At 63.7% G+C, this 56,778-nt stretch carries 53 protein-coding genes and 1 riboswitch (2 of these 54 only partly in view); of the genes, 27 read left to right on the top strand and 26 right to left on the bottom strand.

Annotation, left to right across the window (positions count from 1 at the left end):
* Window positions 1-567, top strand: the 3' portion of a protein-coding gene (gene recG, locus AC4FWB_RS12325) for an ATP-dependent DNA helicase RecG (protein ID WP_491026308.1). 1,542 nt of this gene lie to the left of the window's left edge; only the last 567 of its 2,109 coding nucleotides appear in the window; its start codon lies off the left edge, out of view; its stop codon occupies window positions 565-567.
* Here recG and AC4FWB_RS12320 read toward each other — a convergent pair.
* Complete coding sequence (locus tag AC4FWB_RS12320; protein WP_491026307.1) at window positions 519-1,277, bottom strand: DUF502 domain-containing protein; 759 nt, start codon at window positions 1,275-1,277, stop codon at window positions 519-521. The two genes, recG and AC4FWB_RS12320, sit on opposite strands and share 49 nt — an antisense overlap.
* Window positions 1,278-1,557: 280 nt before the next feature.
* Here AC4FWB_RS12320 and AC4FWB_RS12315 point away from each other — a divergent pair, with 280 nt between their 5' ends.
* Window positions 1,558-1,845, top strand: a complete 288-nt coding sequence (locus AC4FWB_RS12315) for a GIY-YIG nuclease family protein (protein WP_491026305.1) — start codon at window positions 1,558-1,560, stop codon at window positions 1,843-1,845.
* Between the two features lie 158 nt (window positions 1,846-2,003).
* On the opposite strand, the gene glmS is transcribed toward AC4FWB_RS12315, so the two are convergent.
* The 3 genes from glmS to AC4FWB_RS12300 all read right to left on the bottom strand — a co-directional run bounded on the left by glmS (window position 2,004) and on the right by AC4FWB_RS12300 (window position 6,317).
* Window positions 2,004-3,827 (bottom strand): glutamine--fructose-6-phosphate transaminase (isomerizing), encoded by a 1,824-nt coding sequence (glmS, locus tag AC4FWB_RS12310; RefSeq protein ID WP_491026304.1) that lies wholly within the window; start codon window positions 3,825-3,827, stop codon window positions 2,004-2,006.
* A gap of 228 nt (window positions 3,828-4,055) precedes the next feature.
* Complete coding sequence (glmU, locus tag AC4FWB_RS12305; RefSeq protein WP_491026303.1) at window positions 4,056-5,423, bottom strand: bifunctional UDP-N-acetylglucosamine diphosphorylase/glucosamine-1-phosphate N-acetyltransferase GlmU; 1,368 nt, start codon at window positions 5,421-5,423, stop codon at window positions 4,056-4,058.
* A gap of 147 nt (window positions 5,424-5,570) precedes the next feature.
* Complete coding sequence (locus tag AC4FWB_RS12300) at window positions 5,571-6,317, bottom strand: cytochrome c biogenesis CcdA family protein (RefSeq protein ID WP_491026302.1); 747 nt, start codon at window positions 6,315-6,317, stop codon at window positions 5,571-5,573.
* 165 nt (window positions 6,318-6,482) lie between these two features.
* Here AC4FWB_RS12300 and AC4FWB_RS12295 point away from each other — a divergent pair, with 165 nt between their 5' ends.
* From AC4FWB_RS12295 to rpmG, 9 genes are all read left to right on the top strand, one after another.
* Complete coding sequence (locus tag AC4FWB_RS12295) at window positions 6,483-6,860, top strand: COG4315 family predicted lipoprotein (RefSeq protein ID WP_491026301.1); 378 nt, start codon at window positions 6,483-6,485, stop codon at window positions 6,858-6,860.
* Between the two features lie 314 nt (window positions 6,861-7,174).
* The gene (topA, locus tag AC4FWB_RS12290) at window positions 7,175-9,742 is read left to right on the top strand and encodes a type I DNA topoisomerase (RefSeq protein ID WP_491026299.1); all 2,568 of its coding nucleotides are present in this window, start codon (window positions 7,175-7,177) and stop codon (window positions 9,740-9,742) included.
* Window positions 9,743-9,748: 6 nt separating this feature from the next.
* Entirely contained in the window at window positions 9,749-12,055 is a 2,307-nt protein-coding gene (rnr, locus tag AC4FWB_RS12285) for a ribonuclease R (protein ID WP_491026298.1), read from the top strand.
* Window positions 12,055-12,501 carry a DUF983 domain-containing protein gene (locus AC4FWB_RS12280; RefSeq protein WP_491026297.1) on the top strand — a complete coding sequence of 149 codons (447 nt, stop codon included), beginning with the start codon at window positions 12,055-12,057 and terminating at the stop codon, window positions 12,499-12,501. The genes rnr and AC4FWB_RS12280 overlap by 1 nt, the downstream gene beginning before the upstream one ends.
* A 193-nt stretch (window positions 12,502-12,694) precedes the next feature.
* On the top strand, window positions 12,695-13,435 hold the full coding sequence (locus AC4FWB_RS12275; protein WP_491026296.1) for an NUDIX hydrolase: 741 nt from the start codon (window positions 12,695-12,697) through the stop codon (window positions 13,433-13,435).
* Window positions 13,436-13,455: 20 nt separating this feature from the next.
* Entirely contained in the window at window positions 13,456-14,631 is a 1,176-nt protein-coding gene (locus tag AC4FWB_RS12270) for an MFS transporter (RefSeq protein ID WP_491026295.1), read from the top strand.
* Window positions 14,632-14,833: 202 nt separating this feature from the next.
* Complete coding sequence (locus AC4FWB_RS12265; RefSeq protein ID WP_491026294.1) at window positions 14,834-15,295, top strand: YqfO family protein; 462 nt, start codon at window positions 14,834-14,836, stop codon at window positions 15,293-15,295.
* Between the two features lie 36 nt (window positions 15,296-15,331).
* Entirely contained in the window at window positions 15,332-15,694 is a 363-nt protein-coding gene (locus AC4FWB_RS12260; RefSeq protein WP_491026292.1) for a YybH family protein, read from the top strand.
* A gap of 157 nt (window positions 15,695-15,851) precedes the next feature.
* On the top strand, window positions 15,852-16,019 hold the full coding sequence (gene rpmG, locus AC4FWB_RS12255; RefSeq protein WP_006201775.1) for a 50S ribosomal protein L33: 168 nt from the start codon (window positions 15,852-15,854) through the stop codon (window positions 16,017-16,019).
* A 521-nt stretch (window positions 16,020-16,540) separates the two neighbouring features.
* Here the strand turns inward: rpmG and AC4FWB_RS12250 are convergent.
* Complete coding sequence (locus AC4FWB_RS12250) at window positions 16,541-17,914, bottom strand: PleD family two-component system response regulator (RefSeq protein WP_491026285.1); 1,374 nt, start codon at window positions 17,912-17,914, stop codon at window positions 16,541-16,543.
* Window positions 17,915-17,935: 21 nt separating this feature from the next.
* Window positions 17,936-18,307: a response regulator gene (locus AC4FWB_RS12245; protein ID WP_027166515.1), complete on the bottom strand. Its 372-nt coding sequence runs from the start codon at window positions 18,305-18,307 to the stop codon at window positions 17,936-17,938.
* 237 nt (window positions 18,308-18,544) lie between these two features.
* Between AC4FWB_RS12245 and AC4FWB_RS12240 the strand changes: the two genes are divergently transcribed.
* Both AC4FWB_RS12240 and AC4FWB_RS12235 read left to right on the top strand, forming a co-directional pair.
* A complete protein-coding gene (locus AC4FWB_RS12240) occupies window positions 18,545-18,844 on the top strand; it encodes a DUF3572 domain-containing protein (RefSeq protein ID WP_292338769.1) in 300 nt (99 codons plus the stop codon).
* Complete coding sequence (locus AC4FWB_RS12235; protein WP_491026283.1) at window positions 18,841-19,494, top strand: hypothetical protein; 654 nt, start codon at window positions 18,841-18,843, stop codon at window positions 19,492-19,494. The genes AC4FWB_RS12240 and AC4FWB_RS12235 overlap by 4 nt, the downstream gene beginning before the upstream one ends.
* 9 nt (window positions 19,495-19,503) lie before the next feature.
* On the opposite strand, the gene AC4FWB_RS12230 is transcribed toward AC4FWB_RS12235, so the two are convergent.
* Both AC4FWB_RS12230 and AC4FWB_RS12225 read right to left on the bottom strand, forming a co-directional pair.
* Complete coding sequence (locus tag AC4FWB_RS12230; protein WP_491026281.1) at window positions 19,504-21,066, bottom strand: hypothetical protein; 1,563 nt, start codon at window positions 21,064-21,066, stop codon at window positions 19,504-19,506.
* A 102-nt stretch (window positions 21,067-21,168) separates the two neighbouring features.
* Window positions 21,169-21,744, bottom strand: a complete 576-nt coding sequence (locus AC4FWB_RS12225) for a GNAT family N-acetyltransferase (protein WP_491026280.1) — start codon at window positions 21,742-21,744, stop codon at window positions 21,169-21,171.
* Between the two features lie 65 nt (window positions 21,745-21,809).
* On the opposite strand from AC4FWB_RS12225, the gene AC4FWB_RS12220 reads away from it, so the two are divergent.
* Window positions 21,810-23,138, top strand: coding sequence for a DNA polymerase IV (locus AC4FWB_RS12220; protein WP_491026279.1), 1,329 nt, complete (start codon window positions 21,810-21,812; stop codon window positions 23,136-23,138).
* A 27-nt stretch (window positions 23,139-23,165) separates the two neighbouring features.
* Here the strand turns inward: AC4FWB_RS12220 and AC4FWB_RS12215 are convergent, their stop codons facing one another.
* On the bottom strand, window positions 23,166-23,672 hold the full coding sequence (locus tag AC4FWB_RS12215) for a hypothetical protein (protein WP_491026278.1): 507 nt from the start codon (window positions 23,670-23,672) through the stop codon (window positions 23,166-23,168).
* A 204-nt stretch (window positions 23,673-23,876) separates the two neighbouring features.
* Here AC4FWB_RS12215 and AC4FWB_RS12210 point away from each other — a divergent pair, with 204 nt between their 5' ends.
* Window positions 23,877-24,758, top strand: coding sequence for a DMT family transporter (locus AC4FWB_RS12210; protein WP_491026277.1), 882 nt, complete (start codon window positions 23,877-23,879; stop codon window positions 24,756-24,758).
* A gap of 74 nt (window positions 24,759-24,832) precedes the next feature.
* On the opposite strand, the gene AC4FWB_RS12205 is transcribed toward AC4FWB_RS12210, so the two are convergent.
* From AC4FWB_RS12205 to AC4FWB_RS12175, 7 genes are all read right to left on the bottom strand, one after another.
* Window positions 24,833-26,530 (bottom strand): ArnT family glycosyltransferase, encoded by a 1,698-nt coding sequence (locus AC4FWB_RS12205; protein ID WP_491026276.1) that lies wholly within the window; start codon window positions 26,528-26,530, stop codon window positions 24,833-24,835.
* Window positions 26,531-26,689: 159 nt separating this feature from the next.
* Window positions 26,690-27,238 (bottom strand): class I SAM-dependent methyltransferase, encoded by a 549-nt coding sequence (locus tag AC4FWB_RS12200; protein ID WP_491026275.1) that lies wholly within the window; start codon window positions 27,236-27,238, stop codon window positions 26,690-26,692.
* A gap of 77 nt (window positions 27,239-27,315) precedes the next feature.
* On the bottom strand, window positions 27,316-27,828 hold the full coding sequence (locus AC4FWB_RS12195; RefSeq protein WP_491026273.1) for a GtrA family protein: 513 nt from the start codon (window positions 27,826-27,828) through the stop codon (window positions 27,316-27,318).
* A gap of 5 nt (window positions 27,829-27,833) precedes the next feature.
* Entirely contained in the window at window positions 27,834-28,784 is a 951-nt protein-coding gene (locus AC4FWB_RS12190; protein ID WP_491026271.1) for a glycosyltransferase, read from the bottom strand.
* Between the two features lie 43 nt (window positions 28,785-28,827).
* Entirely contained in the window at window positions 28,828-30,048 is a 1,221-nt protein-coding gene (locus AC4FWB_RS12185) for a glycosyltransferase (protein ID WP_491026270.1), read from the bottom strand.
* Between the two features lie 293 nt (window positions 30,049-30,341).
* Window positions 30,342-33,866: a DNA polymerase III subunit alpha gene (dnaE, locus tag AC4FWB_RS12180; RefSeq protein WP_491026268.1), complete on the bottom strand. Its 3,525-nt coding sequence runs from the start codon at window positions 33,864-33,866 to the stop codon at window positions 30,342-30,344.
* A 99-nt stretch (window positions 33,867-33,965) separates the two neighbouring features.
* A complete protein-coding gene (locus AC4FWB_RS12175; RefSeq protein WP_491026267.1) occupies window positions 33,966-35,978 on the bottom strand; it encodes an acetyl-CoA carboxylase biotin carboxylase subunit in 2,013 nt (670 codons plus the stop codon).
* A 268-nt stretch (window positions 35,979-36,246) separates the two neighbouring features.
* Between AC4FWB_RS12175 and AC4FWB_RS12170 the strand changes: the two genes are divergently transcribed.
* The 8 genes from AC4FWB_RS12170 to AC4FWB_RS12135 all read left to right on the top strand — a co-directional run bounded on the left by AC4FWB_RS12170 (window position 36,247) and on the right by AC4FWB_RS12135 (window position 42,268).
* Window positions 36,247-37,374, top strand: coding sequence for an S-(hydroxymethyl)glutathione dehydrogenase/class III alcohol dehydrogenase (locus AC4FWB_RS12170; RefSeq protein ID WP_491026266.1), 1,128 nt, complete (start codon window positions 36,247-36,249; stop codon window positions 37,372-37,374).
* A gap of 66 nt (window positions 37,375-37,440) precedes the next feature.
* Window positions 37,441-38,010, top strand: a complete 570-nt coding sequence (gfa, locus tag AC4FWB_RS12165; RefSeq protein WP_491026265.1) for an S-(hydroxymethyl)glutathione synthase — start codon at window positions 37,441-37,443, stop codon at window positions 38,008-38,010.
* A gap of 129 nt (window positions 38,011-38,139) precedes the next feature.
* Complete coding sequence (locus AC4FWB_RS12160) at window positions 38,140-38,889, top strand: hypothetical protein (protein ID WP_491026264.1); 750 nt, start codon at window positions 38,140-38,142, stop codon at window positions 38,887-38,889.
* 31 nt (window positions 38,890-38,920) lie between these two features.
* Window positions 38,921-39,376, top strand: coding sequence for a YaiI/YqxD family protein (locus AC4FWB_RS12155; protein WP_491026493.1), 456 nt, complete (start codon window positions 38,921-38,923; stop codon window positions 39,374-39,376).
* A 25-nt stretch (window positions 39,377-39,401) separates the two neighbouring features.
* The gene (locus AC4FWB_RS12150; RefSeq protein ID WP_491026263.1) at window positions 39,402-40,079 is read left to right on the top strand and encodes a DUF1345 domain-containing protein; all 678 of its coding nucleotides are present in this window, start codon (window positions 39,402-39,404) and stop codon (window positions 40,077-40,079) included.
* Between the two features lie 101 nt (window positions 40,080-40,180).
* Entirely contained in the window at window positions 40,181-41,047 is an 867-nt protein-coding gene (locus AC4FWB_RS12145) for a cytochrome b/b6 domain-containing protein (RefSeq protein WP_491026262.1), read from the top strand.
* A gap of 1 nt (window position 41,048) precedes the next feature.
* On the top strand, window positions 41,049-41,840 hold the full coding sequence (locus AC4FWB_RS12140) for a molybdopterin-binding protein (RefSeq protein ID WP_491026261.1): 792 nt from the start codon (window positions 41,049-41,051) through the stop codon (window positions 41,838-41,840).
* Window positions 41,840-42,268 carry a GNAT family N-acetyltransferase gene (locus AC4FWB_RS12135; RefSeq protein ID WP_491026260.1) on the top strand — a complete coding sequence of 143 codons (429 nt, stop codon included), beginning with the start codon at window positions 41,840-41,842 and terminating at the stop codon, window positions 42,266-42,268. The genes AC4FWB_RS12140 and AC4FWB_RS12135 overlap by 1 nt, the downstream gene beginning before the upstream one ends.
* Before the next feature lie 49 nt (window positions 42,269-42,317).
* On the opposite strand, the gene AC4FWB_RS12130 is transcribed toward AC4FWB_RS12135, so the two are convergent.
* Window positions 42,318-42,866, bottom strand: a complete 549-nt coding sequence (locus AC4FWB_RS12130; RefSeq protein ID WP_491026259.1) for a DUF3011 domain-containing protein — start codon at window positions 42,864-42,866, stop codon at window positions 42,318-42,320.
* Between the two features lie 89 nt (window positions 42,867-42,955).
* Between AC4FWB_RS12130 and AC4FWB_RS12125 the strand changes: the two genes are divergently transcribed.
* On the top strand, window positions 42,956-43,786 hold the full coding sequence (locus AC4FWB_RS12125; protein WP_491026257.1) for a transporter substrate-binding domain-containing protein: 831 nt from the start codon (window positions 42,956-42,958) through the stop codon (window positions 43,784-43,786).
* Between the two features lie 2 nt (window positions 43,787-43,788).
* Here AC4FWB_RS12125 and AC4FWB_RS12120 read toward each other — a convergent pair whose 3' ends face one another.
* Window positions 43,789-44,793, bottom strand: coding sequence for a hypothetical protein (locus AC4FWB_RS12120; protein WP_491026256.1), 1,005 nt, complete (start codon window positions 44,791-44,793; stop codon window positions 43,789-43,791).
* Window positions 44,794-44,982: 189 nt separating this feature from the next.
* Window positions 44,983-45,069: riboswitch (glycine riboswitch) on the top strand.
* A 149-nt stretch (window positions 45,070-45,218) separates the two neighbouring features.
* Here AC4FWB_RS12120 and gcvT point away from each other — a divergent pair.
* Genes gcvT through gcvP form a run of 3 tightly spaced genes read left to right on the top strand, consistent with a single transcriptional unit; the run spans window position 45,219 to window position 49,522 of the window.
* Window positions 45,219-46,319, top strand: a complete 1,101-nt coding sequence (gcvT, locus tag AC4FWB_RS12115; RefSeq protein WP_491026254.1) for a glycine cleavage system aminomethyltransferase GcvT — start codon at window positions 45,219-45,221, stop codon at window positions 46,317-46,319.
* A 7-nt stretch (window positions 46,320-46,326) separates the two neighbouring features.
* Window positions 46,327-46,695 carry a glycine cleavage system protein GcvH gene (gcvH, locus tag AC4FWB_RS12110; RefSeq protein WP_292118198.1) on the top strand — a complete coding sequence of 123 codons (369 nt, stop codon included), beginning with the start codon at window positions 46,327-46,329 and terminating at the stop codon, window positions 46,693-46,695.
* A 16-nt stretch (window positions 46,696-46,711) separates the two neighbouring features.
* Window positions 46,712-49,522, top strand: a complete 2,811-nt coding sequence (gcvP, locus tag AC4FWB_RS12105) for an aminomethyl-transferring glycine dehydrogenase (RefSeq protein ID WP_491026253.1) — start codon at window positions 46,712-46,714, stop codon at window positions 49,520-49,522.
* Window positions 49,523-49,533: 11 nt separating this feature from the next.
* On the opposite strand, the gene AC4FWB_RS12100 is transcribed toward gcvP, so the two are convergent.
* From AC4FWB_RS12100 to AC4FWB_RS12065, 8 genes are all read right to left on the bottom strand, one after another.
* On the bottom strand, window positions 49,534-50,706 hold the full coding sequence (locus tag AC4FWB_RS12100; protein ID WP_491026252.1) for a GGDEF domain-containing protein: 1,173 nt from the start codon (window positions 50,704-50,706) through the stop codon (window positions 49,534-49,536).
* A 355-nt stretch (window positions 50,707-51,061) separates the two neighbouring features.
* Window positions 51,062-51,535: a hypothetical protein gene (locus AC4FWB_RS12095; protein ID WP_491026251.1), complete on the bottom strand. Its 474-nt coding sequence runs from the start codon at window positions 51,533-51,535 to the stop codon at window positions 51,062-51,064.
* Window positions 51,536-51,696: 161 nt separating this feature from the next.
* Complete coding sequence (locus tag AC4FWB_RS12090) at window positions 51,697-52,659, bottom strand: type II secretion system F family protein (protein WP_491026250.1); 963 nt, start codon at window positions 52,657-52,659, stop codon at window positions 51,697-51,699.
* 1 nt (window position 52,660) lies between these two features.
* A complete protein-coding gene (locus AC4FWB_RS12085) occupies window positions 52,661-53,626 on the bottom strand; it encodes a type II secretion system F family protein (RefSeq protein WP_491026249.1) in 966 nt (321 codons plus the stop codon).
* A gap of 3 nt (window positions 53,627-53,629) precedes the next feature.
* Window positions 53,630-55,051, bottom strand: coding sequence for a TadA family conjugal transfer-associated ATPase (locus tag AC4FWB_RS12080; protein WP_491026248.1), 1,422 nt, complete (start codon window positions 55,049-55,051; stop codon window positions 53,630-53,632).
* Window positions 55,048-56,262: a CpaE/TadZ family protein gene (locus AC4FWB_RS12075; RefSeq protein WP_491026247.1), complete on the bottom strand. Its 1,215-nt coding sequence runs from the start codon at window positions 56,260-56,262 to the stop codon at window positions 55,048-55,050. The genes AC4FWB_RS12080 and AC4FWB_RS12075 overlap by 4 nt, the downstream gene beginning before the upstream one ends.
* Before the next feature lie 13 nt (window positions 56,263-56,275).
* Window positions 56,276-56,551: a hypothetical protein gene (locus AC4FWB_RS12070; protein ID WP_491026245.1), complete on the bottom strand. Its 276-nt coding sequence runs from the start codon at window positions 56,549-56,551 to the stop codon at window positions 56,276-56,278.
* A 4-nt stretch (window positions 56,552-56,555) separates the two neighbouring features.
* Window positions 56,556-56,778 carry the 3' end of a type II and III secretion system protein family protein gene (locus AC4FWB_RS12065; RefSeq protein WP_491026492.1) on the bottom strand. 1,172 nt of this gene lie beyond the right edge of the window, so only the last 223 of its 1,395 coding nucleotides appear in the window; its start codon lies off the right edge, out of view; it ends in the stop codon at window positions 56,556-56,558.

Here is a 56,778-nt window from a genome sequence, read left to right as displayed (position 1 = left end):
CTGTTCGGCGACCGGATCGGCCTGGTTCACGGCCGCATGAAGGGCGCCGAGAAGGACGAGGCGATGCGCGCTTTCAAGCTAGGCGAGACGCGCATATTGATCGCAACCACCGTCATCGAAGTCGGTGTCGACGTGCCGGACGCGACGATCATGGTCATCGAGCACGCCGAGCGCTTCGGCCTGGCGCAACTGCATCAGTTGCGCGGCCGCGTCGGACGCGGCGACAAGCCATCCTCCTGCGTGCTGCTCTACAAGGACCCACTCGGCGAAACGGCGAAGCGCCGGCTTTCAGTGATGCGCGAGACCGAGGACGGCTTCCGCATTGCCGAGGAGGATCTAAAACTGCGTGGCGAAGGCGAGCTGCTGGGCACCCGCCAGTCCGGCACGCCGGGCTTCCAGGTGGCGCGCATCGAATTCCATGCCGACCTGCTCGAAGCTGCCCGTGATGACGCAAGGCTTATCCTGTCGCGCGATCCGGAACTGCAGTCCCAGCGCGGCCAGGCGTTGCGCCTGTTGCTCTACCTGTTCGGACGCGACGAGGCGGTGCGCTTGCTGCGCGCCGGCTGAGGCCCGGCGCCGAGTGGCGGGTTGGCAAGCGGGCCCTCGATCCGTTCGCCGTTCAGCGTCACCAGCTTGGTCTTGACCTCCGGCGCCACCATGCCGGCCGAAACGATCAGCTTGGCGCCGTCCTCGATGGTCATGTCGAGCGGCACGATCTCGGATTTATGCACATACATCAGGAAGCCGGTGGTCGGGTTCGGCGTGCACGGCATGAACACCGCGATCAGCGGATCGCCCTCCTGGTCGAGCTTCTGGTTGATCTCGGTTTCCTTCTCGCTGGCGACGAAGACCAGCGACCAGACACCTTTGCGCGGGTACTCGACCAGCCCGACCTGGCGGAACATTTCGCCCTTGTTCGACAGCACCGTCTCAAAAATCTGCTTCAGCGAGCCATAGATGCCGCGCACCAGCGGCATGCGGCCGAGCAGCCGCTCGCCGAAATTGACGATGGCGCGGCCGACGATGTTCGCCGTCAGGAAGCCGATCAGCGTGATCAGCACCAGCGCGACGATCAGTCCGAAGCCGGGAACCGGGAATGGCAGATAGGTGTCCGGGTTGTAGCGCGCCGGGATGTAGGGCTTCACCCAGGAATCGACCCAGCCGATCAGCGACCAGGCGATATAAGCGGTGATCGCCAGCGGCGCGCAGACGATGAAGCCGGTCAGGAAATAGTTCCTGAGCCGGGTCATGCCAGAGGTCTTCAGGTGGTCGGACATGGGTTCACCGCGGCGCAGGTTGCAGCGCCGAGATTAGTGAACCGCGATGCTGTTTGGAACTGCGAAGTTTTTAAAGAACTAGTTCTATGACGTGGCTTTCAGTGTTCCAAATGGAAGCTGCTTCCGTTCGCGATTAGCCGAGGCATCCTTCCCTTCGTCATCCACGGGCGGAGCAGGAGCGATGCTCCTGCGCAGACCCGAGGATCCATTCCGTGACGTCGGCCAAAGAACGCAACCCGTCAAGATAGCCGCCTGATCGTCGATCCGTTATCGTTCACGCATGACGGGCTATGTCTATATGACTGCGAGCAAGAAACGCGGCACCATCTACATCGGTGCCACAAACGATCTCGGCCGTCGGATGCCGGAACACAGGTCCGGCGAGGGCTCGCGCTTTACCGGGCGCTACGGCGTGCAACGCTTAGTCTGGTACGAGGAGTATTTCGACATCCGTGATGCCATGCAGCGCGAGAAGTCGCTGAAACGCTGGCCGCGCCAATGGAAGATCGAACTGATCGAGAAGGCCAATCCAGAGTGGTTCGAGCTTTTCCGCGGCACCGGGTGGTAGCACCTAATTCTGCACTGCCTTGATCCGCCCAAACGTCACGGAATGGATCCTCGGGTCTGCGCAGGAGCTTCGCTCCTGCTCCGCCCGAGGATGACGAAAGAAGGGACCATCGGCAGCTGTACTTCGAGCTACTGTGTACAAAGCGAGCAGTGACGGTCCTACTCCACCGTCACCGACTTCGCCAGATTGCGCGGCTGGTCGACGTCCGTGCCCATGAACACAGCGGTGAAATAGGCGAGCATCTGGATCGGCAGCGCGTAGATGATCGGCGAGATGATCTCCGGCACGTCGGGCAGGACGATCGTCTCCATCGTCTTGATGCCCGCCTGCGCCGCACCCTTGGCGTCGGTGATCAGGATGATCTTGCCGCCGCGCGCCGCCACTTCCTGCATGTTCGACACCGTCTTTTCGAAGATGCGGTCGTGCGGCGCGATCACGATCACCGGCATGTTCTCGTCGATCAGCGCGATCGGCCCGTGCTTCAGCTCGCCGCCGGCATAGCCTTCGGCGTGAATGTAGGAGATTTCCTTGAGCTTCAGCGCCCCTTCCATGGCGAGCGGGAAGTTGGTGTCGCGGCCGAGATAGAGCACGTCCTTGTAGCGCGAGAGCTCGCGCGAGATGCGTTCGATCTGCTCGTCGAGCTTCAGCACCTGGGTGGCGAAGCGCGGCGCCTCGGAGAGCTCACGCACCAGCTGCCTCTCTTCGTCGCGCGAGATCGTGCCGCGCGCCACGCCGGCCCGCACGGCGAGCGAAGCCAGCACAGAGAGCTGGCAGGTGAACGCCTTGGTCGAGGCGACGCCGATTTCCGGCCCGGCCAGCGTCGGCAGCACGACGTCGGATTCGCGCGCCATGGTCGATTCGCGCACATTGACGACGGCGCCGATCTTCATGCCGGCCTGGCGGCAGTAGCGCAGCGAGGCCAGCGTGTCGGCGGTTTCGCCCGACTGCGAGATGAAGAAGGCCGCATCGTTGGCCGACAGCGGCATCTCGCGGTAGCGGAATTCCGAGGCGACATCGATATCCACCGGCAGCCGCGCATAACGCTCGAACCAGTATTTGCTGATCAGCCCGGCGAGATAGGCGGTGCCGCAAGCCGAGAGCGCCAGCCGTCCGATCTTGGCGAAGTCGAAGGGCAGCTCGAGCGGCTTCGACACGCCCGAGACGAAATCCACATAATGCGCCAGCGTGTGCGAAATCACCTCCGGCTGCTCATGGATTTCCTTTTCCATGAAATGGCGGCGGTTGCCCTTGTCGACCATGAAGCTGGTCGACAGCGACTGCTGGCGCTTACGGTCGACCTTGTTGCCGTCGATGTCGTAGATGGTGACGCTGTTGCGGCGCACTTCCGCCCAGTCGCCGTCTTCCAGATAGGTGACCGCGTTGGTGAACGGCGCCAGCGCGATGGCGTCGGAGCCCAAAAACATCTCCCCCTCGCCATGGCCGACGGCCAAAGGCGGACCGTTGCGGGCGCCGACGATCAGATCCTCGTCGCCCTTGAACATGATGGCCAGCGCAAAGGCGCCCGAGAGCCGCTTCAGCGCCTGGTGCGCCGCCTGGACCGGCTTCAGCCCCTTGGCGAGCTCCCGCGCCACCAGATGGGCCACGACCTCGGTGTCGGTCTGCGAGGAGAAGGTGTAGCCGTCATGGACAAGCTCGTCCCGCAGCTCGGCAAAATTCTCGATGATGCCGTTGTGGACGATGGCGACGCCCTCGGAAAAATGCGGATGCGCGTTGGTTTCGTTCGGCACGCCATGCGTTGCCCAGCGCGTGTGGCCGATGCCGATCGTGCCGTCGAGCGGGTCTTCCTTCAGCCGGCGTTCCAGATTGATCAGCTTGCCTTCGGCGCGGCGGCGGCCGAGCGCGCCCTTCTCGATGGTGGCGACGCCGGCCGAGTCATAACCGCGATATTCGAGCCGCTTCAGCGCATCGACGATGAGCGGCGCGACCTGCGAATGGCCGACAATTCCGACGATACCGCACATGCGCTGCCCCTATTCCCTGCGGAAACCCAGCGCTATCTAAGGATTGCCGGATTGCCGCGAAAGTCACTTTGCGTTTCGTTCCGTGTCACCGGAACAGTCTGCGACTGATGCACCATGACACGCAGCGCTTGCAATCGGGTTACCGCAATCGCTCGGCTTTTCGCAGCGCAGGTTCCCGATTGTTCATCGTTGGCGACAGCGGAGCTGGCGTGAAAACCGCCATTAAGATCACTCGGCGGCTTTCTTCTTCGCCGCGGCGGCCGATGCGAAGCGCTCGCGCAATTCCTTGCCTTTGCCGGGCAACGTCTTCTGGCGGGCGCGGCCGAAGGCCAGCGCGTCGTCGGGCACGTTTTCGGTGATCACGCTGCCCGAGGCGATATAGCCGCCCTTGCCGATCGTGACCGGCGCGACCAGCGAGGAGTTCGAGCCGACAAAGGCGCCCTCACCGATATCGGTGAAGAATTTCGAGTAGCCGTCGTAATTGCAGGTGATGGTGCCGGCGCCGATGTTCGCGCCAGCGCCGACGCGCGCGTCGCCGATATAGGTCAAGTGGTTGACCTTGGCGCCCTCCTCGATCGTCGCCTGCTTGACCTCGCAGAAATTGCCGACCTTGGCCTTTTGCTTCAGATCGGCGCCGGGCCGCAGCCGCGCGAACGGCCCGACATCGCAGTTGGAGGCGATCGTGGCCCCCTCGATATGGCTGAAAGCGTGTATCTTGGCGCCCGAAGCGATCCTGACACCCGGTCCGAACCAGACATTCGGCTCGACAATCGTGTCGGCGCCGATTTCGGTATCGTGCGAGAAATAGACGGTTTCGGGCGCAATCAGCGTCACGCCGGAAAGCATCGCCTCGCGCCGCCGGCGCGCCTGCCAGATCGCCTCCGCCTCGGCCAGTTCGGCCCGGTTGTTGATGCCGAGCGCGCTCTCGAAGCTGGCCTCCGTGGCAACGACATCGAGGCCCTCCGCGCACGCGATCTCGACGACGTCGGTGAGGTAGAACTCGCCCTTGGCGTTGCTGTTGCCGACCTTGTCGAGCAGTCGAAGCGCATGCTTGCCGGCCACCGCCATCATCCCGGCATTGCAGAAGCCGATCTTCTTTTCCGCCTCGGAACAGTCTTTTTCTTCGCGGATGGCAACCAGCCGACCGCCCTTTTCGATCAGCCGGCCATAGCCGGTCGGATTGGACGGACGAAAGCCGATCACCGCGACTGCGGCACCGTCCGCCAGTTTCTGCCGCGCGGCGGCCAATGCTCCCGCGTCGATCAGCGGCGTGTCGCCGAACATGACGAGAATGTCGTCATAACCCTTTGATATCGCTTCGCGGGCGGCCAGCACGGCATGCGCGGTGCCGAGCCGCTTCTCCTGCACGAAGGTCCCGGCCTTCGGCGCGAATTTCTGCGCCGCCTTGCGCATCTCCTCGGCGCCATGGCCGATCACCAGCGCCAGACCCGTCGCTCCGGCGGCTTCCGCCGCTTTCACCACATGCGCCACCATCGGCAGGCCGGCAATGGCGTGCAGCACCTTGGGCATCGCGCTTTTCATGCGCGTGCCTTCGCCGGCGGCGAGGATGATGGACAGGCAGGATCTCTGGCTCATGTAAGGGCAACCGTGTGAAAGAGCTGAATCAAGGCATGCTAGCAGCGGTGTGATGCTGCACCAATGCGGTTAAATTCCGGTGAGATCGTGCAGCAGCTCACTCTTAATCAGCGGTCTGCGGTTCGATCCTGTGAACGAAGTGGCAAATTACCCCAGCCGTCCCAGCGCCGGGAAATTCTCCAAGAGCCAGTAGGACGCGCTTTGCACGCCGCCGGTGAGGAAAAACACCCCGGCGACGACAAGCAGCGCGCCGATAGCCTTCTCGACGCGGCCGAGATGGACGCGGAATTTGCCGAGGAAACGCATGAAGGCACCGGAAAACAGCGCCGCGATCAGGAAGGGAATGCCGAGTCCGAGCGAATAAGCGGCGAGCAGCAGCGCGCCCTCGCCCACCGTCTCCCGGCCGCCGGCCAGCGTGAGGATCGGTCCCAGCACCGGACCGATGCAGGGCGTCCAGCCGAAGGCGAAGGCCAGTCCCATGACATAGGCCGCGATCATGCTGGCGGGCTTGCCCTGCGACTGAAAGCGCGCCTCGCGCGACAAAAGCGGGATGCGCAGGATACCGAGGAAATTCAGGCCCATGATGATGATCAGCGCGCCCGCCACCATCGCCAGTTGTTCCTGCCAGACCCGCAACAGATGGCCGATGGTCGAGGCGCCGGCGCCGAGCGCGACGAAGACGGTGGAGAAGCCGAGCACGAAGGCCAAAGAGGCATAAAGCAGCGCGCCGCGCGCGCCTTCGCGCGCCGTCACGCCCTGATTGCCGCGGAAATCGTCGACCGAGACGCCTGCCATGTAGCAGAGATAGGGCGGCACCAGCGGCAGCACGCAGGGCGACAGGAACGATATCGCCCCTGCCCCGACCGCGCTGACATAGCCGATGTCCAATGCCATTTCGACCGCCCTGATTGTGCTGGCGTCGATATAGCGATGCGGAAGCCTCGCTGCCAATCACCATTGTGTGGCACCTCGTCGCCTTGCCGAGGAAGAAACAACCTCGCGCGTGCGTTGTATGAACAGGCGCGCGATTGCCGCGCGCTTGTTCTCAGGGAGATTGTCATGAAATCGATCGCACTCGGATTGGCGGCACTTTTGCTCGGCACCGTCGCGTCCCATGCCGCCGAGGCGTGGAAGGAGGCCGAAGTCGGCGGCAAGAAAATCTATACCGATGCCATGGGCATGACGCTTTACACCTATGACAAGGACGAGAAGGGCAAGTCCAACTGCTACGACAAATGCGCCGCCAACTGGCCGCCGCTGAAGGCCGAGGCCGGCGCCAAGGCCGATGATGAATGGACGATCGTCGATCGCACCGACGGCACCAAGATGTGGGCCTATGACGGCAAGCCGGTCTACACCTTCGTCAAGGACAAGAAGGCCGGCGACATGACCGGCGAAGGCGTCGCCGGCGCCTGGCACGTGGTCGCGGCCGACTGAATTCCCCTGGGCTGGCTGCCGGATATCTTTCCACCGGCAGCCTGCTCGGCTGCGTCGCTGATAGCGCCTGCCTCGCTTTTGTCGACTCGCACCCGTGAGCCGACCCTTCCGTGGTCCGAGACACGAACCGTCGCTTCCCGAAAAATGTGATCTTCGCCATACACTCTAAGAGTGTATCGCTTGCGCCGGGTCCGCAAATTGGCTCCTTCCCCTTGACCGATCGCAAAAGCACGGCCATGTGAGCGACGAAAAGAGTGGGATTTCGTCGTGCGCCGCGGAGTTCTTCCGCCGCCTCACAGCTGATAAGAGACCTCATGGACGTCGTCGTCGTCGAATCGCCGGCCAAGGCGAAGACAATCAACAAATATCTGGGCAAGAACTATAAGGTTCTGGCCTCGTTCGGCCATGTTCGCGATCTGCCGGCCAAGGACGGCTCTGTGCGCCCCGACGAGGATTTCGCCATGTCCTGGTCGGTCGACACCGCCTCGGGCAAGCGGCTCGCCGACATCGCCAAGGCGGTCAAGGATGCCGACGGGCTGATCCTCGCTACCGACCCGGATCGCGAAGGCGAGGCGATTTCCTGGCACGTGCTGGAAGTGCTGAGGCAGAAGCGGGCGCTCAAGGACAAGCCGGTCAGCCGCGTCGTCTTCAACGCCATCACCAAGGCTTCCGTGCTGGAGGCCATGGCCAATCCCCGCCAGATCGACGCGCCGCTGGTCGACGCCTATCTCGCCCGCCGCGCGCTCGACTATCTGGTCGGCTTCACGCTCTCGCCGGTGCTGTGGCGCAAGCTGCCGGGCGCCCGCTCCGCGGGACGTGTGCAATCGGTGGCGCTGCGCCTCGTCTGCGACCGCGAATCCGAGATCGAGCGCTTCATCCGCGAGGAATACTGGCAGATCGCCGCCATCCTCAACACGCCGCGCAACGACAGCTTCGAGGCAAGGCTGACCGCCTATGCCGGCAAGAAGCTGCAAAAACTCGACATCGCCAACAAGGCGCAGGCCGACGACATCAAGGCGATGCTGGAGGGCGCTACCTTCAAGGCGCTGTCGGTCGAAGCCAAGCCCACCAGGCGCAATCCGGGCCCGCCCTTCACGACCTCGACGCTGCAGCAGGCCGCCTCCTCGCGGCTCGGCTTCTCGGCCAACCGCACCATGCAGGTGGCGCAGAAGCTCTATGAAGGCATGGATGTCGGCGGCGAGACCGCCGGCCTCATCACCTATATGCGAACCGACGGCGTGCAGATGGCGCCGGAGGCGATCGATGCCGCGCGCGACGCCATCGTCAGCGAGTTCGGCGCAAAGTACCTGCCCGAAAAGCCTCGTTTTTACACGACGAAGGCCAAGAACGCTCAGGAAGCGCACGAGGCGATTCGCCCGACCGATTTCAAGCGCACGCCGGCATCGGTGCGGCAATATCTCGACGCCGACCAGGCGCGTCTCTACGAGTTGATCTGGAAGCGCGCCATCGCCAGCCAGATGCAGCCGGCCGAGATCGAGCGCACAACGGTCGAGATCGAAGCCGTCAACGGCGCCCGCACCGCCGAGCTGCGCGCGGTCGGCTCGGTCGTGCGCTTCGACGGTTTCATTGCCGCCTATACCGACCAGAAGGAAGAGGACGCGGAGGACGAGGAAAGCCGCCGCCTGCCCGAGATCCGAGCCAGTGAGCAGTTGGCCCGCGAGGCGATCAACGCCACCCAGCACACGACCGAGCCGCCGCCGCGCTACTCCGAGGCGTCGCTGATCAAGAAGCTGGAAGAGCTCGGCATCGGCCGGCCCTCGACCTATACGGCAATCCTGAAGACGCTGGAGGACCGCGACTACGTCGCCATCGACCGGCGCAAGCTGGTGCCGCAAGCGAAGGGACGGCTGCTCTCGGCCTTTCTCGAAAGCTTCTTCGAGCGCTATGTCGAATATGATTTCACCGCGTCGCTCGAGGAAAAGCTCGACGAGATCTCCGACGGCAAGCTCGCCTGGAAGGACGTGCTGCGCGACTTCTGGAAGGATTTTTCGGGCGCGGTCGACGACATCAAGGAACTGCGCGTCGCCGACGTGCTCGATGCGCTGAACGACGAGCTGGCGCCGCTGGTGTTCCCCGCGCGCGAAGACGGCTCGAACCCGCGCATCTGCCCGAAATGCGGCAGCGGCAACCTGTCGCTGAAGCTCGGCAAGTTCGGCGCCTTCGTCGGCTGCTCGAACTATCCGGAATGCTCCTACACCCGCCAGCTCGGCGACGCCGCCAATCCCAATGGCGAGAACGGCAATGGCGAGGACGGCGTCAGGCAGCTCGGCAAGGATCCGTACACGGCCGAGGAGATCACGCTGCGCAGCGGCCGTTTCGGCCCCTATATCCAGCGCGGCGAAGGCAAGGAGGCCAAGCGCTCCAGCCTGCCCAAGGGTTGGACGGCAGAATCGATCGACCATGAGAAGGCGATCGCGCTGTTGTCGCTGCCGCGCGACGTCGGCAAGCATCCGGAGACCGGCAAGATGATCTCGGCCGGCCTTGGGCGCTACGGCCCGTTCGTGTTGCACGACGGCACCTACGCCAATCTCGAAAGCATCGAGGATGTATTCTCGATCGGGCTCAACCGCGCCGTGTCGGTGATCGCCGAGAAGCAGCAGAAGGGCAAGGGCGGCCGCAACGGCGCCACGCCGGCGGCGTTGAAGGAGCTTGGCGACCACCCCGACGGCGGCGGCAAGATCGTCGTCCGCGACGGCCGCTACGGGCCCTATGTCAATTACGGCAAGGTCAATGCGACGCTGCCCAAGGGCAAGGACCCGCAATCGGTGACGCTGGAAGAGGCGCTCGCATTGATTGCCGAGAAGGAAGCCAAGGGCGGAGGCGGCAAGAAGCCGTTCCGCCGGGCGGCGAAGAAAGGATAGCAGGACGTGGCGCGCAGGATCTCCGGAAGAAGCCACGGCGATCCGCGCAGCGCCGACACCAGGGCCAAGGTGAAGGACGACTACCGACCCTCGCGTGACGAAATCCTGCGCTACATCGCCGAAAATCCCGATCGCTCCGGAAAGCGCGAGATCGCCAAGGCCTTCGCGCTGCGTGGCGAAGACCGCATCTGGCTGAAGGACCTGCTGCGCGACCTTCAGGACGAAGGCCTGCTGACCAAGGAACGCAAGCGTCTCACCCGCGCCGGCGCCCTGCCCCATGTTGCCGTGCTCGACATTGTCGGCCGTGACGCCGACGGCGTGCTGCTGGCCAATCCGAGCGAATACACGGGTCCCGGCTCGCCGCCTGTCATCGCCATCCGCATTTCCCGGGGAGCAAGTGGTCCCGTCCCCGGCGTCGGCGACCGCGTGCTCGCCAAGACCTTCCCGACCGACGACCCCACCGGCCCTGCCTACACCGGCCGAGTGATGAAGGTCTTCGAGAAGCGCAGCGAAGCGGTGCTTGGCGTGTTCCGCGTGCTGAAGGACGGTTCTTTCCGCATCGAGCCCGTGGAGCGGCGCCAGCCCGAACTCATCGTCGACAAGGAATTCCAGAGCGGCGCCAAGAACGGCGATCTGGTCGAGGTCGAGCCAGCGCGTGCCTCGCGGTATGGCCTGCCCCGCGCCAAGGTATTGGCGGTGCTCGGCTCGCTGACCAGCGAGAAGGCGGTCTCGATGATCGCCATCCACGCCCACGACATCCCGCACATCTTTCCAGCCGATGTGATCGCCGAGGCCGAGGCGGCAAAGCCCGCGACGCTTGCCGGCCGCGAGGACTGGCGCGACCTGCCGCTGGTCACCATCGATCCGGCCGACGCCAAGGACCATGACGACGCCGTTTTCGCCGCGCCCGATACGGACGAGAAGAACCCCGGCGGCGTCATCGCCACCGTCGCCATCGCCGATGTCGCCGCCTATATCCGCTACGGCACGCCGCTCGACCGCGAAGCGCTGAAGCGCGGCAATTCGGTCTATTTCCCGGACCGCGTCGTGCCGATGCTGCCCGAGCGCATCTCCAACGATCTTTGCTCGCTGCGCGAAGGCGAGGATCGTCCGGCCATCGCCGTGCGCATGACCTTTTCGGCGGAAGGCCGCAAGCTCAGGCACTCCTTCCATCGCATCATGATGAAGTCGGCGGCCAAGCTCGCCTACCCGCAGGCGCAAGCGGCGATCGACGGTGTGCCGGACGACAAGACGGGGCCGATCCTCGATAGCGTTCTGAAGCCCCTGTGGGATGCCTATGCCGTGCTGAAGCGCGGCCGTGATGCCCGCCAGCCGCTGGAACTCGACCTGCCGGAACGCAAGATCCTGCTCGAGCCGGACGGCACCGTCGACCGGGTCGTCGTGCCGGAGCGCCTCGACGCTCACAAGCTCATCGAGGAATTCATGATCCAGGCCAACGTCGCGGCCGCCGAGACGCTGGAAGGCAAGAAAGAGCCTCTCGTCTTCCGCATCCACGATGCGCCTTCTCTGGCCAAGCAGGAATCGCTGCGCGAATTTTTGGCAACGCTCGGCCTGTCGCTGGCGCGCGGCGCGCAGATGCGGCCGGGGCAGTTCAACGGCATTTTGGAGCGCGTGCGCGGCGCCGACAACGAGGCGCTGGTCAACGAAGTGGTGCTGCGCTCGCAAAGCCAGGCCGAATATTCGCCGAAGAATATCGGTCATTTCGGCCTCAACCTGAGGCGCTACGCGCATTTCACCTCGCCGATCCGGCGCTATTCGGACCTCATCGTGCATCGCGGACTGATCGCCGCGCTCGGCCTCGGACCCGGCGGCCTGACGCAACCCGAAGCCGATCGGCTGGAGGAAGTAGCCGCGCTGATCTCGGCCACCGAACGCCGCGCCATGGCCGCCGAACGCGACACTGTCGATCGGCTGATTGCCGCCTACCTCGCCGAGCGCATCAACGACACTTTCGACGCGCGCATCTCCGGGGTCACCAAGGCGGGACTCTTTGTCCAATTGCCGCAGTACGGCGCGGATGGTTTCATCCCGGTGTCAAGTTTGAACGGCGACTACTATATTTACGACGAAACCGCTCGATCGCTGTTCGGCGAACGCACCGGCAAGGGCTACCAGCTTGCCGACCGCGTCGAGGTTCGGCTACTCGAGGTCGCGCCGATGGCCGGCGCGATGCGCTTCGAGATGCTGAGCGACCCGAAGCCGCTGCCAGGCTCGCGACGGTCGTTTCACAAGGCCAAAGGCCGCGCCCGTGCTTCGCAGTCGCGTTTCGGGCCCCGCGGCAGGAGAAGGTGATGCCAAAGGAATTTGGTATGGAACAACAGGTTTTCGGCGGCGAGCATCATTCGGGCCGCGCCGCGCGTCCGCTGTGGACGGCAATCAAGCGCGGCCTTCTCGGCCGCTGCCCGCATTGCGGCGAAGGCAAGCTGTTCTACGCCTTTACCAAGTCCGTCGACACATGCAGCGTCTGCGGCGAGGAGCTCCATCACCATCGCGCCGACGACCTTCCGGCCTATCTGGTGATCGTCATCGTCGGCCACATCGTGGTCGGCGCCTTCATGACCGTGGAGGCGACCTCGACGCTCACGCTGTGGCAGCACGCGCTGATCTGGGTGCCGCTGACCTTTGGCCTGGCCGTCGCGCTGCTGCAGCCGGTCAAGGGCGCCGTCATCGGTCTGCAATGGGCGCTCTATATGCACGGCTTCGGCGGCGAGAAGGACGAGTTTGAACCGCATTCCTAAACCTGCAGCGGTTCTGCCTTTGATAGAAACAACGACCATCTCTCAGCATTTGTTTTTATATAATTCTGGACGGAAAACCGCTGCGCACTTTTCCTGGAATTGCTCCAGCAGCGACCTTTCGTCCGAGGCTGGTGCAAAGACAGGAACCCGCAAGCCACTTTCGCATTCGAGAAGTTTCCGCTAGGTCGAGCCCATGGAAGGAATGACCAAGGCGGATGTCGATAAGCTCGATAAAGGCTTGGCCGTGCACGGCGGCCGGCCGCTTCGTCCGCGCGATGCCGCAACTTTGATTCTGCTCGACCGGAGCGGCAGCGACGTTCTGGTGCTGATGGGCCGGCGCCATGCCGGCCACGCTTTCATGCCCGGAAAATTCGTCTTCCCCGGCGGCCGCACCGACCCTGCCGACAGCCGCATCGCGATCGCCGCCCCGTTGCACCGCGAGGAGGAAACCAGGCTTGCCAGCGGCCCCGGCCGCGCGAGCACCGCGCGGGCGCGCGCCATCGCCTTGTCGGCGATCCGCGAGACCTACGAGGAAGCCGGCCTGCTGATCGGCCGCAAGGGCCCGTTCGCGACCGCCAAGCGCGACTGGCAGGGTTTCGTCGAACACGGCGTGACACCGTCGCTGGACGCCTTGCGCTTCATCGCCCGCGCCATCACCCCGCCCAACCGCGTGCGCCGCTTCGACACCCGCTTCTTCAGCGCCTGGCGCGAGGACGTCGCCGTGGAATTGCCGGATGGCGGTCCAACCAACGAATTGGAAGAGCTCGTCTGGCTGCCGCTCGCTGAGGCGCGCAAAGCCGACATTCCCGACATTACCCGCATGATCCTGGAAGAACTGGAAAAGCGGCTCGCCCACGATCCCTTGCTGCGTCCGGGCGGTGCCGTGCCGTTCTTCCGGCTGATCCGAAACCGCTTCGTCCGCGAAGTCCTTTAGAAACAGAGCATCCATATCCCATGACGGTCGATACCCAGCAAAAGGGCGACGAACGCGTACACTGGCTGCCGATGATCGCGGCGATCTCCTCGATCAGCGTAGTCGGCATCGCCATCGGCCTCGGCATGCCGCTGCTCAGCGTCATCCTCGAAACGCGCGGCCACTCGGCCTCGATGATCGGCCTCAACACGGCGGTCGCCGGCCTCGCCTCGATCGCCGGCGCACCGCTCGCCACGCCGCTCGCCATGCGGCTCGGCGTCGCCCGGACCATGCTTTTGATGATTGCCGCCGGCGCGCTTGCCTTCGTCGGCTTCCATTTCGCGCCGGCCTTCTGGATGTGGTTCCCGCTGCGCGTCGCGCTACACATCTCGCTGACGGTGCTGTTCATCCTGTCGGAATTCTGGATCTCCACCTCGGCGCCGCCGCATCGCCGCGGCCTGGTGCTTGGCATCTACGCCACGGTGTTGTCGCTGGGCTTCGCCGCCGGTCCCTGGCTGTTCGCCCATCTCGGCTCGAGCGGCTTCCTGCCGTTCGGCGTCACCATAGCGCTGGTGACGCTCGCCGCCATTCCGGTGCTGGCAGCCCGCAACGAGAGCCCGGCGATCGTCGCCGACGGCGAAACCAGCCATTTCCTGCGCTATATCTGGCTGGTGCCGACCGCGACCTTCGCCGTGCTGGTGTTCGGCGCGGTCGAGACCGGTGGCTTCTCGCTGTTCCCCGTCTATGGCAACCGCATCGGCTATTCCGAGACCGACGCCGCGCTATTGCTGACCATGATCGGCCTCGGCAATGTGCTGTTGCAGATCCCGATCGGCATGATCAGCGACCGCGTCTCCGACCGCCGCTACCTGCTTTTGGCCTGCGCCACGGTCGGTCTCATCGGCACCGTCTTCATGCCTTTCTTCGCCCAGAATTGGCACCTGATGGCGGCGCTGCTGTTCGTCTGGGGCGGCGTGGTCGCCGCCATGTACACGATCGGCCTTGCCCATCTCGGCTCGCAGCTCTCCGGCCATGAGCTCGCCTCAGCCAACGCCGCCTTCGTGCTCTGCTACGGCGTCGGCATGGTGATCGGCCCGCAGGCGATCGGCATCGGCATGGACGCCTTCGGCCCCTCGGGCTTCGGCTGGTCGCTCGCCCTGTTTTTTGCCGCTTATATGCTCCTGGTCTTGGTCCGGCTGGTGCGAAAGATTCTCTAAAGCGCGTCGCGATCTTTCAGATTCGCTCCATGCGCTTTAGGTTTTTGATTTTGCGCATGTCTTATCCCGAAACCGGTTCCCACTTTCGGGAGACATGCTCTAGCCAGAAATACCGCAGGGCATAGGGCTATGCTGACATCACCGTGTCAGTAGGGCTCCTGCTATACCTCGCTCCAACGCAGGTATAGCGAGGAGAGATCGTATGATCGACAGCGGCTTTGAAACCAAATCCCTCAGGATGGAACTGCTTCTGCTCGTCACCTTCCAGGCGCCGGCTGCCGATGTCGAGCGCATCATGGAGGCCGTGGTGGCGATCGCGCCGCTGCGCATGGGCGAATATGACAGCAATGCCTACCAGTCGGCGCAAGGCATAGAACGCTACCGGCCGCTGGAAGGCGCCGCGGCAGGCGCCGAGATCGAATTGCGCCGGCGGCCGGGAACGGTCGAAGTGTCGTTCGAACTACCCGACGACCAGGGGCTTGCCGCGCGCGTTGTCGAGGCCATATTCCAGGCTCACTCCTATCAGGAGCCGGTCATCCGCATCCAACCGCTGCTGACCAGCCGTTCCAAGGGCCTCGACGACCGCGCCAATCCGAACCGCTGGTGGAACACGACAGGCGACTGGAAGACGGCGCCGCGGCTGGAAACGATCGCCGCCGAGTGACATCGGAACCGAATTCGCCGTCGGAGGAAGTCGCCTATGAATGACGAGGCAGACCGCGAGCCGGCACGCGATCCTCAGGATCTGGCGCGGTTGTTGGTTTGTCGCGAGCAGGCGGGAGACGCCGAAGGAATGGCGGCCCTCTACGAGTCCAATGCAATCCTCGATATAGGCGGCGGACAGTTGGCCCGCGGCAGGGACGCTATCCGCGCGTTCTACGCTGAGTTGGTGGCAGCCGGGCTGAGGTTTGAGCTTGGAGATCAGCGCCCGGCTATCGTCAACAGAGATTTGGCGCTCACTTCCACGCGCCTTCGCAATGGCACCGTGACTGTGGAAATTGCCCACCGGCAGGGCGACGGGACATGGCTGTGGGTGATCGATCAGCCGTCGATCCTCCCATGAGCCACGGCTCAGCACTCGAAGCCAAGACACCGCCAGAAGCCCCTCGGGCTTGACTTTCCGGGCGCGTTCTTTATGTGTCGCGCCAAGTTTCCCGCGTCCGGGTGTTTTCCCCGTGCTCCAGCGGCCAAAACTCCACGAACATTAACGGACGAACATCATGGCCAAAGCCGCAAACATCAAGATCAAGCTTCTGTCGACCGCCGACACCGGTTTCTTCTACGTGACCAGCAAGAACAGCCGCACCAAGACGGACAAGCTGTCGTTCCGCAAGTACGATCCGGTCGCCAAGAAGCACGTCGAGTTCAAGGAAACCAAGATCAAGTAATCTGGTTATCCTGAGACGCCGAAACGCCGCCCCTCGGGGCGGCGTTTTTGTTTTTTCATATCTTGAAAAAAGGGGGCCGGTCGGCGGTTGGCAGCGGTACGAGGAGGCCACTATGTGCCAGCGCCGGCCGGCCGACCCCACGGACCCAGGAGATGCGGCGGACCTGAGCATCATGGGGTATTTTTCGGATCGAGCCGGGCAGTCTACCCTCGTGCCGGCTTCGTCTTTGGTCTATGCGAAGCAGATTTGCGCAAGAACGTATGAAAATCAACCATTTCTTAACCACGGCTCGCGAATCGCTTGGGTTAAGGTAAATTCCTAACCTTGCCGGATGACCGGATATTAGCTGCCTCTACAATGCATATCGCTCAAAAGTATGTGGCGGTTTTGAGAAAACGGCCTGCATAAATCAAAAGGCCTAGGACGCGTCGCCTGAATCCGTTTCAGCGCAACGCGCTTCAAAGCGTGTCTCCCGAAAGTGGCAACCGGTTTTGGGACGATCTGAAAGATCGCGACGCGCTTCAGGCGGCCTTGGCGACAACCCGGTTGCGGCCGCCGCTCTTGGCCTCGTAGAGCGCAAGGTCGGCACGCTTCATCAGAGCCGCGACCGTATCGGCTCCCTTCAGCACCGACGACACGCCGACGCTGACTGTCACTTCAATCGTCTTCCCTTCGGTTCCGATTGCAAATGGCACCTGTGCGATCTCGGCGCGGATGCGTTCGGCCACCTTCTCGGCAATCAGCCCATCGGTGTCCGGCATGACCACGACGAACTCCTCGCCGCCGAATCGGCAGGCGAGATCGATGCCGCGCACATTCTTGCGCAGCCGCCTGGCGAACTCGCGCAGCACGTCGTCGCCGCCGTCATGGCCATGGGCGTCGTTGATGGATTTGAAGCGGTCGAGATCGGTGATCATCACCGACAGCGGCCGCCGCCGCGCCACGGCGCGGTCGAACAACGTCTGCAGGTGGCTGTCGAGGTAGCGGCGGTTGTGCAGACCGGTCAGTCCGTCGGTCACCGCCATCTCGATCGTCTGGGTGACGCTGGCGCGCAACTGGTCGTTGTAGCGCTTGCGCCGCACCTGCGTGCGCAGGCGCGCAGTCAGCTCGTGCTGGTCGATCGGTCGCGTCAGATAGTCGTTGATGCCGAGTTCGAGGCCGCGGATGATTCGGCCCTCCTCGCCTTCATCGGCCAAAAGGATGATCGGCAGGAAACGGGTGCGGTCGAGCGAGCGCAGTTGCGAGCAGAGTCTCAGCGCATCGAAGTCTGCGAAGGCCGTCGAGATCAGCACGCATTCATAGGGCGTTTCGGCGGCCTGGAAGAAGCCGGCATTCGGATCGGTGGCGACATCGATCTGTGCGCTGTTGCGCAGCATCTTCCGGATGCGCTCGATCGATGACTTGCGCTCGTCGATCAGAAGCACCTTGGGCTTGGTGTCTTCCGTCGCGAAGTTGCGGCTCAAAAGCTCCTCGATGCCGATGTTGCGCGTGGTCGAGGCGCGCAGGCGCAATTCGTCGGTCAGCGACTTCAGCCGGACCAGGCTCTTTACCCGCGTCATCAGCTGCAGATCGTTGACCGGCTTGGTGAGGAAATCGTCGGCGCCGGCCTCGAGGCCGCGCACACGGTCTGACACCTGGTCGAGCGCGGTGATCATGACGACCGGAATATGCGAGGTCGCCGGATCGCTCTTCAGCCGCTTGCAGACCTCGAACCCGTCCATGCCCGGCATCATCACGTCGAGCAGCACGACGTCGACCTTGCCGTTTTCGCAAGTCTCGATGGCGTCCGGGCCGTTGCCGGCCGTCAGCACCTCGAAATATTCGGCCAGCAGCCGAACCTCCAGCAGCCGCACGTTGGCGGGGATGTCATCGACGACGAGGATCCGCGCGGTCATCTCAAAGGCTCCGGCTCGGCATCAGGCATCGCCCAGATAGGATTTGATCGTCTCGATGAAGCGCGGCACCGAGATCGGCTTGGAAATATAGGCCTCGCAACCGCCCTGGCGGATGCGCTCCTCATCGCCCTTCATCGCGAAGGCGGTGACGGCGATGACCGGGATCGAATGCAATTCGTCGTCTTCCTTCAGCCATTTGGTCACTTCCAGGCCCGACACCTCGGGCAGCTGGATGTCCATCAGGATCAGGTCCGGCCGGTGCTGGCGCGCGAGGTCCAGCGCCTCCAGGCCGTTGCGCGTGCGAACCGTCTCGTAACCGCTGGCTTCGATGAGGTCCCGAAAGAGCTTCATGTTGAGCTCATTGTCCTCGACGATCATGACCTTCTTAGCCATCAATTTCCCGTCCCGACCGCCTTCGAGCCGAAGACTGTCGTCATGCGTCCCTTCCGGATCGCACCCAACCCTTTTTCACTCTACGCCAATATCATTGACGAAACGGAAACCGGACGTTGGAAAAGCGCCAGGATTCCATCTGCGGGTGCAGGGGCTGAAGCGGCCGAGACTTGCCGCAAGCGACGCTTGCCATTACTGCGGAGGAAAGACTCACATCCACATCAGCAAAAGGTAATGATGGCGAACGCAGCGTCAATGCGCGAGGAGGCGGAAACCCTTGCCGTCAGGGCGTTAGGCTTCGTCGCCGCCGATCCGGAGCTTCTGCCCCGCTTCCTGGCGATCACCGGCATCGAGGCGCATTCGATCAGAAGGGCGGCTGAGGAGCCGGGCTTCCTCGCCGGCGTGCTGCAGTTCATCCTCGCCCACGAGCCGACGCTTTTGCGCTTCGCCGAGGAGACCGGCACGCCGCCGGCGGCTATCGGCAAGGCCTTGCGGGCGCTGCCGCTCGGCAATGACGACCACGAGCGCTCGACATGAGCGACGATCCCGAAACCGCGCGCCAGATCGAGGAGTTGGCCGCCGACGACCGGCCGCTTCTGGTGCTCGACGTCGACGACGTCGTGCTCGAGTTCGTCCGACCCTTTCCGCATTTCCTGAAAACGCGCGGCTTTCGGCTGACGCTCGCCTCCTTCCGCCTGACCGGCAACATCGCCGAGACGGCATCCGGCCGGCTGATCGAGCAGGCCGAGGTCACGGCCCTTCTCGGCGATTTCTTCAATACCCAGGCCGATTGGCAAAGCATCACTGACGGCGCCGCGGAAGCGCTGGCGACACTCGGGCGGCGCGCCGAGATCGTGCTCCTGACCGCCATGCCGCACAAGCACCGCGCCGTGCGCCGGGCGCATCTCGACGCGCTCGGCCTGAACTACCCGCTGCTGACCACGGAAATGGCGAAAGGGCCGGCCATTGCCAAGCTGCGCGGCGCCAAGGGCAGGCCTGTCGCTTTTGTCGATGACCAGCCCTCCAATCTGATATCGGCGCGCAACTCGGTCGCCGACGCGCACCTCTTCCATCTGATGGCCGACAATACGTTGCGCGCCTTCCTGCCACCAACGCCGGACGACATCGTCGCCGTCGACAACTGGCGCGAGGCGGCGCCGAAGATTGCAAGCGCGCTGGGGCTTTAACGCGAACGTTCAGGGCTGCAGTTTTGCCCCTGCCCCACCATTGTCGCCCCCACCGGAGCCGTCATCCTGGCCGGCGCCGTCATTCAGGTCGCCGCCGCCATTGTCGCCGGTGCTGTCATCCTGGATGGCATCGGCAGGCTTCAGCATGGCGCCATTGACCGTGACCGAACCGTCGGCCTTGGCATTGACGACCCACTCCAGCCGGCCGTCAGGCAACGTCTTGCCAAAGCCTTTGACGGCGAGCGCGAAAGGGAAAGCCTGCGCCATTTCCTGGTCGCTCTTGGCGCCTTCCTGCAGGGCAGCCACGATCTTGTCGTAGCCGGCGACATCGACGGTCACGGTCGCATCCGGCTTCTTGCCCGGAAACGTCATCTCGCCTTCCATGGCAACCTCGATGTCGCCGTTCTTCACCGTGCTGTGCCCGAGGACGAATTTGGGCGTCTTGGCCAGGAAATCGGCGACCAGGGCGTCGCCGAACTCTTCCGACAGCGGCGGATTCTTATTGAGATCAAAGGCTTCGATCGCCTTCTTCGCCATGGTGTCGAGATCGATATTGGCGCCGCCGAAGTTGAGGTCGACATCGGTCGGCAGCAGCGCGACGCTCCAGCCGGGCAGCATCTGCTGCGGGATCGTCAGGCCGGAGGCCTTGATCGCGTAGTCGACTTTACCGTTCTGGGAAACGCCGTCCATGCCGAACGCAGTGCTGAACTGCTTCGCCCCGAATTTGCCGAAGGGGCTCTCCACCTCGAAATCCTTGAAGCCGTAGTTGCCGTCGATCCTCTCCCACACAGGCAGCGCGGCCTGCAGAAGCGTCTTGAGCTCCGCCTGGTTCGCCTTGAGCTTGGCTTCGTCCTCATTGGCCACGGCGAAGGCAAGCAGGTCGAGCAGCGGCTTCGTCCGCACGCCCTTGCCGTTTGCATCCACCGACAGTTCCGGCGTTTTCAGCGTGATCGGAAAATTCATTCCGCTGTCGGGATCGTCGATCTTGATCATCTCGACGAAGCTCGAGACTTTCTGCATCGCCGTGAAGTCGACGCCGCCATTGGCCGACTTGGTGGCGGCAACGGTCGCAGTGCCGGCTCCGGCGGTGACGTCCGCCTGCTGCTTGGCCTCCCGCGACGTCATCGTCATGCCGGCCATTGAGCTCGCGCCGCTGGTGAAAGCGGCCAGGTTCGGATCGTAGACAGCGGTGCCCTTGCCGTCCTTGACCGTGAGCTGCATGCTTTGCGGACCTTCCGGCCCGTTGAATTCGAAGGACATGCTTTGCGAAAAATCCGAGGCGACGTCCCAGGATCCGTCGCTGCGCGGCTTCACCATCAAGGCATAGGGCGCCAGATCGAATTTCAGCGGCTTCTGGTCCGGCAAGGCATTGACCAGCGCCTTGATATCGACCGTTATTTTGTAGGCGTCGCCCTCGGCCGAGACCTTGAGCACGCCCTTGTCGAATGCCTGCTTGCCGAAATAGCGCGCCAGATTGTCGGAGAGCTGTTTCGCGCTCTGGCTGTCGACCGTCTGGGCGAAGACTGGCGTGCAGAACGCAAGAGCTGCAACAACTGGCAAAATACGCTTCACGTCGGTTCTCCGTTCTCGGAAGGCGAAAATCGTTTCGTGCTTCTGGTAGGAAAGAAGCGTTACAGCCGCAAGACGGCGACTGTAAGCCAAAACCTCAAGTCGCTAAAGCACCAGCCGCATCAGCGGCCGGCCGGGCTTGCGCTCCAGAAGCCTCTCGAAGCCTGCCTTCTCGAACACCCGCGACGAGCCGACGAACAGTCCGATCGAGCGCGAATCGCGCGACAGGTCGATCGGGCACGCCTCCAGTAGCCTGGCGCCGTTGTCGCGGGCAAAGGCGATGCCGCCGTCGACGAGGCGATGGGTGATGCCCCTGCCCCGCGCCTTGACGCGGATGAAGAAGCAGGAGATCGCCCAGACGCTCGCGTCGCCGGCGTCGGCCGGATCGACCGGCGCCGAGCCCCTGCCCTGATTGTTCCACTCGGGCACGTCGGCGCGCGGGCCGATCTGCATCCAGCCGACCGCCTTGCCGTCCTCGAAAGCCAAAAGCCCCGGCGGCGGACCGGCTTCGATACGCGCCTTGATGTGGTCTTTGTTGCGCTCGCGGTCGCTGGCGCGGCGCTCTGCCGGCGTCAGCCGGAAATGCGTGCACCAGCAGCCGTAACAGGCGCCCTGCTTGCCGAAGAGATCCTCGAAATCGGTCCAACGCTCTGGCGTAAGCGGCGCTATGGTCGTGCTCATGCGTTCTCCCCAGGCCAGCCTTGTTGCCGGCCTTGCGCTGTCGTACCATTGCGTTTGTTCTCTTTATGTTCGCAGCAATGGCGGCTCCTGTCAATAATCCCGAACACGGTTTCTGCCGCGACTGCCTGGCTATGCAGCGCAGCGAGACGCGCCGCTGCGAGCGCTGCGGCAGTCCGCGTCTTGTCCGTCATCCCGAGCTTTACCGGCTGCACATCGCCCATATCGACTGTGACGCCTTCTACGCGGCGATCGAAAAGCGCGACAATCCGGCGCTGAAGGACAAGCCGGTGATCGTCGGCGGCGGCAGGCGCGGCGTCGTCTCCACCGCCTGCTACATAGCCCGTATCCAGGGCGTGCGCTCGGCGATGCCCATGTTCAAGGCGCTCGAGGCCTGCCCCGAAGCCGTGGTCATTCCGCCCAACATGGAAAAATATGTCGGCGTCGGCCGCCAGGTGCGCGCGCTGATGCTGGCGCTGACGCCGCTGGTCGAGCCGCTTTCGATCGACGAGGCATTCCTCGACCTCGCCGGCACCGAGCGCCTGCACGGCATGCCGCCGGCGCTGGTGCTGGCGCGCTTCGCGCAGACGGTGGAAAAGGAGCTCGGCATCACCGTCTCGGCCGGGCTCTCCTACTGCAAATTCCTGGCCAAGATCGCGTCCGACTTCCGCAAGCCGCGCGGCTTCTCTGTCATCGGCGAAGCAGAGGCGCCGACCTTCCTCGCCGGGCAACCGGTGACGCTGATCTGGGGCGTCGGCAAGGCGCTGGCCGCGACGCTGGAGCGCGACGGCATCCGCACCATCGCTCAGCTGCAGCGCATGGAGCGCGGCGAGTTGATGCGCCGTTACGGCGTCATGGGCGACCGGCTCTACCGGCTTTCGCGGGGCGAGGACGACCGCCGCGTCGACCCCGACGGCGACGCCAAGAGCGTCTCGGCCGAAACCACCTTCGACACCGATATCGCCTCATTGGCCGAACTGGTGCCGGTGTTGCGCGGCCTGTCGGAAAAAGTCTCGGCGCGGCTGAAGAAATCCGGCATTGCCGGGCGCACCGTGGTGCTGAAGTTGAAGACGCAGGATTTCAAGCTCCGCACCCGCAACCGCCAGCTTGGCGATCCGACACGGCTGGCCGACCGCATTTTCCAGACCGGGCTCGACCTGTTGCGTCGCGAGGCCGACGGCACGAAGTTCCGCCTGCTCGGCATCGGCGTCAGCGATCTCTCCGACGACGGCAAGGCCGATCCGCCCGACCTGGTCGACGTCCAGTCCCGCAAACGCGCGCTGGCCGAAACCGCCATCGACGAGCTGCGCGACAAGTTCGGCAGGAAGGCCGTCGAGACCGGCTACACCTTTGGCAAGGGCCGTGCCGCCAATCCGCCGGAACCGCTCGAGGAGTGAGACCGGCCGGCATTCATGCAGACTTGATCAGCTGCGCTGCAAGTCGATCCGGCTGGTCACCATGGTCTTGCCGGTTTTCGGATCGGTGTCGGTCACCGTCAGCCGCATGCTGTCGCCGCCGGTCTTTTCGACGGTCAATTGCGCCTTGCGATCGCCGTTGACCTCCTTTGCCCAACGGATGCCGAGATTGAGCGCGTTGCCCGAACGGCGCCCGTTCAACTGCGCCGGTCCGGTACGCGAGCCGATATAGACGCCGGTATAGCCCGCGCCTTTGGCTTTGAGATCGGCGCTGATCGCCCGCGTCATCAGGATGAGGCCACGGCATTTGCCGTCGAGCGACAGCGAGGTCGAGGTGGCGCCGGACTTGAAGGTGCAGGAGATATTCACCGTCGGCGCGTTGGCGCTCACCTTGAGGGTGCCATTGCCGGCGAAGCTGCCCTGGAACGAGCGCAGGAAATCGGCATCGTCGGCGCGGGCGTCAACCATTGTCGCCGTCAGGCAGCCGGCGAGCACAAACAGCATCATCGATTTCATTTGAAGTCTCCCCCTAGGCATCGGACGTGCCAAAGCTTGCGGCACTACGACTCGAACGCCTGCGACCGCCGCAGGTTCCGCCTTCAACATGACTGTTTTTTAACGCCGCTTTTCAACGCCGCTTTTTGACTCAGCGGGGGCTGGCCCAGTCGAATGCAGCGACTAGCGGTTGCGGTCGAAGGTCCGACTTGCGAAATAGCGCGCATGGCACCCGCTCCCTCGATCACCAAGGCCGCGCTCTGGATGGCGTTGTCGATCGCCTCGTTCCTGGCGATGTCGGTCGCCGGGCGCACCGCGACGGCCGCGCTCAATGTCTTCCAGGTGCTGGAGCTGCGCTCGGTGATCGGCTTTTTCATCCTGCTGCCGCTGGTGATGACCGGGGGCGGCTTCAGGGCGATGCGCACGGAGCGCCCGCTCGCCCACGTCGCCCGCAACCTCGTCCACTATGCCGGCCAGGCCGCCTGGCTCTATGCGCTGACCTTGATTCCGCTGGCGGTGCTGATCTCGATCGAGTTCACGACCCCGATCTGGACCGCGATCCTGGCGGTGAGCTTTCTCGGCGAAAGGCTGTCGCGGCCGAGGCTGACGGCGATCGTGCTGGGCTTGATCGGGGTGGTGATCATCGTGCGCCCTGGCGCCGGCTCCATCGATCCCGGCCATCTCGTCGTGCTGGGGGCCGCGATGTGCTTCGGCGTCTCGGTGGTCATGGTCAAGTCGCTGACGCGAACCGACAGCGTCGTGCGCATCATCTTCTGGATGCTGATCATCCAGTCCGCGGTCGGCCTCGTCCCGGCGCTCTACGTCTGGCGCAACCCGGCGTTCGAACTCTGGCCGTCGATATTCCTGGTCGCCTTTACCGGCATGTCTTCGCATTACTGCATGGCCCGCGCGCTCAGCCACGCCGATGCGACCGTCATTTCGCCGATGGACTTCCTGCGCGTGCCGCTGTCGGCGCTGATCGGCTGGCTGCTCTACAACGAGCAGATCGATATCTTCACCGCAGGCGGCGCGGCCTTGATCCTGGCCGGCAACCTGCTCAATCTGCAGCGTAAGGCACCGCGGCCGGCAGAGATCGCCACTTCGTAAGTCAGTTGCCTGGTTTGGTCGCTTACGATCCGACAGGCTGCCATCACTGCTCCGTCGATCGAGCAGCACTCGGTTCAGTCATAGACATTGGCAAACAGAGAATTGTCGCTGCCGGATTTGAAATGGCCAGCGTACGAACCCGTTGGCAAAAGCAACGCTTCGCCTGAGCTGTTGCGCAATGTCACCGTCTTCGGTCCGGTCGAAAATTGAAATGGCGGGTCAAGCACTTTGCCATCGACCTCGACCTGGCCCTGCAACGGCGCCCCTTCTGCGCTATAGAGCGTATAGCTTCCAGCAATGGGAACATCGAAAATCTTCCTCTCACCGGGAGCAAGACGGTAGCCAGCGATCCAGAGGTTTGGTGCCACTCTGACGTAGCTGTTCAAAATCAGCGGCGCGACCACGGGATAGATATAGTCCACCCGGTAAGACCACAGGATCACCTTCGGCCGAGACTTGCTCAGGACGCTGTACGCCTCGGAGTGCCCGCTTTCCCGCAAGGTCGCGAGCACGTAGTGTTTGTCGAGCCACAAGGTTGTTGGCTCCATCCGATTGGGCAGCATTCCTATGCCGTCGAAATACCGCTCACCCGGTGCGAGCAACGACTCTGCGCGCGCTACCAGTTCAAGTTGGGCCGCATTGTCGAAGCGAAAGTAAAGCAGATTGACAACGAAACTGATGGCCATCGCCGTGGCGAGCGCGATCCACGCAACGCGCAGGTAACGCACGCGGGTTGCAAGGCCGTCGAGCAGTGTCAATGACCATAGCGACATGAACGGCAGCGCCATGATGAACACGTAGGGCCACGGCTGGTCGTGCGCGAAGACCAGCACCGTGACGACGATCGAGAAGATCAGCGCAATTCGCCGTCGCTCGTTGAGCTTCATGATCTGCATCAGAGACAGAGCCATGCCGGAGAAGCAGAAGACATAGAGAACATAGTTGCGCGCGAGCGTCTGCAACACGAAGCGCCGCAGCCCCCCGTAGTCACCGCCGCCGCGCATCGCGATCTCAAGCGGGCCGAATAGGAGGCTCTTGGCTATGGGAACAGGGTCGGCGCCGCCGAAGATGAAGCAATAGGCGACTATGGGAACAGTCCATCCCAGCACGAGCCATGCGCCGCGGGCGATGCCTGCCGCGTAGCGTCTCGTCAAAGCCGCGTCGGCGACCAGGCCGAGCCCAAGCGCAAGATTGAAGTAGATTGATTTCTGCGTCGCGAGGAATGACAGGCCGCTCAAGGCGCCGGCAGCGACAAGCGGCCATGCCCTCAATTCGCGTGCCCGCAGGACGACCAGCAGCGCCGCCACGGCGAAGAACACCGCCAGCGGTTCGGCGATGGTGCGAAAGATGCGCTCCATGAAATTCGAGAAGCAGAGGAGGACAAGGACGATGACCAATGCACGGATCCGATCCTCTCCTAGCGATCGAGCACACAGGTAGACGAAAGCAATGGTTGCGCATGCCAACAGCGCAGCCTGCATACGACCGACAAGCAGAATGGATGTGGCATCCCAACCGATCAGATGTGCAATCTCATAGAAGATCGCATAGCCGACCGCCTTGGCGTGCCAGACAGTACCGAACAGGCCGTTGGAGAAATATTTGGCCCATCCGAGTTGGACGAATTCGTCCATGACGAAGCGAGCTTTCCAAGCCAAGGTGAAGAGCAAAATGATCTTGAGCGCGATCAGGACGCCCAGAAATATCGTTGCCTGGCGCTGCCCGAGACCAAATAGCTGGCTTGATCCGCGTCCAAGTTCTTGCGTTTCCAAGATGCCCCCAAACCGGCTCAGGCAGAGCCACCCGCACCCCTCGCAGCGCAGCGACCTCGCGCCCTTATCGCCATTCCGGGCCGCCGCTCCGTCCGCAAACAACGAATTCGATGACGCCGCTCCCAGGAAGAGGTGAACGCCGGCATTCCCGTTCAGAGCCTACCAACTCAACACTTCGCAATAGTTCGGCCGGTCCGGTACGGCCGATGCTCTCTGCGCCTTTGGGAAATACCGTCGCGCCATGGCAGCGAAGTCCGAGCGTGAAAACAGCACCACATGCTTGTCTCCGGTGATGTGCCAGTCCGAAAGAAGCGACAGCATGGCGCGTACTCCTCCCGGCTCAACGTCCTTCAGGATGATCTTCCGGCAGGCCCAGCGTTCGCAGCTTTCGGCCAGTGATTTGAAGAACGCGTCGCGCTGATCGACCGGCACATGATGGATGACGTCGCAAATCGTGACGGCATCATAAAACCCGGTCACGTCGGTGAGATAAGTCGCGGGCAGAAGTTCGACCCTTGCTCGATTTGCATCGCTCAGGAATGTGCCGACCGAGGCAGCTGGGTCGCACATCGTCACCGCAAGGTCAGGGCGTCGATTTAAAAGCCGCTCGACAAGGGCGCCGTCACCGCCGCCGATGTCCAGGATCTTCGCTCCGTTCGGCAATTCGCCATCGAGAAAATCCGCTATTTTGTCGAGGTTGACGAACACACGGCGATAGACATTGCCAACCGGCTTGAAATGGCGGCCGAGAACCCTGCGCGCGACCTGACCTGGTGCCGACATTCTTATTCCCCGTTTCCTATTGATTGCTGTTTCGCCGGGCGGGAGGGTGCCGTCGGCAGGGGTACGGGCCGCAGATAGAGCCGCGGCAGGATGGCCCAGTGCGCAGCGATAAAGTTCCACACGAATAGAGCGACGGTTGCAATCGGAGTCGCAACCGCAACACTAAGACTGAGGCCGGAACACAGAACGATCATCATGGCTGTCGAGATCGGATAGGCCGCGGCCACGCCTCCTGCGAAACGCGCGAACGCCTTCAAACGAAGAGGCTCGGCAAAGGTGAACCGGCTGTGCAGTGCGTATCCGAGGGGCGTCACGGCCATGAATGAAACCACGGTGCCCAGCAGGTAGTGCCCTCCTACTCGATCGACCGCAATCATGATGGCGTTATGCGTAATGGCGCACACCAACCCCACCAGCATATACCGCCACCCTCGTTCCAAAAGCGGTCGTTCGGCGGCAACCGCATGGCGCTTGCGCTCCACCTGCTCGCCGGAGTTCATGGCAGGGCTGGGCATTGGCGTCAGAAAGCCCCTGTCAGTTTCGCGCGAAGTCGGCACACGGCACGCTCACGCAACCGTGAGTCGCGCAAATAGCGCCTCATTCCGATCGGCCCGAGCGACAGTACGACACCGGCCGCACGAACCAAGGCCTTCAGGTTGCCGCCCGACGCAGCGGCCAGTGACACGTTGACACTGATCGACGCCCTGGCGGCAGGCCCTATCCTGCGGCGGCTGCTCGCCGGAAGCCGGGTTAGATGGCGCTCCAGAACAATCTGCATTTGTGATCGGAAATCACTCGCATCACGGGATCCGGTTACAGTCAGCGAACTACCGTGAACCCGAAAGGCCGTCGTGATCTCGTCGTGATAGATTACCGGTCCAGTACCGGCCAGCTTCGCCCATACGTCCCAATCCGCCGTATACCAGAGTTTTTCATCCACCCCCCCGCACGCCAGCCATGCGCTTCGGCGGAATATCGGAGCGGGCACCGAGACAAAATTTTGCACGAGCAGCCGTTCTAGCAGGAATTCGGCTTCGAGCATCTCATCAGCCGGCAAGGGACAGTTCCAACGCCCCATTCGCCGGCCGTAGCGGTCAACGATAGCGGTCGGGGCCAAATGGAGCGCGGCTTCGGGCGCATCCGCGAGCCAGCGGCGAACGGCCTCGACGCGCCCGGGCAACCACAGGTCGTCTGATGGGAGTATGCAGACATGATCGGCCGCCGCTAGCTCGACGCCAAAGTTGGTCTTCGTCTGCCACTGTCCGAGGTCCCTTCGCTGAAGCAGCCGAAGGGGCAATCGGTGGACAAATCGCTCAACAACGGCTGCGGTGGCGCTCGTCGGACTGCTGTCGATAATGATTATCTCCAGGCCGCCGGTCGGCTCGGCGGCCAGCGAGTCAAGCGTCGCGCCGATCCATGCCGCTCCTTCGTGGACCGGCATGACGACGGACAGAAATGGCTTTTCGATCACGCGGCTACCTCCCCGAGCTTCCGCTCGGAAGCCAGTCAAACGGTCAGCACGCACGCCTGCCGTCCAGGTTATCAAGCAGCAACTTGAGCACAAAGCCGGACAGCACCATCGACATCCCGGCCACGCAGGCGGTGGTGATGACAAACGTCAGGTGCACCGACTGCTCCATCGGGCCGCCGACCAAAATCCAATGCAAGGCTAGCAAGACGTCCGCGACAAAGCCCCCCGCCGCGAGCATGCCACCGGAAAAGACCAGCCATTCCAGTGGGCGGCCGCGCATCAGCCAGGGCACGATCCGGCCTCCGTGGCCCGGGTGATAGATAGCGATCGCCACCTTAGCCAGCATGCCGAAAAGGATCGCCATAAGGCCAATCAGCGTCGCCGTTGCGGAGAGCGCGACGAAGTGAATTCCGAAATACCACCCACCGATCCGGACAGGCCCCGCAGCGAGGACCGCAAGGCCAGCAATGCCGGCCACCAGCAAGGTCGCTCCCGGTATGAGATAGATGGCATTGGGCGCGTGGGCCACGATCAGCCGCAGGTGCCGCCACCCGTCGCGGAATGAACGCAGATGAGGCGGGCGACCGCGCTTGTCCGGATAGAGCTTGATCGGCACCTCGCGGATCACGAGGCCTGCACGATGCGCGTTTATGACCATCTCAGAGGCGAATTCCATGCCAGGCGAGCGTGCGCCCATCCTGCGGAACGCTTCCCGGGTGAATCCTCGCATGCCGCAATGAAAATCATGTATTGGAGAATGATGAAGCCAGCGGGCAATCGTTGAGAGCACCGGATTTCCGAGATACCGGTGCAGCGCAGGCATCGCGCCAGGCTCGATACCGCCTGCGAAGCGATCACCCATAACCAGTTCGGCCCCCTCCTCCAACGCGTCGATGAAGTCGCCAAGGCTGCTCCAGTCGTAGGAATCGTCCGCATCCGCCATGATCAGATACTTGCCTCGCGCAGCTTCAGCCGCCGCGCTTATCGCCGCGCCATATCCCTTGACCCGTTGGTGCACGACACGCGCGCCGAGGGACTCGGCAATCTCAACCGACCGGTCGCTTGATCCATTGTCCCCGACGACGACCTCCCCCTCGATGCCGCGCTTTTCAAAGACATCAAGAGCCTTGCGGATGCAGATGCCGAGCGTACGCTCTTCGTTCAGGCAAGGGATAATCGCCGACACCAGCGGCCCCTCCGCGTCGTCGGCGCGCTGGCCATCGGGATCAGTCTGGACTATCGCGAAATTCGACTTGTCGACCATCGTGCCCTCGCTCCTGCCCAATCGCCGGCCTAACTGACAACTTGGGCAAACGCCCCCCAACATTTCCGCAGCCTGGCTGCAACACTAGCAAGAACAAGTTAGTCAAAGATATACAATGCCATACGCCGTTGCGCGAATGGCGTGGTTTGGCGAGTACTTGGTGGGAGCAGGGTGCCTGAATTAGCGGCGACGCCCCGCGCTAAGGCATTCCAGAAAAGCTGGCACCGGTTTTCCAGGAAAAGCGTGCACCGGTTTTCCGTCCGGAATTGCGCGAAAACAAATAGTTGAGGCGCCTACACCAGTTCCACTTCGACGACTCCCGGCACCGCGCGCATGGCCGACGCGACCTGCGGCGAGATGCGGTAGCGGTTGGGCAGTTCGATCTCCACCTCGCCCTGACCGGCTTCCTTGATCAGGACGAAACTCACCTGGCCCTCGCCCTTCACGGCAAGCTGGTTGGCGAGGATGTTGATAGGTTGGGCGTCCCGCACGAAGATGCGCAGCGCCTTCTGGATGCGGCTGGCCTCGTCCTCCAGCGACTGCACGGTCTGGATGCGCAGATTGATACCTTCCGGCCGGTCTTCCGCCTGGACGGTGATGACCACCGAGCGGCCGGGCTCGAGCATGTCGCGATATTGCGCCAGGCCCTCGGAGAACAGCACCGCTTCGTACTGGCCCGTCGTGTCGGAGAACTGCACGACGCCCATCTTGTTGCCGGTGCGGGTCTTGCGCTCCTGCTTGGTGGTGACGGTGCCGGCGAGCCGCCCGGCCGCGGCGCCGCGTTTGACCGCAGCCGAGAATTCCGCCCAGTTCTGCACCCGCATTTTTTGCAGCGCGGCCTTGTATTCGTCGAGCGGATGCGCCGAGAGGTAGAAGCCGACCACCTGGAACTCGCGGTGCAGCTTGTCGGCGGCAAGCCAGGGATCGGCCGCCGGCAGGTTGAGCGCCTGCGACTGGGCGCCGAGCGAAGCGCCGAAAATGTCGGCCTGGCCGGAGATGGCGTTCTGCTGCGCCAGCGAAGCCAGCCCCATCATCCGCTCCACGCCGGCCATCATCACGGCGCGGTCATGCCCAAAGCAATCCAGCGCGCCGGCCATGATCAGGCTTTCGAAGACGCGCTTGCCGACGATCTTCGGATCGACCCGCTCGCAGAAATCGGCGAGGCTCTTGAACGGTTTTTCGCCGCGCACGGCCACGATATGTTCGACCGCCGCGTCGCCAACGCCCTTGAGCGCCGCCAGCGAGTAAAAGATCTTGTTCTCGCCGACCTCGAAGGGACGGAAACTGGTCATCACCGACGGCGCCGCCACCTCGATGCCGAGGCGCATCGCGTCCTGCCGGAAATCGGCCAGTTTGTCGGTGTTGCTCATGTCGAGCGTCATCGACGCCGCCAGGAATTCGACCGGGTAGTGCGCCTTGAGATAGGCGGTCTGGTAGGAGACCACTGCGTAGGCGGCGGCGTGCGATTTGTTGAAGCCGTAGTCGGCGAATTTGGCAAGGAGGTCGAAGATGAAGTCGGCCTGCGGCTTGCCGACGCCGCGCTCGACCGCACCCGTCACGAAGCGCTCGCGCTGCTTGTCCATCTCGGCGCGGATCTTCTTGCCCATGGCGCGGCGCAGAAGGTCGGCTTCGCCTAGCGAATAGCCGGAAAGCTCCTGCGCGATCTGCATCACCTGTTCCTGGTAGACGATGACGCCTTGCGTCTCCTTCACCAGATGGTCGATCTTGGGATGGATCGAAGCCATCTCCTCCTCGCCATGCTTTCTGGCGTTGTAGGTCGGGATGTTCTCCATCGGACCGGGGCGGTAGAGCGCGACCAGCGCGATGATGTCCTCGATGCAGTCCGGCCGCATGCCGATCAGCGCCTTGCGCATGCCAGCGCTTTCAACCTGGAACACGCCGACCACCTCGCCGCGCGACAGCATGGCGTAGGTGTCCTTGTCGTCGAGCGGAATCGTCGCCAGATCGATGTCGACGCCGCGCCGGCGGATGAGTTTCACAGCCGTTTCCAGCACCGTCAGCGTCTTCAGGCCGAGGAAGTCGAACTTCACCAGCCCCGCCTGCTCGACATATTTCATGTTGAACTGGGTGACCGGCATGTCCGAGCGCGGATCGCGGTACATCGGCACCAATTCAGACAAAGGCCTATCGCCGATGACGATGCCCGCGGCATGCGTCGAGGCATGGCGATAGAGGCCTTCGAGCTTCTGCGCCGTGTCGAGCAGCGTCTGCACGATCGGCTCCTTCTCCGCCTCCTCGGCGAAGCGCGGCTCGTTGGCGATGGCATCCGCCAGCTTGACCGGGTTGGCCGGGTTCTGCGGCACCATCTTGGACAGCTTGTCGACCTGGCCGTAGGGCATCTGCAGCACGCGGCCGACGTCGCGCAGCACGGCGCGCGCCTGCAGCGTTCCGAAGGTGATGATCTGGCCGACCTGGTCTCGGCCGTATTTCTGCTGGACGTAGCGGATGACCTCCTCGCGCCGGTCCTGGCAGAAGTCGATGTCGAAGTCCGGCATCGAGACGCGGTCGGGATTGAGGAAGCGCTCGAACAGCAGCGAGAAGCGCAGCGGGTCGATGTCGGTGATGGTGGTCGAGTAGGCGACCAGCGATCCGGCGCCCGAACCGCGCCCCGGCCCGACCGGAATTCCCTGCGATTTTGCCCATTTGATGAAGTCGGCAACGATCAGGAAGTAGCCCGGGAACTTCATCTTCTCGATGATGCCGAGCTCGAATTCGAGCCGCTCGCGATATTGCTCGACCGTATAGCCTGGCGTCGGTCCGTGCGCGGCAAGCCGCGCCTCCAGCCCTTCGCGCGCCTGGAGCGCAAGTTCCGCTGCCTCCGCCTTCTCGGCCGCGTCCTTGTCGGCGGCGTCGGCGCCGGTGAAGCGCGGCAGGATCGGGCTGCGGTTCTTCGGATAGTAGGAGCAGCGCATGGCGATCTCGACCGTGTTGTCGATCGCTTCCGGCAGGTCCGAGAACAGCCGCGCCATCTCGGCCTGGCTGCGCAGAAAATTGTCCGGCGCAAGCCGCCGCCGGTTGTCGGCGGCCACCACCGAACCTTCGGCAATCGCAATCAGCGCGTCATGCGCCTCATAATCTTCGCGCTTCGAGAAAAAGGCCTCGTTGGTGGCGACCAGCGGCAGCTCGTGGGTGTAGGCAAGGTCGACCGTCGACTTCTCGACCATGCGGTCATAGCCGGAGACGCGTTCCAGCTCGACATAGAGACGGTCTGCGAACAGGCCTCTGAGAAAGAGCAGCCGCTGCTCGGCTAGGTCGCGGCGGTCCGCCTTGAGCGCGCTGCCGATCGGGCCGCGCGGGCCGCCGGTCAGGCAGATCAAGCCATCGCAACGGCCTTCCAGCATGGCGCTGGTCAGATGCACCAGTTCGCCGGGCGGCGTCTCCAGATAGACCTTGCTGATCAGCCTGACCAGATTGGCGTAGCCCGCCTCGCTGGCGGCGATCAGCACGATCGGCGCCATCCCGGGACCGTGCCGGCGGCGGTCGCGCTGGGCTTCGCTTGCCTCGCCGGCAAAGGCAAGATCGACCTGGCAGCCGATGATCGGCTGGATACCGTCCTTGACCGCCTTCTGGGCGAATTCGAGCGCGCCGAACAGATTGTTGGTGTCGGTCACCGCGATTGCCGGCGCCTGGTCCTTGGCCGCGTGGCCGACGATGGCGCCGAGCTGCAAGGCGCCTTCGAGCAGCGAATAGGCCGAATGCACGCGCAGATGGATGAAGGTCCGCGCCGGCGCTTCCGGTTGCGCGGCCTTCACGGCTGCTTCGCGCTGCAGCGGGTCGCGTGGGAGTTCATCGGCCATGGGGCTCTTGTCGCTCGAAAGGACTCAACATCAGTGCAGATGTATTGTCCGGGAGCGTGTGATGCGAGTCCAGCCGCCACCTGTGCACAGTAAAGCCCGTCAGGCGAATTCCATGATCACCGCGTCGACCGCCAGGCTGTCGCCGGGCTTGGCGTTGAGCTTGGCCACGGTGAGGTCGCGCTCGGCGCGCAGCACGTTTTCCATCTTCATCGCCTCGACCACGGCGAGCGTCTCGCCGGCTTTGACCTCCTGCCCCTCCGCGACCGCGATCGAGACGACGAGGCCCGGCATCGGGCAGAGCAGCATTCTCGAAGTATCCGGCGGCAGCTTTTCCGGCATCAGCCTTTCAAGCTCCGCCGTGCGCGGCAGCATGGCTTGAGCCGTCACCGACATGCCTCTCCAGGCGATGCGAAGGCCGTTTAGCACCGGTCGGACCTGCGCCGCGATCCGGTTGCCGCCGACCGTGCCGTGCCAGATCGCGTCGCCCGGCCGCCAGTCGGAGGCGACCGTCAGCGGCTTGCCACTGTCGATCGACAGGTCGACCTCCATCGGGATCGAAACCATTCCGTCGACAATGCCCACGCCGAGATAGTCCGTGCCGATCTTCACCACCCAGTCGCGCTTGAGATGGCCCGAATGCGGCGCCAGCCGTCCGCTGAGGCGGTCGAGCCGGTCCCGGCGCAGCAGCTCGATCGCGGTGGCGATCGCGGCGAACACCGCCCTCTCCTCGCTGTCCGGTTCGACTGGCGCGAAACCGTCCGGATATTCCTCAGCGATGAAGCCGGTCGACAGCCGCCCTTCCCGCCAGCGCGGATGCTGCATCAGCGCCGAAAGGAACGGAATGTTGTGCTCGATACCGTCGACGACGAAGCTGTCCAGCGCTTCGGACATGGCGTCGATCGCCTCAAGTCTCGTCGGCGCCCAGATGCAAAGCTTCGCCACCATGGGATCATAAAACATCGAGATCTCGGAGCCTTCGGCGACACCGGTGTCGTTGCGGATCACGATGTCGCCGAACGTGCCTTCTTGCGGCGGCCGGTAGCGCGTCAGCCGGCCGATCGACGGCAGGAAGTTGCGGAAAGGGTCCTCGGCATAGAGGCGGCTTTCCACCGCCCAGCCGTTGAGCTTCACGTCGCCCTGCTTGATGCCGAGCTTCTCGCCGGCGGCAATGCGGATCATCTGCTCGACAAGATCGATGCCGGTGACGAGCTCGGTCACCGGATGCTCGACCTGCAATCTCGTATTCATTTCAAGGAAATAGAAGTTCTTGTCCTTGTCGACGATGAACTCGACCGTGCCCGCGCTCTGGTAGTCGACGGCCTTCGCCAACGCCACGGCCTGCTCGCCCATGGCTTTGCGTGTCTTGGCATCGAGGAACGGCGACGGCGCCTCCTCCACCACCTTCTGGTTGCGGCGCTGGATCGAGCATTCGCGCTCGCCGAGATAGAGCGCATTGCCATGCGCGTCGGCCAGCACCTGGATCTCGATATGGCGCGGATCGACGACGAATTTTTCGATGAAGACCCGGTCGTCGCCGAAGGAGCTTTTCGCTTCCGAGCGCGCGCGCTCAAAACCGTCGCGCACTTCCGCCTTGCTCCAGGCGATGCGCATGCCCTTGCCGCCGCCGCCGGCCGAAGCCTTGATCATGACCGGATAGCCGATCTCGCCGGCGATCTTCTCGGCATGGTCGGCATTTTCGATGACGCCCGGCCTGCCGGGCACGGTCGAGACCTTGGCCTGGCTGGCGAATTTCTTCGATTCGATCTTGTCGCCCATCGCGCGGATCGCCTTGGGCTTCGGCCCGATGAAGACGATGCCCTCCTTCTCCAGCGCTTCGCAGAAGGAGGCGCGCTCGGACAGAAAGCCGTAGCCCGGGTGCACGGCTTGAGCGCCGGTCTCCTTGCAGGCGGCAATGATCTTCTCAGGCAGGAGATAGCTCTGCGCGGCGGGCGATGGGCCGATATGCACCGCCTCGTCGGCCATTTCGACATGCACGGCATCGCGATCGGCGTCCGAATAGACCGCCACCGTGGCAATCCCCATCTTGCGCGCCGTCTTGATCACGCGACAGGCGATCTCGCCGCGATTGGCGATCAGGATCTTCTTGAACATTCGGGTGTCGTTCCTCCGGCGAAGCCGTCCAGTTCTATGGACAATTCCGGCGCGTCTCAAGTGTCTGAAGCCCCTGCCCTCGGCGCCTGATGCCGATTGCAGAAACCGCGCCGAAAAACGTCGCAAGAGACGTTGGCCGCCACCGCCGAACTCGGTAGAGTGGCGGCGGTGTATGACAAATGGCAGGCGGTACTCGCCTCGCCGGGCAAGCTTGGCAGCCTGCCTGCCATAAGCTGAAACTTGAAAATTGCCTTGGGAGGAATGCCTCATGAAAACGCGTGCCGCAGTTGCCGTTGGCGCCGGAAAGCCGCTGGAGATCATGGAGGTCGACCTCGAGGGACCGCGCGACGGCGAGGTTCTGGTCGAGGTCAAGGCGACCGGCATCTGCCACACCGACGAGTTCACGCTGTCGGGCGCCGATCCGGAAGGCATCTTTCCAGCGATCCTCGGTCATGAGGGCGCCGGCATCGTCGTCGATGTCGGCAAGGGCGTGACCTCGGTCAGGAAGGGCGACCACGTCATCCCGCTCTACACGCCCGAATGCCGGCAGTGCCCGTCGTGCCTGTCGCGCAAGACCAATCTGTGCACCGCCATCCGCGCCACCCAGGGGCAGGGCCTGATGCCCGACGGCACCTCGCGCTTTTCGCTCAATGGCGAGAAGCTGTTCCACTATATGGGCTGCTCGACCTTCTCCAACTTCACCGTGCTGCCCGAGATCGCGGTCGCCAAGGTCAATCCCGACGCCCCCTTCGACAAGATCTGCTACATCGGCTGCGGGGTGACCACCGGCATCGGCGCGGTGATCAACACCGCCAAGGTCGAGCAGGGCGCGACGGCGGTCGTCTTCGGCCTCGGCGGCATTGGCTTGAACGTCATCCAGGGGCTTCGCCTTGCCGGCGCCGACATGATCATCGGCGTCGATCTGAACAACGACAAGAAGGCCTGGGGCGAGAAGTTCGGCATGACGCATTTCGTCAATCCGAAGGAGATCGACGGCGACATCGTGCCTTACCTGGTCAACATGACCAAGCGCGGTGCCGACCAGATCGGCGGCGCCGACTACACCTTCGACTGCACCGGCAACACCAAGGTGATGCGCCAGGCGCTGGAGGCCTCGCATCGCGGCTGGGGCAAGTCGGTCGTCATCGGCGTCGCCGGCGCCGGCCAGGAGATTGCGACCCGGCCGTTCCAGCTGGTCACCGGGCGCAGCTGGATGGGCACCGCCTTCGGCGGCGCACGCGGCCGCACCGACGTGCCGAAGATCGTCGACTGGTACATGGAAAAGAAGATCCAGATCGACCCGATGATCACCCATACGCTGACGCTCGAGGACATCAACAAGGGCTTCGACCTCATGCATGAGGGCAAGTCGATCCGGAGCGTCGTGGTTTACTGAAGCAAAGCCACCGGCCGCGGGCGATCATGCCCGCGACCTTCGTGGTCAACACGGGAGGAAACAGGAATGGCGGAAAAACTGCATCCGAAGATCGACAACGGCCTGCCGAAGGAGAGCGCTTCCTTTGCCGGCGGCACGCTGGTCTGCGCCTGCACCAGCAATCCGGTCAAGGTGAAGGTCAAGGGCCAGATCGCCCACAACCATGCCTGCGGCTGCACCAAATGCTGGAAGCCGGACGGCGCGATCTTCTCGGTGGTTGCCGTTGCCGGCACCGGCGACGTCACCGTCACCGAGAATGGCGACAAGCTGAAGGTGGTCGATCCGGCAGCGCTGATCCAGCGCCATGCCTGCACCGGCTGCGGCGTGCACATGTACGGCCCGGTCGAGCGCGACCATCCCTTCAAGGGCCTGTCCTTCATCCATCCGGAGCGCTTCGAGGAGGACGGCTGGTCGCCGCCGGGCTTTGCCGCCTTCGTGTCGTCGATCATCGAATCCGGCGTCGACCCCAGCCGCATGGACGGCATCCGCGGCCAGCTGAAGTCGATCGGGCTCGAACCCTATGACTGCCTCAACCCCGGCCTGATGGACTACATCGCCACCTGGACGGCGAAGAAGTCGGGAGCCTTGGCGGCCTGATGGCAGGCGGGAGCCATACCTGCAGGCGCTGAATGGCCCTTGCGTGAAGTAGCTCATGGACCGTGTCGACGGGCGATCGGATGATCGTCCGTCGCCGTTCTGTCGCAGGGCAGTTGACCGGAGGGGTTCATGCAAGCGCTCTTGATTGCAGCGGCGGTGCTCGTCATCGGGCTCGCCTTGGCCTATGGCATCAAGCGGTTTTCGCTGGGAGACAGCGTGACGCTGATCGCATTGATGCTGATCCCGCTCCTAACCTACGGCGTCATTTCCGGCGACATCAGCGAATTCACCGCGCCCGGTGGCTGGGGCGCGAAGTTTCGCGAGGAAGCCAAGAAGAAGATCGACCCGGTTCCTATCAGTTCTTCGATCGTTGAGGGTGAATTCGTCGCCAAGGGCGACTTCGTCCAGCTCGACAATGTCGACCGCAACCTCGCGCCCGGCGAGCCGGTCTCCATGACGCTGCAGCTTGGTCGTGGCGGTTACTACGAGGCACCGGTCATCGCCCAGTATATTCGGGTCCTCTCCCAGCACGACCCGGAGATGTCGGTGGTGGTGATAGACCCAGCGGGCAAATATGTCGCCTCGGCGAAGGGCAGCGTCGTGCTGGCGCAATTGACCGACACCAAGAACCCCGACCAGATCAACCGGCTGATGGACGCGCTGCGTGGATCAAATCCGGCGCCGATCCTGAAGATCGGCGGTTTCTCCGACAAATCCATCGCCGACACGGCCAGCAATGTCGAAGCCTTGCGCAAAATGCAAAGCGAGAATACAGCCCGGCTGGTGGCTGTTACGCCCGAAGGGGCGCCCGAGGGCGTCGTGCTGCGCGACATGATCGTCACCCGGTTGCTGGTCGAGCTGGCGCCGCAAGACAAATAGCAGCCAGGAGCCTCCGATCGCCCGGGAAGTCATCATCTACGTCGATGCCGACGCCTGCCCGGTCAAGGCCGAGGTAGAGAAGGTCGCGGAACGTCATGGCGTCGTCGTCACTTACGTCTCCAATGGCGGCCTGCGCCCCTCGCGCGATCCGATGATCCGCAACGTCGTCGTCTCCAAGGGAGCGGATGCGGCGGATGACTGGATCGTCGAGAATGCCAGACCCAACGACGTGGTGGTGACTGCCGACATCCCGCTTGCAGCGCGCACGGTGGCGCTCGGCGCGCATGTGCTCGGCCCCACCGGCCGCCCGTTCACGCCAGAAACAATCGGCATGGCTGTCGCGATGCGCGATTTGAAGCAGCATCTGCGCGAGACCGGCGAGAGCCGCGGCTTCAACGCCGCCTTCACACCGAAGGACAGGTCGAACTTTCTCGGCGAGCTCGACCGCATCTTGCGGCGGGCGCTCAAATCCGCCACACCGGACTGATCCGAACGCCTTTCGGGGGCCGGGAATGGGTAGCGATACATCCCTCGACACGCCGATACATCGGCACATGCAGTTCGCTTTGGCCGCAGCCTTCGGCATCGTCGCGCTGCTTCTTGCACTGCTTTTGCGCCTGCCGCTCCCCTATTCGATCGGCGCCAACGTGTTCTTTGCGACCTTCATCATCTTGGTCCTTGCCTTGATGCCGAGGCTTACCGGCCGCTATCTCAGCAAGAACGCGCGCGCCACCGATCTTCCGGTGTTGCTGATCTTCGCCGTTACCCTCTTTGTCGTCGCCATCGCCATCGGCTCGCTGTTCCAGCTCATTAACCAGAAGGATGCCGCGCATCCATGGGAGATCCTGTTTGCGATGCTGTCGATCCCGCTTGGCTGGTTCACCATTCACGCCATGGCGGCCCTGCACTATGCGCATGTCTATTGGATGGGCGGTGATCAGGTCGACGAGAAAACCAAGACGAAGATTCCGGTCGGCGGCCTCGACTTTCCCGGCGACAAAAGGCCGGAAGGTTGGGATTTCCTCTATTTCGCAACCATCATCGGCATGACCGCGCAGACGGCCGACACTGCGATCACGACCTCGCACATGCGCCAAGTCGTGCTCATCCATTCGATCCTGACGTTTTTCTTCAACACGGTGATCGTTGCCGCCGCGGTCAATCTCGCGGTCAGCCTGGGCGCTCCGTAATAAATCCGTGATCGCATGAAACATTGCCTTGTGCGGCGACGTATTGAGGGGAAGACAATGACCTGAAAAGGCCGCGTCGGATAGCGTGGCTGGAGGACGGAATGGATTCTGCTGCCACAAGCCAACCCGCCACCGAGGCGAAGGACACGACGCTGATTTACCGGCAGTCGCGCTGGACGCGCCTGACCCACTGGCTGTGGGCCTTCACGCTGTTCTTCATGCTGCTTTCCGGCCTGCAGATCTTCAACGCGCGGCCGCAACTTTATGTCGGCAAGGAATCGGGTTTCGCCTACAACAACACCATCCTCCAAATCGGTGCCGAGAATACCGACAATGGCCCCCGGGGCTATACGGAAGTCTTCGGGCACCGCTTCGACACAACCGGCGTGCTCGGCTGGTCCGGCCCTCCTGGACAGGAAACGCCGCGCGCCTTCCCGGCTTGGGCGACGATCCCCTCCTACTATGACCTCGGCACCGCTCGCGTCGTGCATTTCTTCTTCGCCTGGGTGCTCTCGGCCACCTTGCTGGTCTGGCTGGTCGCCGGCCTCATCAACGGCCATATCCGTCGCGATCTGGCGCCGCGTGTCGAAGATCTGCGCAAGCTGCCGCGCGACATCGTCGACCATGCGAAGCTGAAATTCCACCACACGCGCGAATACAACACGCTGCAGAAAATTGCCTATGGCGGCGTGCTCTTCGTGCTGTTGCCGCTGATGATCATCACCGGCCTCGCGATGTCGCCGAGCATGAATTCGGTGCTGCCCTGGCTGAATGAAATCCTCGGCGGCCGGCAGACGGCGCGCACCATCCACTTCACCGTCATGGTGCTGCTCGTCCTCTTCTTCATCATCCACATGCTGATGATCCTCGCCGCCGGCCCGATCAACGAGCTGCGCTCGATCATCACCGGCTGGTACCGCACCGACCCGCCCGCAAAGCAAGACCAGCCAACCGAGAGGAGCGCCTGACATGGCAAAATTCCAGATCAGTCGCCGGAAATTTTTGACCTCTGCCAGCCTCGGCCTGTCAGGCATCGCGCTGTCAGGCTGCGATGCCTTCGACAGCGGGCTCGGCGTTGGCGGCGGACTGCGCAGCTTTCTCGAAAACGCCAACGGCCTGACCTGGCGCGCGCAGCGCCTGCTTGCCGGCCGCGACGCGCTGGCGCCGGAATTCACCGAGGCGGACATCCGCCAGCCGCAGCGGCCGAATGGCGTCACCGCGCCCGACGACGACACCTACAAGGGCCTGCTCGCCAACAATTTCGCCGACTGGCGCCTGGAGGTCACCGGTCTCGTCGAGAAGCCGCTGTCGCTCAGCCGCGAGCAGCTCCAGAACATGCCGAGCCGCACCCAGATCACGCGACACGACTGCGTCGAAGGCTGGAGCTGCATTGCCAAATGGACCGGCACGCCGCTGTCGCTGGTGCTCGACCAGGCCGTGGTGAAGCCTGAGGCGCGCTACGTCATGTTCCATTGCCTCGACACGATCGAGCAGAGCCTCTCCGGCGATATCAAATATTACGGCTCCATCGACCTGATCGATGCTCGTCACCCGCAGACCATCCTGGCCTATGGCGTCAACGGCAAGCCGCTGCCGGTGGAAAACGGCGCGCCGCTGCGCGTGCGGGTCGAGCGCCAGCTCGGCTACAAGATGCCGAAATATCTCTACAAAATAGAGCTGGTCGACAGCTTCACCGCCATCGGCGGCGGCCGCGGCGGCTATTGGGAGGACAATGGCTACGACTGGTATGGCGGGATTTGATGACCCCTCGCCTGCAGGCTGAACACGATCTTGCGTCGGCCGAACTCAACGCCATTGAGGAACGCCTCAACAGCGACAACCGGCTTCTCACCGGCCGCGATGACGACCGGGGTCTCGTCTTTGCGCTGCGGGACGAAACCGGACGCGCAGTCGGCGTCGCCGCCGGCTATTCCTGGGCGGGGATCGCCGAGCTCGAGTTGATGTGGGTCGAGGAATCCTATCGGGGCCGAGGCCATGCAAAGGCGTTGTTGAATGCCTTCGTTGCCGAGGCCGCCGCTCGAGGCGCGCGGCGGATTTGGGTTTCGACACACGACTTCCAGGCGCCCGGCTTGTACCAAAAAGCCGGCTTCGAGCGTATGGCCGAATTCGCCGGATGGCCTGAAGGCCATTCCAACATCGTCCTTTGCAAGACGATGGCTCGCCGATAGGCAGCGGCCGGACGCGTCTTGCGTTCGGCATGCAGACCTTGGCGACGGATCATTCGTCCGGATTATCCACCATGCAGCCGACGCCATGGCATCCCTGATAGTTGCCGTGGGTATCGAAATTGGGGTTGCCGTCCCTGTCGAATTGCGGCGTCGGATCGATCGACCGGTCGTCGCGGCGCGGCTTGGGCCTCGGATAGTAATTGTCAGAATGGTGGCCGTGCTGGTTGCTGCTGTCGAGGATCGCGCCGACGATGCCCCCGACGATGATCGCCGCCGCCGCATCGCCGGGAGACGGCCTGCGGCCGGAACCCGCGACCATGAATTCCGCCGAGCAGCCATTGTCGACCCAGATGCCACCGCCGTCATAGCCCCAGCTCCGGCCGAACTGGCAGCGCGACTTCGACAGCCGGTTGGTCAGTTGCACGCCGCCGCGCGTGTCGACCCCGCAATAGGAGTAGCGATAGTCCGCGCTGGAACAGACCACGCGTTTGGGGCCTGCCGCCTGCGCGGCATCGGGCAAAAGCGACAGCTTTGCCGGATTGCCGAAAGCGCAGGCCAGGAACATCATCGAACCGGTAACCGCCATCCGCGCCGACATCGGCAAATCTCCATCAGGTTCCGCTATCGACAGAATGGCACCTCTGTGTAAATCTGACAACCAGAGGGGCCAGCAGCGAGGTTGTATTCATGCGCGCTAAGATATTCGCCGCGATTATACTTGCTCTTTCTGCCTGGTTGACTCTTTTGCCGGCTCGCGCCGACGACAGTCTCAAACGCGTTATCGACCAGAAGACGCTGACGGTCGGGGTGGCAATCAATCCGCCCTGGATCCTCAAGAAGGCCGACGGCAAGTTCGCGGGCTACGATGTCGATCTGACCAATGCGCTCGCCTCGGATCTCGGCGTTGAGTTGAAGCTGGTCGAGGTGCCCTGGAACGACCTGAAGGCGCGGCTGCTCAAGGGTGACTTCGACCTGATCGCGGCCGGCTATGCCAGCACGCCGGAGCGCGCCCGCGAGGTCGTATTCTCCAACCCCACGGGCGCCGCCGACATCCGCATGGTTGCCTCCATTGCCAGCCTCGGCAAGCGGCCGGGCAAGACGCTGACGGCGCCTGGCTACAAGATCGCCGTGCTCTCCAATTCCACCGATGAGGCGGCCGCCAAGGAAGCCTTCCCGAAGGCGAGCATCCTGTCCTTCGACAACACCGCAGACGTCTTTGCCGCGCTCATCGGCGGCAATGCGCAGGCCATGGTGGCCACGTCGCCGACGCCGCAAATGGCGGCCAGGCTTTATGACGCGAAGTTCAAGCTGGTGGGCGGCCCGCTGCTGCGCACGCCGGAAGCCTTCGCCTTGCGCCCCGACGACATTCGCCTCATCCAATACGTCAACAACTGGATCGGCGCGCGCACCGCTGACGGCACCATCGCGGGCATCCGACGCTACTGGTTCGGCGGCTTCAAGTGGATGTCACGCTTCGACACTGGCGCCAAGCCGGAACAAGCGAAGCCGAAGCAGTAGCCTCAAGCCACTTTTTCTAGCAGCGGCTTGAGCGCCGGATGGATCTCCGGCGAGGCATGCTTGATCAGCGTGAGCAGCGCGCGCTCGTTGTCGCGCAGCGGACGTTTGCCCTCGCCGATGCGCTCGGCCAGCCACTTGGCCTCGCCGGCGTCGATCGTTTCGGCGCGGCGGGCGAGCGCTTCGGCCGCACGGTTCTTGGCCTCCCACTCGGCCTCGATATCGCCGGGCGAATGGTAGGCACCGAGGATGCCGGCAAGCCCACCCGACACCATGCGGCTAAAGAAGCCGCCGATCTCCGGGTCGGCATGCTCCAGGAAGGTTTCGTGGCGCAGCGCCACCTCGCGCGTGGGCGGCTCGTAGCCGGCCGAGCACATGACGTAATTGGCGATCGCCTTGACGAAGAGGTCGTTCCAGGAAGGATCGTTGCTGGCCGCCGCGGTCTGGTCGTTGATCCTGAACAGGATCTCGGCTTCAGCCTTGGTGATGGCGATGTTGCCGTCGCCGCCATAGGCATAGAGGATGCGGCGCAAGAGATCGACCTCGGCCTTGGCGATCAGCCCGGGCACAAGGTCGCCGCCGAGCATAAGCGGGCCCTTGCCGTCGATCACCGCGTTGGCGACCTGCTCCAGCGCATAGGCCGAGAGCCTGCTGGGCGACGATTTTGCTTCCTCCAGCACATGCACCAGGAGCTCGAGCTCGGTGCGGCTGTCGACCATACCGTCGCGCGAGATGGTGCGGACCAGCCAGCCGGCATTCTCCCCGGAGATATAGCCTTCCGGCTTTTCCTGGTGGACGACGTAGTCGGTCACGGCTTCGACGAAGAACGGCGCCCATTCCGGGCACTTGTCGCGCGCCGTCTGATCGAGCGCGAACAGCGCCTCGGCCTCGCCGCACGTCACGACGCCGTCGGCGAACACTTCGCGCCGCAGCATCGTCACGTCCTCGGCCGTGATGCGGTTCTTGGAGGTCAGCCCCGCCACCGGAGCGCTCATGATCAATTCGCCCATTGCCGTCCCTGCCCCTTCGCCGATTCCTGGCGAACCCCGATAGTCGTCCATACAGCCTATCAGCAGTGTCTTGAGAAACCGGCAAACCGCTTGGTTAGCGAAGACTTGTCGTCAACATGTCGCTGGGAGGTGACAAGGTGTCGCCGACGGGCTATGGATGGCGTGTCGAGGACTCAGGCGACTGAGTCCCACCTGTTTGCGGGAGAGAACAGCGAGAGCTGTCGCCGAAGGGGAAATCGCCCGAAATCTCTCAGGCAAAAGAACCGTGGACGGGAAAGACAACTCTGGAAAGTCGGGAATCTTCCCGCGCCGAAGGTGTAAGCGCTGCCGACAGAGTTACGGGGCGCGAGTCTCTCAGGCTTCAGACAGAGGGGCACGGACTAGGCCGCCAGCGGCGGTCGATTGCGTGCGACTCTGGAGAAGACATGACGGACGAAGCCACCAAACACCTACCCCTCGAGGATTTGCATAACGCCGCAGGCGCGCGCTTCGGCGCGTTCGCCGGCTGGTCGATGCCGCTGACTTATCCAGCGGGCGTGATGAAGGAGCACCTTCACACGCGCGAGCATGCCGGCCTGTTCGACATCTCGCATATGAAGCTGTTCGAGGTCGCCGGCCTGGGCGCCGCCTCGCTTCTCAACCGTGCCTGTCCGCTCGATGCCGGCGCGCTGGAGATTTCCCAGTCCAAATACACTTTTTTCCTCAATGAGGCCGCCGGCATCATCGACGACCTGATCGTCACGCGGCTCGGCGATGATCGCTTCATGGTGGTGGCCAACGCCGGCAATGCAGTCGAGGACGAGAAGCACTTGAGCGCCCTGGTCGCCGATTTCGACGCCAAGGTCGAGCCGCTCGACCGCGTCTTCCTGGCCATCCAGGGACCGGACGCCTGGGCCGCGCTTGCGAGGGCCGGCATCGAAACCGGCTCGCTGCTCTTCATGCATGGAGTGGAGCCCCGGAAAAACTGGTTCATGAGCCGCTCCGGCTACACCGGCGAGGACGGTTTCGAGATCGGGCTGCCGGAGGCGGATGCCCGCGATCTCGTGGCGAAGCTGCTGAAGGACGAGCGCGTGCAGTGGATCGGCCTTGCCGCTCGCGACAGCCTGCGGCTGGAGGCCGGGCTCTGCCTGCACGGCCAGGACCTGACGCCCGAGATCGACCCGGCAAGCGCCGGTCTGATGTGGGCCATCCCCAAGGATGTCCGCGCCTCCGGTCATTTCATCGGCGCCGACGCGCTGCGCTCGATCCTCGAGCGCAGCGCGTCGCAGAAGCGCGTCGGCCTGAAGCCCGACGGCCGTCAGCCGGTGCGCGCCGGGGCGGCGCTGGTCGACGCCGACGGCAATCCGGCAGGCCATGTCACCTCGGGCGGTTTCGGCCCCTCGGCAGGCCACCCGGTCGCCATGGGCTACGTCAACACCGCGCTGGCCAAGCCCGGCGCCAGACTGTTCGCCGACGTCCGCGGGACGAAAATACCGGTCGACGTCACCTCGCTCCCCTTCACGCCACATCGCTACCGCAAAGGATGAATTCCCGATGGCAAACACCTATTTCACGGAAGACCATGAATGGCTGCGCGTCGAAGGCGGAGTCGCCACCGTCGGCATCACCGACTACGCGCAGGAGCAGCTCGGCGATCTCGTCTTCGTCGAACTGCCCGAAATCGGCCGCAAGCTCGCCAAGGGCGACACCGCGGTCGTCGTCGAATCCGTCAAGGCGGCGTCGGACGTTTACGCGCCGGTCGACGGCGAGATCACCGAAGCCAACACATCGCTGTCATCCGACCCTTCATTGGTCAATTCGGCGGCGACCGGCGACGGCTGGCTTTGGAAGATGAAGCTTTCCAACGAGAGCCAGCTCGCCAGCCTCATGGATGAGGCCGCCTACAAAGCCCATATCGGCTGATATCAGGATTTTGGAAATGACCGCAGCACCTATTCCTTTCTCAGCCCGTCATATCGGCCCCGGCATCAACGATGTCAGGGCGATGCTCGCCGTGATCGGCGTTCCGTCCGTCGAGACGCTGATCAGCCAGGCCGTGCCGAGATCGATCCGGCTCGACCAGCCGCTCGACCTGCCCGCCGCCGCCAGCGAAGCGGAAGCGCTAGCCGAATTGTCGGAGATGATGGCGAAGAACACGGTGCTGAAGAGCTTCATCGGCGCCGGCTACCATGGTGTCTTTGTGCCGCCGGTCATCCAGCGCAACCTTTTCGAGAACCCGGCCTGGTACACGGCCTATACGCCCTACCAGGCCGAGATCAGCCAGGGCCGCCTGGAAATGCTGTTCAACTTCCAGACTTTGGTGACGGAGCTCACGGGCCTGCCGGTGGCATCCGCCTCGCTGCTCGATGAAGCCACCGCCGTCGCCGAAGCCGTCGGCATCGCGCTTCGCCATCACCGCGACAAGCGCACCAAGGTAGCGCTCGCCGGCACGCCGCATCCGCAAACGCTCGACGTCGTGCGCACCCGCGCCGAGCCGCTCGGCACCGAAGTCGACGGCGAGACCATCGACGACAACACCGCCGCCCTGCTCGTCTCCTGGCCGGACACGTTCGGTGTCTATGGCGACCACAAGGCGGCGATCGAGAAGGCTCGCGCCACCGGCGCGCTGGTCGTCTTCATCGCCGATCCGCTTGCGCTTACGCTGACCGATGCGCCGGCAAAGCTCGGCGCCGACATCGCCGTCGGTCCGATGCAGCGTTTTGGCGTGCCGATGGGCTTTGGCGGCCCGCACGCCGCCTATTGCGCCGTTTCCGACAGGCTGACCCGCCTGATGCCCGGCCGCCTTGTCGGCCAGTCGACCGATACCATGGGTCGCCCGGGCTACCGGCTGGCGCTGCAGACGCGCGAGCAGCATATCCGCCGCGACAAGGCGACCTCCAACATCTGCACCGCGCAGGCGCTGCTTGCCAACATGGCGACGGCCTATGCCATCTGGCACGGCCCCACCGGCCTGCAGGCGATCGCCGAGCGCATTCACACCCTCGCCAACCGCCTTGCGGCGGGGCTGAAGGCGGCGGGCGTGACAGTTCTGGGCACACACCGCTTCGACACGGTGACGGCGGAAGTGAAGGGTAAGGCCGCGGCAACAGCCGCCGCTGCCGAAAAGACCGGCCGGCTGCTGCGCGTCATCGATGCCGACCGCGTCAGCATCGCCTTCGACGAGACCTCGACGGAAGCCGACCTGGAGGCGATCGCGGCCTTGTTCGGCGCCAAGTCCGACACGGTGGAAGCCGGCTCCATGCCCGGCAGGCCGCGCGGCAAGGAGTTCCTTACCCAGCCGGTCTTCCATGAGAACCATTCCGAGACCGACATGATGCGCTTCCTGCGCCGGCTGGCCGACAAGGATCTCGCGCTCGACCGCGCCATGATCCCGCTCGGCTCCTGCACGATGAAGCTCAACGCCGCCGCCGAGATGATGCCGGTGAGCTGGTGGAATGTCGCCAACCTGCATCCCTTTGCGCCCGCTGGCCATTCGGCAGGCTACCGCGCCATGGTCGGCGACCTGGAGGCCTGGCTGTCGGAGATCACCGGTTTCGACGCGGTCAGCCTGCAGCCCAATGCCGGCAGCCAGGGCGAATATGCCGGTTTGCTCGCCATCCGCGCCTATCACCGCTCGCGCGGTGAAAGCCATCGCACTGTCTGCCTGATCCCATCCTCCGCGCATGGCACCAATCCGGCGAGTGCTGCGATGGCGGGCATGAGCGTCGTCGTCGTGCGCTGCGCCGAGGACGGCAGTATCGACATGGACGATCTGAGGGCCAAGGCCAACGAGCATTCCAAGAACCTCGCGGCACTGATGTTCACTTACCCCTCGACTCATGGCGTCTACGAGGAAGGTGCGCGCCACCTCTGTGCCCTGATCCACGAGCATGGCGGCCAGGTCTATTTCGACGGCGCCAACCTCAACGCCCTGGTCGGCCTCGCCCGACCGGGCGACATCGGCGCCGACGTCTGCCACATGAATTTGCACAAGACCTTCTGCATCCCGCATGGCGGCGGCGGCCCGGGCGTCGGCCCGATCGGCGTCAGGGCGCACCTGAAACCCTATCTGCCGGGCCATGTCACGGAAGGATCCGCGCATGCGGTGGCCGCCGCGCCCTTCGGCAGCGCTTCCATCCTGCCGATTACATGGATGTATATCCGCATGATGGGCGGCGCAGGCCTGAAGCAGGCAACCGAGACGGCGATCGTTTCCGCCAACTACGTGGCGACGCGGCTCGCGCCGCACTTCCCGCTCCTCTACAAAGGCAGGCACGACCGTATCGCCCATGAGTGCATCCTCGACACACGCGTGCTCAAGGAGAGCGCCGGCATCAGCGTCGACGACATCGCCAAGCGCCTCATCGACTACGGCTTCCACGCGCCGACCATGTCGTTCCCGGTTGCCGGCACGCTGATGGTCGAGCCGACCGAATCCGAGCCCAAGCGCGAGCTCGACCGTTTCTGCGAGGCGATGATTGCGATCGCCGGCGAGGCGGCCAAGGTGGCGAAGGGCGAGTGGCCGCTCAACGACAACCCTCTGGTCAATGCCCCGCACACCGCCGCCGAGGCGCTGACTAGCGCATGGACTCATCCCTACTCGCGGCTCGAGGCGGCCTATCCTGCCGATGACGCCGATCTGTCGGCGAAATACTGGCCGCCGGTATCGCGCATCGACAACGTCGCCGGCGACCGCAACCTGGTCTGCTCCTGCCCGCCGCTAACGGAATATCTCGGCGCCGCGGAGTAACCGAAGCGGATTCAGGCGGAACGCAAGGCCGGCCCCGCGTCGGGCTGGCCGGTCTTTTCCTGAACGACGACGCGATTCCTGCCGCCGCGCTTGGCGGCATAGAGCGCGGCGTCCGCCTCGGCCAGCACCTCGTCCAGGGTCCGGCCGTCGGCGGCGCCAAATCCCATGCCGCCGCTGACGCTGCTGCGCAGCGGGCCGCGATGGGTCGGAACGATTTCGGTACCGAAAGCGACGCCGATCCGGCTTGCCATGTCATGCGCCTTTTCCGGCGTCATGCGCGACATGACGAGCGCGAATTCCTCGCCGCCCAGCCGGAAGGCGTCGACCCCGGTCCGGCCGTATTTCTTGATCACCGCCGCGAAGCGGCAAAGCACCTGATCGCCGACGGGATGGCCGAAGACGTCGTTGGTCGCCTTGAAATGGTCGAGATCGAACATCGCGACCGCCATGAACGGACCGAAGCTGCGATCCCCGTAAAGCTCGCTCAGCGCCCTGCGGTTCATCAGGCCGGTCAACGGATCGGTCATCGTCTCGGCCTTGAGCTCGATCTGCGCCTGCAGATGGTGCAGCGAAAGCGTCAGCGCGCCGAGGCCGGTCATGCAGGCGACCGCGACGACGGAGTTCAACCGCTCAGCCCAGTTGTCGGGCGCAGCGCCGAGAACCCATTGCCCCTGCACCAGCAGCACCAGGCCGCACAGCGCGAAGGATACACCGCAGGCCCCGCTCAGGAACGAAACGACGAGCAGGATCCGCCGGTCGTGATCCCCCTTCATCCAGAACATCGTTCCGATCGCCGCGAGCAGCGCCGTCACGGCCGCGTAAGTGATCTGGAAGCCGATGCCGTCGAAACCGAGATAGGTGAAAGCGGCGCAGGCGGCCATGGCTGCCAGCGTCGGCAGGATGGCGCGACGGTAGTCGCGAAAGCCCAGATACTGCATGGCCGACAGGCAGATGACGAGGAAGCCCAGCGTGAGCAGTGCAAGCACCAGTTGGCAGAGCCGGGGATCCGCATCCTTCGTGTAGCGCCAGAACGCGACGACATGGGCGACGAGCACGAGAATGCCGCCGGCGACCGTCAGCACGAAGCGCGCCCGCGGAGTGGTGAGCCAGATCGCGAACATGGTGATGCTAAGGCACGTGCCCGACAGCGCCGCCGCGAGCAGGAGCGAACTGAAATCCAACATTGGTGAGCCGCAAGCCTCTTGGGATTATCGGTTGCGCTGCATTCTAGGTTAACGGCGGCCCGCCGACACCGTTTTCAGATAATCTTTCGACCCAACCTTCGGACAAGGTTTACAAAGCATCCACTACTTCGCAGGACTGATGTGAAGACTGAGGACGTTCTGGTTTATATTGAAACAGTTCTGTTTCCGCCATCACGAGACCATCCGCCGGAAAAACGGCGCGCCCGATATTTTTGCATCGGGCAAACCGGCCGACAGGGCGGGCATTCGCTAGGTGCAATCGATTATCGGGCGCGCTTGGCCCGTTTTTGGGACGTGCGGGTCCACCCCTTGGCCGGATGAACCATGAAGGGCTCTAGCTCTTGTCGAGCAAAGCCAGGTTGGCATTGACCACGGTCTGGTCGGCCAGGCCGGCCCTGGCTTCGAGCAGCAGCGCCCTTGCCTTCTTCTTGTTGCCGCGCAGCAGCTGCGAATAGCCCATATTGTTGACGATCTGCGGCTTGCGCCCGGCGACCCTCAGCAACTGGGCATAGGCGCGGTCGGCGAAGTCGAAGCGGCCGAGCTCGTCATAGGAGGCGGCAAGCCCCATCCAGGCTTCCGCATTGTCGGCCTTGAGCTCCACCGCCTTGCGGAAATGCTGCTCGGCAAGGCCGAAATTCGCCTCGCGGAACTGCGCCTTGCCCTCCACCAGGTCGCTGGCGCTGATGTCCTTGGCCGTTGGCTGGATCGCGGTGGTCTTGGTCGTGTCGACGTTCGCGTTCGTCGTGCAGCCGGTGATCATCAAGACGGCCGCCAATGCCGCCGCTGTCGTGGGAAGTCCGTGACGCATGCCCCTGCCCCATCGCCCGATTTGCCGGGTCGTTCTTCAGCAAGGACCATAAAGGACAGCGATTAAGCTTCGGTGCCGAAATGCCCCTAAATTTTGGTTGCGCGCAAAGGATGCGTTAACCAGTACGCTGCAGACCGGCATCACCTGAATATCAACACACCTCAGTGCGACGTCAGCTTCACGACGATCGGAATAATGGCGACCATCAGCACCACCGGCAGGATGCAAACCGTCACCGGCACCGACATCTTGGCCGGCAAGGCATGCGCCTTCTCCTCGGCGAGCGACATGCGCTTGTGGCGCATTTCGTCGGAAAAGACGCGCAGCGCGCCCGACAGGCTGGTGCCTAGCTCCTTGGACTGCTGCAGCAGCGTTGCAAAGGAGCGCACCTCGTCGAGGCTGAGGCGGTCGGCGAGCGCCTTCAATGCATCGTCGAGGCTGCGGCCGGCCCTGAGCTCGAGCGACACCAATTGCAGGTTCTGGCTGAGCGACGGATAGGTCCTGGCGAGTTCCTTCGAGACTCGCTCGATGCCGGCCTCCATGCTCATGCCGGCGTCGGAGCAGACGATCATCAGGTCCATGAAATCGGGAAAGCCGTTGCGGTATTCGCGCATCTTTTCCCGCACCTTCTGCGTCAGCACCAGGCCCGGCAGGAAATAGCCGGCCGCTCCCGACAGGATGATGAAGGTCCAGCGGCTGGTCACGGTCGACTCGGCGCTGGCCGCCCAGTGGTTGATCAGGAACGCGCCAAGTGCTGCGCCGACCAGCGCGGCAAAACGGATCAGGAAGAACATGCCGACGGCGCGCGGCTCCATATAGCCGGCCTGGATCAGCTTCAGGCGCAACCGCGCGACGTTTTCCGGGTCGCTCTTGGCGTAGAATTCCTGCGCCCGCTTCACCGCCTTCTCGCGCACGGCGCTGGTGTTCTTCCTTGGCGCCGGCTCTGCCTGCTCGATCGGCTGGACCACCTCGACCTTCAACCGGCGCTTGACTTCGTTGCGATCGCCCTTGGCGACGACCAGCGGCCAGGCCACCGCACCGCCGCCCAGCACCAGCAAAAGCACCGCCACCGGCATCAGCGATGTCGGCGCGAGCGAGGCGAGGAAGCGGATGATGTCTTCCATCTCAGAACCTGAAATTCGACATCTTGAACATGATGGCGTTGCCGAGCAGCAGCCACAGAATGGAACCGCCCAGCATATACCAGGTCTTCGGTATCCCCCACACATCGCGGTAGAACTGCGGCATGAGCACCATGATGGCGGTGAACAGAAGCACCGGCACGGCGGTCAGGATATAGGCCGACATGCGGCCTTCGGTCGAAATGGCGCGCACCTTGCGCCGCAGCTTGCCGCGCTCGCGGATCGTCGCCGACAGCCCGTCCAGGATCTCGCGCAGATTGCCGCCGGAACTGCTCTGGATCGACACGGCGGTGACGAACAGCGGCAGATCCTCATGGCCAACCCGTTCGAACAGGTTGTTAAGCGCCGAAACCAGATCGGAGCCATAAGTCACCTCGTCGGCCACGACGCCGAACTCGGTGCCGATCGGATCGGCCATCTCACGCGCCACCATCGCAATCGCCACCGGCACCGGATGGCCGGCCTTGAGGCCGCGCGTGATCAGCTCCAGCGCCTCCGGCAACTGCAGGCCGAAGCGCTTGTGCCGGCGCTTGCGCAGAAAACGCATCGCCATCACCGGCAAGACCGGCGACAGCACCAGGAACAAGCCCAGGCCGAACAGCAGAGGCAGGCCGTACCAGACGGCGACAAGCGCCAGAGCGAAAGCCACGCCCGAGGTGATCATGAGGAACTTGGGCAGCGGCATGACCATGCCGGACTGCGTGCGCAAGGCGCGAAAGCGATCGAAGGAAAACAGGGACATGCCGCCTTCGACGCCGCGCTCCTTGCGCAACTGGATCAGCACCTGCTCCTGGCTGATCTTGTTCTCCGCCAACTTCATGCGGCGGTTGATCGCCGTGCGCTTGTCGCTGCGGCCGGCATAGAGCAGGTAGCAGCCTTCGGCGATCATGATGCCGGTGAGCGCCGCCGCGGCGTAGACAGCGTAGATCGGGCTGAACCCCTCGAGCACCGGCTACTCCTGCGGCCGGCCGGGTTCGAAATATTTGCCCGGAAATTCGATGCCCATGTTGCGCAGGTCCTCGAGGAAGCGCGGGCGAATGCCCGTCGCCTCGAAATGACCGAGGATCTTGCCGTCCGCCTCCATGCCGGTGCGCACGAAGCGGAAGATCTCCTGCATCTGGATGACGTCGCCTTCCATGCCCGTCACCTCGGCGACGCTGGTCACCTTGCGCTTGCCGTCGGACAGGCGCGTCAGTTGCACGATGATGTCGAGCGCGCTGGCGATCTGGCTGCGGATCGACTGTACCGTCATCGGCATGCCGGTCATGCCGAGCATCTGCTCGAGGCGCGAGATGGCGTCGCGCGGCGTGTTGGCGTGAATGGTCGCCATCGAGCCTTCATGGCCGGTGTTCATCGCCTGCAGCATGTCGAAGGCTTCTTCGCCGCGGCACTCGCCGAGGATGACGCGATCGGGACGCATGCGCAGCGCGTTCTTGACCAGGTCGCGCTGCTTGAGCTCGCCATGGCCCTCGATGTTCGCGGGCCGCGTTTCCATGCGCGCGACATGCGGCTGCTGCAATTGCAGCTCGGCGGCGTCCTCGATGGTGATCAGGCGCTCGTCCTCGGGAATGAAGGCCGACAACGCGTTGAGCATCGTCGTCTTGCCGGTACCGGTGCCGCCGGAGATGATCGTGGTCTTGCGGGCATGCACGGCCGCCGCCAGTACCTCGGCCATGTTCTGGGTGATGGCGCCGAACTCGACCAGCTTGTGCAGACCGAGCTTGTTCTTGGAGAATTTGCGGATCGATACCAGCGGCCCGTCGACGCCGACCGGCCGGATGGCGGCGTTGAAGCGCGAGCCGTCGAGCATGCGAGCGTCGACCATCGGCTGCGATTCATCGACGCGGCGACCGACTGCCGCGACGATTTTGTTAATGATTCGAAGCAGATGCGCCTCGTCCTTGAACGGGATGTGGACCTGCTGCAGCTTGCCGCGTTTTTCGACGAAGCAGTTCTGATGGCCGTTGATCAGGATATCGTTGATCTCCGGATCCTTGAGCAGCGGCTCCAGCGGGCCGAGGCCGACCATCTCGTCGACGATGTCGTCGACCAGCGCGTCGAGCTCGGCGGTATTGATCGCCATCCGCTCCTCGCGCGTCTTTTCCGAAACGAACTCATGCACCTGGCGGCGCATTTCGTCCTTGGGCAGCCGCTCCAGCGCGACGAGATTGATCTCCTCGAGCAGCATGCGGTGGATGCGCACGCGCGCGTCGAGCACCTTGTTGGCGCTTTTCGCGGGCGCGTGGTCCGGCTTTGGCGCAGCCGGCTTGCGGGTCGTCGGAATGACCACGGCATGATGCGCGACAGGCGCTGGTTCGGGCGGCCGCTGCGGACGGGCGTCGCGGTTCTGCAGGGTGGAGAAGCGGCTGCTCATCCTGCTTTCCTCTTCAAGAGGCCCTTGCCGAGGCCGAACAGCGACTTCGATTTTGTCGTCGTCGTGACCGCCTCTTCCGGCAGGATGATCTTCTTCAGGTCGTTGACGACATTGGCGTTGGGATCGATGTCGTGCAGCGGCACGCCGCGGTCGACGGCCTCGCGCACCAGCCGGTAGTTATTGGAGATGCCGCCGACGAAGTGCTCGCCGAGAATATCCTCGACGTCGGCCTGCTTGATGCCGCTGTCGAACATCTTCTGCTCGAAGCGATTGACGATCACGCTGGGCTTCACTTCCCGGCCGGCGGTCTCATAGATGGCCTGGATAAGACGCTGCGTATGCCTGAGACAAGGCACCGTCATCTCGGCGACGATGTAGAGCTTGTTGGAGCCGAGCAGCACCGTCTCGGTCCATGGGAACCAGGTGCGCGGCATGTCGATGACGACATTGTCGAAATAGGCCGAGACGAGGTCGAGCATGCGCACCACGACATCGGTCTTGAACGAGCGCATTTCCGAAGGGCGCGTGGGCGCGGCAAGCACGCAGAGCCCGCTCGCATGCTTGGAGAGCATGACATCCAGCAGCTGTCGGTCGAGGCGTTCGGGCTGGTTCTCGATTTCGGTGATGTCGAAGCGCGGTTCGAGGTCGAGATATTCGGCGCAGGCGCCTTGCTGGAAATTGAGGTCGACCACGCAGGTCGAGGCGCCGCGCGTCACCGAATGATGCAGTTGGAAGGCTGTCTGCAGTGCCAGCGTGGTAGTGCCGACGCCGCCGGCGGCCGGCATGAAGGTGTAGATCTGCGACTCGGTGTTTTCCTCCCGCCCCGGGCCCTGCAGCGCGCGGATGACGGAGCGCACGAGGTCGGCGGTGGTAATCGGCTTGACCAGGAAATCGGCGACCTTGAGCTGCACCAGAATGCGCACCGCCGCCGCGTTGAATTCCTGCGTGACGACGACCACCGGAACGCGACCTTCGAGCCGGCGCATGATGCGCTGCAGCGACTCGATCTCCTCGAGCTTGGCCGCATCCATGTCGACGATGATGGTGCCGAAATCAGTTTCCAGCACCTCGCCGCGAAGTTCGTTGACGCTCTTCTCGACCGTCGAGATCTCGATGACCTCGGAGGCGGCGAAAGCCGTCCGCGTGTCCTGCAGAAACACCCTGTCGGTGGAAACAAGCAGGATCTTCTCGGTCTTGGTGCCGGATGCCATGGTCGTCAGCCCATCAGTCGGATGTCGTTGATGCCGATGCCGTCGATGCCGACTCCGAACCGGCTTTCGCGCCGACGGCACTGGCCGTGGAACTCGTGCTCTGAGCCGGTACCAGAAGCCTGGTGTTCTGGACGCCATACCGCCAGGGATCGACCATCTGCATGACCGTGTTGGACGCCTGAGCGTTGCCGGCCGCCGGCGTCACGCCTTCGGTGCGCACATAGTCGTCGCTGGTGCAGCCTGTGAGGGCACCGGCAAGCAGCAGAGCGATGCAAGGAACCAGGCGCATGGCTTCAGTCCTTCGGCAGATCGAGGAAGTGGCCGGACGTCGTGGCGGCCACCGGACGGGCCGCGCTGCCGTCGGCCAGCGCCACCGGGCGTTTCGGGGCGGAGGCGTTCACTTCCTCGGTGTTGTTCAGGAAATAGTCGGCAGGACTTGCCGGTCGCGTTCCGTCGGTCGGCTCGACCATCTTCTTCGACGGATCGACCGGCTTGACCAGAAAAGGCGTGACGATG

This window comes from Mesorhizobium sp. LEGMi-168a (genome assembly GCF_058312955.1).
Note: the sequence above shows the minus strand (reverse complement) of the source record. Positions and strands in the feature narration are given on the sequence as shown.

Bases quoted from the DNA above. Each gene is read 5' to 3' on its own strand.
- glmU (WP_491026303.1), bottom strand. From the start codon at position 5,423: ATGAGCCAGAGATCCTGCCTGTCCATCATCCTCGCCGCCGGCGAAGGC.
- AC4FWB_RS12160 (WP_491026264.1), top strand. From the start codon at position 38,140: ATGCAAGCGCTCTTGATTGCAGCGGCGGTGCTCGTCATCGGGCTCGCC.
- AC4FWB_RS12225 (WP_491026280.1), bottom strand. From the start codon at position 21,744: ATGAGCACGACCATAGCGCCGCTTACGCCAGAGCGTTGGACCGATTTC.
- AC4FWB_RS12070 (WP_491026245.1), bottom strand. From the start codon at position 56,551: ATGCGCCTGGTTCCTTGCATCGCTCTGCTGCTTGCCGGTGCCCTCACA.
- AC4FWB_RS12215 (WP_491026278.1), bottom strand. From the start codon at position 23,672: ATGAAATCGATGATGCTGTTTGTGCTCGCCGGCTGCCTGACGGCGACA.
- topA (WP_491026299.1), top strand. From the start codon at position 7,175: ATGGACGTCGTCGTCGTCGAATCGCCGGCCAAGGCGAAGACAATCAAC.
- AC4FWB_RS12250 (WP_491026285.1), bottom strand. From the start codon at position 17,914: ATGACCGCGCGGATCCTCGTCGTCGATGACATCCCCGCCAACGTGCGG.
- AC4FWB_RS12280 (WP_491026297.1), top strand. From the start codon at position 12,055: ATGCCAAAGGAATTTGGTATGGAACAACAGGTTTTCGGCGGCGAGCAT.
- AC4FWB_RS12195 (WP_491026273.1), bottom strand. From the start codon at position 27,828: ATGCCCAGCCCTGCCATGAACTCCGGCGAGCAGGTGGAGCGCAAGCGC.
- AC4FWB_RS12185 (WP_491026270.1), bottom strand. From the start codon at position 30,048: ATGGTCGACAAGTCGAATTTCGCGATAGTCCAGACTGATCCCGATGGC.
- AC4FWB_RS12075 (WP_491026247.1), bottom strand. From the start codon at position 56,262: ATGGCATCCGGCACCAAGACCGAGAAGATCCTGCTTGTTTCCACCGAC.
- AC4FWB_RS12315 (WP_491026305.1), top strand. From the start codon at position 1,558: ATGACGGGCTATGTCTATATGACTGCGAGCAAGAAACGCGGCACCATC.
- AC4FWB_RS12135 (WP_491026260.1), top strand. From the start codon at position 41,840: ATGACCCCTCGCCTGCAGGCTGAACACGATCTTGCGTCGGCCGAACTC.
- AC4FWB_RS12130 (WP_491026259.1), bottom strand. From the start codon at position 42,866: ATGTCGGCGCGGATGGCGGTTACCGGTTCGATGATGTTCCTGGCCTGC.
- AC4FWB_RS12300 (WP_491026302.1), bottom strand. From the start codon at position 6,317: ATGGCATTGGACATCGGCTATGTCAGCGCGGTCGGGGCAGGGGCGATA.
- AC4FWB_RS12275 (WP_491026296.1), top strand. From the start codon at position 12,695: ATGGAAGGAATGACCAAGGCGGATGTCGATAAGCTCGATAAAGGCTTG.
- gcvH (WP_292118198.1), top strand. From the start codon at position 46,327: ATGGCAAACACCTATTTCACGGAAGACCATGAATGGCTGCGCGTCGAA.
- AC4FWB_RS12095 (WP_491026251.1), bottom strand. From the start codon at position 51,535: ATGCGTCACGGACTTCCCACGACAGCGGCGGCATTGGCGGCCGTCTTG.
- AC4FWB_RS12260 (WP_491026292.1), top strand. From the start codon at position 15,332: ATGAATGACGAGGCAGACCGCGAGCCGGCACGCGATCCTCAGGATCTG.
- AC4FWB_RS12210 (WP_491026277.1), top strand. From the start codon at position 23,877: ATGGCACCCGCTCCCTCGATCACCAAGGCCGCGCTCTGGATGGCGTTG.
- AC4FWB_RS12220 (WP_491026279.1), top strand. From the start codon at position 21,810: ATGTTCGCAGCAATGGCGGCTCCTGTCAATAATCCCGAACACGGTTTC.
- glmS (WP_491026304.1), bottom strand. From the start codon at position 3,827: ATGTGCGGTATCGTCGGAATTGTCGGCCATTCGCAGGTCGCGCCGCTC.
- AC4FWB_RS12175 (WP_491026267.1), bottom strand. From the start codon at position 35,978: ATGTTCAAGAAGATCCTGATCGCCAATCGCGGCGAGATCGCCTGTCGC.
- AC4FWB_RS12235 (WP_491026283.1), top strand. From the start codon at position 18,841: ATGAGCGACGATCCCGAAACCGCGCGCCAGATCGAGGAGTTGGCCGCC.
- AC4FWB_RS12150 (WP_491026263.1), top strand. From the start codon at position 39,402: ATGGGTAGCGATACATCCCTCGACACGCCGATACATCGGCACATGCAG.
- AC4FWB_RS12140 (WP_491026261.1), top strand. From the start codon at position 41,049: ATGGCAAAATTCCAGATCAGTCGCCGGAAATTTTTGACCTCTGCCAGC.
- AC4FWB_RS12320 (WP_491026307.1), bottom strand. From the start codon at position 1,277: ATGTCCGACCACCTGAAGACCTCTGGCATGACCCGGCTCAGGAACTAT.
- AC4FWB_RS12100 (WP_491026252.1), bottom strand. From the start codon at position 50,706: ATGTTGGATTTCAGTTCGCTCCTGCTCGCGGCGGCGCTGTCGGGCACG.
- dnaE (WP_491026268.1), bottom strand. From the start codon at position 33,866: ATGGCCGATGAACTCCCACGCGACCCGCTGCAGCGCGAAGCAGCCGTG.
- AC4FWB_RS12265 (WP_491026294.1), top strand. From the start codon at position 14,834: ATGATCGACAGCGGCTTTGAAACCAAATCCCTCAGGATGGAACTGCTT.
- AC4FWB_RS12120 (WP_491026256.1), bottom strand. From the start codon at position 44,793: ATGGGCGAATTGATCATGAGCGCTCCGGTGGCGGGGCTGACCTCCAAG.
- AC4FWB_RS12080 (WP_491026248.1), bottom strand. From the start codon at position 55,051: ATGAGCAGCCGCTTCTCCACCCTGCAGAACCGCGACGCCCGTCCGCAG.
- AC4FWB_RS12245 (WP_027166515.1), bottom strand. From the start codon at position 18,307: ATGGCTAAGAAGGTCATGATCGTCGAGGACAATGAGCTCAACATGAAG.
- gfa (WP_491026265.1), top strand. From the start codon at position 37,441: ATGGCGGAAAAACTGCATCCGAAGATCGACAACGGCCTGCCGAAGGAG.
- AC4FWB_RS12295 (WP_491026301.1), top strand. From the start codon at position 6,483: ATGAAATCGATCGCACTCGGATTGGCGGCACTTTTGCTCGGCACCGTC.
- gcvP (WP_491026253.1), top strand. From the start codon at position 46,712: ATGACCGCAGCACCTATTCCTTTCTCAGCCCGTCATATCGGCCCCGGC.
- gcvT (WP_491026254.1), top strand. From the start codon at position 45,219: ATGACGGACGAAGCCACCAAACACCTACCCCTCGAGGATTTGCATAAC.
- AC4FWB_RS12090 (WP_491026250.1), bottom strand. From the start codon at position 52,659: ATGGAAGACATCATCCGCTTCCTCGCCTCGCTCGCGCCGACATCGCTG.
- rpmG (WP_006201775.1), top strand. From the start codon at position 15,852: ATGGCCAAAGCCGCAAACATCAAGATCAAGCTTCTGTCGACCGCCGAC.
- AC4FWB_RS12145 (WP_491026262.1), top strand. From the start codon at position 40,181: ATGGATTCTGCTGCCACAAGCCAACCCGCCACCGAGGCGAAGGACACG.
- AC4FWB_RS12240 (WP_292338769.1), top strand. From the start codon at position 18,545: ATGGCGAACGCAGCGTCAATGCGCGAGGAGGCGGAAACCCTTGCCGTC.
- AC4FWB_RS12170 (WP_491026266.1), top strand. From the start codon at position 36,247: ATGAAAACGCGTGCCGCAGTTGCCGTTGGCGCCGGAAAGCCGCTGGAG.
- AC4FWB_RS12270 (WP_491026295.1), top strand. From the start codon at position 13,456: ATGACGGTCGATACCCAGCAAAAGGGCGACGAACGCGTACACTGGCTG.
- AC4FWB_RS12125 (WP_491026257.1), top strand. From the start codon at position 42,956: ATGCGCGCTAAGATATTCGCCGCGATTATACTTGCTCTTTCTGCCTGG.